General features: G+C 66.4%; 51 protein-coding genes. 30 read left to right on the top strand and 21 right to left on the bottom strand.

What is annotated here, in order from left to right; genetic code table 11:
• Window positions 1-149: 149 nt before the first annotated feature.
• Window positions 150-581, bottom strand: a complete 432-nt coding sequence (locus AC56KL_RS22200) for a DoxX family protein (RefSeq protein WP_497182345.1) — start codon at window positions 579-581, stop codon at window positions 150-152.
• 123 nt (window positions 582-704) lie between these two features.
• Between AC56KL_RS22200 and AC56KL_RS22195 the strand changes: the two genes are divergently transcribed.
• Window positions 705-1,601: a LysR family transcriptional regulator gene (locus AC56KL_RS22195; protein WP_497182344.1), complete on the top strand. Its 897-nt coding sequence runs from the start codon at window positions 705-707 to the stop codon at window positions 1,599-1,601.
• Window positions 1,602-2,073: 472 nt separating this feature from the next.
• On the opposite strand, the gene AC56KL_RS22190 is transcribed toward AC56KL_RS22195, so the two are convergent.
• On the bottom strand, window positions 2,074-3,396 hold the full coding sequence (locus AC56KL_RS22190; protein ID WP_497182343.1) for a hypothetical protein: 1,323 nt from the start codon (window positions 3,394-3,396) through the stop codon (window positions 2,074-2,076).
• A gap of 169 nt (window positions 3,397-3,565) precedes the next feature.
• Between AC56KL_RS22190 and AC56KL_RS22185 the strand changes: the two genes are divergently transcribed.
• Complete coding sequence (locus AC56KL_RS22185; protein WP_497182342.1) at window positions 3,566-4,093, top strand: YggT family protein; 528 nt, start codon at window positions 3,566-3,568, stop codon at window positions 4,091-4,093.
• An 83-nt stretch (window positions 4,094-4,176) separates the two neighbouring features.
• On the opposite strand, the gene AC56KL_RS22180 is transcribed toward AC56KL_RS22185, so the two are convergent.
• The 8 genes from AC56KL_RS22180 to AC56KL_RS22145 all read right to left on the bottom strand — a co-directional run bounded on the left by AC56KL_RS22180 (window position 4,177) and on the right by AC56KL_RS22145 (window position 11,496).
• On the bottom strand, window positions 4,177-5,118 hold the full coding sequence (locus AC56KL_RS22180) for a carbohydrate kinase family protein (protein WP_497182341.1): 942 nt from the start codon (window positions 5,116-5,118) through the stop codon (window positions 4,177-4,179).
• Between the two features lie 15 nt (window positions 5,119-5,133).
• Entirely contained in the window at window positions 5,134-6,510 is a 1,377-nt protein-coding gene (locus AC56KL_RS22175; protein WP_497182340.1) for a DUF3426 domain-containing protein, read from the bottom strand.
• Window positions 6,511-6,523: 13 nt separating this feature from the next.
• Window positions 6,524-7,477 (bottom strand): 50S ribosomal protein L11 methyltransferase, encoded by a 954-nt coding sequence (prmA, locus tag AC56KL_RS22170; protein ID WP_497182339.1) that lies wholly within the window; start codon window positions 7,475-7,477, stop codon window positions 6,524-6,526.
• Window positions 7,474-8,889 (bottom strand): acetyl-CoA carboxylase biotin carboxylase subunit, encoded by a 1,416-nt coding sequence (gene accC, locus AC56KL_RS22165; protein ID WP_497182338.1) that lies wholly within the window; start codon window positions 8,887-8,889, stop codon window positions 7,474-7,476. The genes prmA and accC overlap by 4 nt, the downstream gene beginning before the upstream one ends.
• Window positions 8,890-9,058: 169 nt before the next feature.
• Window positions 9,059-9,529 (bottom strand): acetyl-CoA carboxylase biotin carboxyl carrier protein, encoded by a 471-nt coding sequence (gene accB / locus AC56KL_RS22160; protein WP_497182337.1) that lies wholly within the window; start codon window positions 9,527-9,529, stop codon window positions 9,059-9,061.
• Window positions 9,530-9,623: 94 nt separating this feature from the next.
• Window positions 9,624-10,061: a type II 3-dehydroquinate dehydratase gene (aroQ, locus tag AC56KL_RS22155; protein ID WP_497182351.1), complete on the bottom strand. Its 438-nt coding sequence runs from the start codon at window positions 10,059-10,061 to the stop codon at window positions 9,624-9,626.
• A 244-nt stretch (window positions 10,062-10,305) separates the two neighbouring features.
• A complete protein-coding gene (locus tag AC56KL_RS22150) occupies window positions 10,306-10,860 on the bottom strand; it encodes a TlpA family protein disulfide reductase (RefSeq protein ID WP_497182336.1) in 555 nt (184 codons plus the stop codon).
• 6 nt (window positions 10,861-10,866) lie between these two features.
• Window positions 10,867-11,496, bottom strand: coding sequence for a hypothetical protein (locus AC56KL_RS22145; protein ID WP_497182335.1), 630 nt, complete (start codon window positions 11,494-11,496; stop codon window positions 10,867-10,869).
• Window positions 11,497-11,702: 206 nt separating this feature from the next.
• Here AC56KL_RS22145 and mpl point away from each other — a divergent pair, with 206 nt between their 5' ends.
• From mpl to corA, 8 genes are all read left to right on the top strand, one after another.
• A complete protein-coding gene (gene mpl / locus AC56KL_RS22140) occupies window positions 11,703-13,085 on the top strand; it encodes a UDP-N-acetylmuramate:L-alanyl-gamma-D-glutamyl-meso-diaminopimelate ligase (RefSeq protein WP_497182334.1) in 1,383 nt (460 codons plus the stop codon).
• Window positions 13,082-13,678 (top strand): YqiA/YcfP family alpha/beta fold hydrolase, encoded by a 597-nt coding sequence (locus tag AC56KL_RS22135; RefSeq protein ID WP_497182333.1) that lies wholly within the window; start codon window positions 13,082-13,084, stop codon window positions 13,676-13,678. The genes mpl and AC56KL_RS22135 overlap by 4 nt, the downstream gene beginning before the upstream one ends.
• Complete coding sequence (locus tag AC56KL_RS22130; protein WP_497182332.1) at window positions 13,675-14,268, top strand: chorismate--pyruvate lyase family protein; 594 nt, start codon at window positions 13,675-13,677, stop codon at window positions 14,266-14,268. The genes AC56KL_RS22135 and AC56KL_RS22130 overlap by 4 nt, the downstream gene beginning before the upstream one ends.
• Window position 14,269: 1 nt before the next feature.
• Entirely contained in the window at window positions 14,270-16,321 is a 2,052-nt protein-coding gene (locus AC56KL_RS22125; RefSeq protein ID WP_497182331.1) for a ribonuclease catalytic domain-containing protein, read from the top strand.
• 243 nt (window positions 16,322-16,564) lie between these two features.
• Window positions 16,565-17,419 (top strand): TonB C-terminal domain-containing protein, encoded by an 855-nt coding sequence (locus AC56KL_RS22120; protein WP_497182350.1) that lies wholly within the window; start codon window positions 16,565-16,567, stop codon window positions 17,417-17,419.
• A 12-nt stretch (window positions 17,420-17,431) separates the two neighbouring features.
• Window positions 17,432-18,241 carry a shikimate dehydrogenase gene (gene aroE / locus AC56KL_RS22115; RefSeq protein WP_497182330.1) on the top strand — a complete coding sequence of 270 codons (810 nt, stop codon included), beginning with the start codon at window positions 17,432-17,434 and terminating at the stop codon, window positions 18,239-18,241.
• Window positions 18,242-18,254: 13 nt separating this feature from the next.
• Window positions 18,255-18,980 (top strand): monofunctional biosynthetic peptidoglycan transglycosylase, encoded by a 726-nt coding sequence (mtgA, locus tag AC56KL_RS22110; protein ID WP_497182329.1) that lies wholly within the window; start codon window positions 18,255-18,257, stop codon window positions 18,978-18,980.
• Between the two features lie 107 nt (window positions 18,981-19,087).
• Entirely contained in the window at window positions 19,088-20,053 is a 966-nt protein-coding gene (corA, locus tag AC56KL_RS22105; protein WP_497182328.1) for a magnesium/cobalt transporter CorA, read from the top strand.
• A gap of 185 nt (window positions 20,054-20,238) precedes the next feature.
• Here the strand turns inward: corA and hemL are convergent, their stop codons facing one another.
• The gene (hemL, locus tag AC56KL_RS22100) at window positions 20,239-21,534 is read right to left on the bottom strand and encodes a glutamate-1-semialdehyde 2,1-aminomutase (protein WP_497182327.1); all 1,296 of its coding nucleotides are present in this window, start codon (window positions 21,532-21,534) and stop codon (window positions 20,239-20,241) included.
• A 17-nt stretch (window positions 21,535-21,551) separates the two neighbouring features.
• Window positions 21,552-22,367 (bottom strand): bifunctional hydroxymethylpyrimidine kinase/phosphomethylpyrimidine kinase, encoded by an 816-nt coding sequence (gene thiD / locus AC56KL_RS22095; protein ID WP_497182326.1) that lies wholly within the window; start codon window positions 22,365-22,367, stop codon window positions 21,552-21,554.
• A 210-nt stretch (window positions 22,368-22,577) separates the two neighbouring features.
• Between thiD and AC56KL_RS22090 the strand changes: the two genes are divergently transcribed.
• The 6 genes from AC56KL_RS22090 (at window position 22,578) to AC56KL_RS22065 (ending at window position 31,994) form a co-directional block, all read left to right on the top strand.
• Window positions 22,578-22,751, top strand: coding sequence for a rubredoxin (locus AC56KL_RS22090; protein WP_497182349.1), 174 nt, complete (start codon window positions 22,578-22,580; stop codon window positions 22,749-22,751).
• Between the two features lie 134 nt (window positions 22,752-22,885).
• Window positions 22,886-23,281 carry a response regulator gene (locus AC56KL_RS22085; RefSeq protein WP_497182325.1) on the top strand — a complete coding sequence of 132 codons (396 nt, stop codon included), beginning with the start codon at window positions 22,886-22,888 and terminating at the stop codon, window positions 23,279-23,281.
• A gap of 71 nt (window positions 23,282-23,352) precedes the next feature.
• Window positions 23,353-23,751: a response regulator gene (locus AC56KL_RS22080; RefSeq protein WP_497182324.1), complete on the top strand. Its 399-nt coding sequence runs from the start codon at window positions 23,353-23,355 to the stop codon at window positions 23,749-23,751.
• Entirely contained in the window at window positions 23,748-24,314 is a 567-nt protein-coding gene (locus AC56KL_RS22075) for a chemotaxis protein CheW (protein ID WP_497182323.1), read from the top strand. Before AC56KL_RS22080 ends, AC56KL_RS22075 begins: the two co-directional genes overlap by 4 nt.
• 35 nt (window positions 24,315-24,349) lie before the next feature.
• On the top strand, window positions 24,350-26,638 hold the full coding sequence (locus AC56KL_RS22070) for a methyl-accepting chemotaxis protein (protein WP_497182322.1): 2,289 nt from the start codon (window positions 24,350-24,352) through the stop codon (window positions 26,636-26,638).
• Window positions 26,639-26,681: 43 nt separating this feature from the next.
• Window positions 26,682-31,994, top strand: a complete 5,313-nt coding sequence (locus AC56KL_RS22065) for a FimL-related protein (protein ID WP_497182321.1) — start codon at window positions 26,682-26,684, stop codon at window positions 31,992-31,994.
• Window positions 31,995-32,060: 66 nt separating this feature from the next.
• On the opposite strand, the gene AC56KL_RS22060 is transcribed toward AC56KL_RS22065, so the two are convergent.
• Window positions 32,061-33,509 (bottom strand): cryptochrome/photolyase family protein, encoded by a 1,449-nt coding sequence (locus tag AC56KL_RS22060; RefSeq protein WP_497182348.1) that lies wholly within the window; start codon window positions 33,507-33,509, stop codon window positions 32,061-32,063.
• Window positions 33,510-33,795: 286 nt separating this feature from the next.
• Here AC56KL_RS22060 and AC56KL_RS22055 point away from each other — a divergent pair, with 286 nt between their 5' ends.
• The 7 genes from AC56KL_RS22055 to ilvD all read left to right on the top strand — a co-directional run bounded on the left by AC56KL_RS22055 (window position 33,796) and on the right by ilvD (window position 40,388).
• Window positions 33,796-34,410 (top strand): YqgE/AlgH family protein, encoded by a 615-nt coding sequence (locus AC56KL_RS22055; RefSeq protein WP_497182320.1) that lies wholly within the window; start codon window positions 33,796-33,798, stop codon window positions 34,408-34,410.
• Window positions 34,411-34,493: 83 nt separating this feature from the next.
• The gene (ruvX, locus tag AC56KL_RS22050; RefSeq protein ID WP_497182347.1) at window positions 34,494-34,823 is read left to right on the top strand and encodes a Holliday junction resolvase RuvX; all 330 of its coding nucleotides are present in this window, start codon (window positions 34,494-34,496) and stop codon (window positions 34,821-34,823) included.
• Window positions 34,824-34,828: 5 nt separating this feature from the next.
• A complete protein-coding gene (gene pyrR, locus AC56KL_RS22045) occupies window positions 34,829-35,365 on the top strand; it encodes a bifunctional pyr operon transcriptional regulator/uracil phosphoribosyltransferase PyrR (protein WP_497182319.1) in 537 nt (178 codons plus the stop codon).
• A gap of 2 nt (window positions 35,366-35,367) precedes the next feature.
• The gene (locus AC56KL_RS22040) at window positions 35,368-36,345 is read left to right on the top strand and encodes an aspartate carbamoyltransferase catalytic subunit (RefSeq protein WP_497182318.1); all 978 of its coding nucleotides are present in this window, start codon (window positions 35,368-35,370) and stop codon (window positions 36,343-36,345) included.
• Window positions 36,342-37,637 (top strand): dihydroorotase, encoded by a 1,296-nt coding sequence (locus tag AC56KL_RS22035; RefSeq protein ID WP_497182317.1) that lies wholly within the window; start codon window positions 36,342-36,344, stop codon window positions 37,635-37,637. The genes AC56KL_RS22040 and AC56KL_RS22035 overlap by 4 nt, the downstream gene beginning before the upstream one ends.
• A gap of 45 nt (window positions 37,638-37,682) precedes the next feature.
• On the top strand, window positions 37,683-38,432 hold the full coding sequence (locus AC56KL_RS22030; RefSeq protein ID WP_497182316.1) for a lysophospholipid acyltransferase family protein: 750 nt from the start codon (window positions 37,683-37,685) through the stop codon (window positions 38,430-38,432).
• 93 nt (window positions 38,433-38,525) lie between these two features.
• Window positions 38,526-40,388 carry a dihydroxy-acid dehydratase gene (gene ilvD, locus AC56KL_RS22025; RefSeq protein ID WP_497182315.1) on the top strand — a complete coding sequence of 621 codons (1,863 nt, stop codon included), beginning with the start codon at window positions 38,526-38,528 and terminating at the stop codon, window positions 40,386-40,388.
• Between the two features lie 147 nt (window positions 40,389-40,535).
• Here the strand turns inward: ilvD and AC56KL_RS22020 are convergent, their stop codons facing one another.
• On the bottom strand, window positions 40,536-41,393 hold the full coding sequence (locus tag AC56KL_RS22020) for a symmetrical bis(5'-nucleosyl)-tetraphosphatase (RefSeq protein WP_497182314.1): 858 nt from the start codon (window positions 41,391-41,393) through the stop codon (window positions 40,536-40,538).
• A 29-nt stretch (window positions 41,394-41,422) separates the two neighbouring features.
• Here AC56KL_RS22020 and AC56KL_RS22015 point away from each other — a divergent pair, with 29 nt between their 5' ends.
• The 7 genes from AC56KL_RS22015 (at window position 41,423) to AC56KL_RS21985 (ending at window position 47,867) form a co-directional block, all read left to right on the top strand.
• Window positions 41,423-41,872 (top strand): hypothetical protein, encoded by a 450-nt coding sequence (locus AC56KL_RS22015; protein ID WP_497182313.1) that lies wholly within the window; start codon window positions 41,423-41,425, stop codon window positions 41,870-41,872.
• A complete protein-coding gene (locus AC56KL_RS22010) occupies window positions 41,814-42,914 on the top strand; it encodes a glycosyltransferase family 4 protein (protein ID WP_497182312.1) in 1,101 nt (366 codons plus the stop codon). The genes AC56KL_RS22015 and AC56KL_RS22010 overlap by 59 nt, the downstream gene beginning before the upstream one ends.
• Window positions 42,915-42,993: 79 nt before the next feature.
• Window positions 42,994-43,326, top strand: a complete 333-nt coding sequence (locus tag AC56KL_RS22005) for an H-NS histone family protein (protein ID WP_497182311.1) — start codon at window positions 42,994-42,996, stop codon at window positions 43,324-43,326.
• A 256-nt stretch (window positions 43,327-43,582) separates the two neighbouring features.
• Window positions 43,583-44,977, top strand: coding sequence for a phosphomannomutase/phosphoglucomutase (locus tag AC56KL_RS22000; RefSeq protein ID WP_497182310.1), 1,395 nt, complete (start codon window positions 43,583-43,585; stop codon window positions 44,975-44,977).
• 18 nt (window positions 44,978-44,995) lie between these two features.
• Window positions 44,996-45,982, top strand: a complete 987-nt coding sequence (gene waaC, locus AC56KL_RS21995) for a lipopolysaccharide heptosyltransferase I (protein WP_497182309.1) — start codon at window positions 44,996-44,998, stop codon at window positions 45,980-45,982.
• Window positions 45,982-47,259 (top strand): lipid IV(A) 3-deoxy-D-manno-octulosonic acid transferase, encoded by a 1,278-nt coding sequence (waaA, locus tag AC56KL_RS21990; protein ID WP_497182346.1) that lies wholly within the window; start codon window positions 45,982-45,984, stop codon window positions 47,257-47,259. Before waaC ends, waaA begins: the two co-directional genes overlap by 1 nt.
• Before the next feature lie 113 nt (window positions 47,260-47,372).
• A complete protein-coding gene (locus tag AC56KL_RS21985; RefSeq protein WP_497182308.1) occupies window positions 47,373-47,867 on the top strand; it encodes a YcxB family protein in 495 nt (164 codons plus the stop codon).
• A 150-nt stretch (window positions 47,868-48,017) separates the two neighbouring features.
• Here AC56KL_RS21985 and AC56KL_RS21980 read toward each other — a convergent pair whose 3' ends face one another.
• The 7 genes from AC56KL_RS21980 to AC56KL_RS21950 all read right to left on the bottom strand — a co-directional run bounded on the left by AC56KL_RS21980 (window position 48,018) and on the right by AC56KL_RS21950 (window position 56,080).
• A complete protein-coding gene (locus AC56KL_RS21980) occupies window positions 48,018-48,920 on the bottom strand; it encodes a M48 family metallopeptidase (RefSeq protein WP_497182307.1) in 903 nt (300 codons plus the stop codon).
• 44 nt (window positions 48,921-48,964) lie between these two features.
• A complete protein-coding gene (locus AC56KL_RS21975; RefSeq protein WP_497182306.1) occupies window positions 48,965-49,705 on the bottom strand; it encodes a lysophospholipid acyltransferase family protein in 741 nt (246 codons plus the stop codon).
• A 48-nt stretch (window positions 49,706-49,753) separates the two neighbouring features.
• The gene (gmhB, locus tag AC56KL_RS21970) at window positions 49,754-50,308 is read right to left on the bottom strand and encodes a D-glycero-beta-D-manno-heptose 1,7-bisphosphate 7-phosphatase (protein WP_497182305.1); all 555 of its coding nucleotides are present in this window, start codon (window positions 50,306-50,308) and stop codon (window positions 49,754-49,756) included.
• A 17-nt stretch (window positions 50,309-50,325) separates the two neighbouring features.
• Window positions 50,326-52,422: a glycine--tRNA ligase subunit beta gene (gene glyS / locus AC56KL_RS21965; protein WP_497182304.1), complete on the bottom strand. Its 2,097-nt coding sequence runs from the start codon at window positions 52,420-52,422 to the stop codon at window positions 50,326-50,328.
• Window positions 52,423-52,444: 22 nt separating this feature from the next.
• On the bottom strand, window positions 52,445-53,389 hold the full coding sequence (gene glyQ, locus AC56KL_RS21960; RefSeq protein ID WP_497182303.1) for a glycine--tRNA ligase subunit alpha: 945 nt from the start codon (window positions 53,387-53,389) through the stop codon (window positions 52,445-52,447).
• Window positions 53,390-53,597: 208 nt separating this feature from the next.
• Window positions 53,598-55,202: an apolipoprotein N-acyltransferase gene (gene lnt, locus AC56KL_RS21955; RefSeq protein WP_497182302.1), complete on the bottom strand. Its 1,605-nt coding sequence runs from the start codon at window positions 55,200-55,202 to the stop codon at window positions 53,598-53,600.
• Window positions 55,202-56,080, bottom strand: a complete 879-nt coding sequence (locus AC56KL_RS21950; protein WP_497182301.1) for a CorC family transporter — start codon at window positions 56,078-56,080, stop codon at window positions 55,202-55,204. The genes lnt and AC56KL_RS21950 overlap by 1 nt, the downstream gene beginning before the upstream one ends.
• Between the last annotated feature and the right edge of the window lie 316 nt (window positions 56,081-56,396).

The raw sequence follows: 56,396 nt of genomic DNA, 5'->3' as shown, positions 1-56,396 counted from the left end.
AGCCTTCAAGATACCGTTGCACGACAATCAGCTTGAAGGCAGGTGTGTACTTCCCCATAAAACCCCAGAAAGTTAGTGTCCAACTTTCTGGGGTCAGTTCAGAGCCGACCACCCTACGGGATTCAGTGGCGGCTCGCAGATATCCTCGATTACGCGGCCTGCGGTGCAGCCTTGCGCGTGGCGGCGGCATCGAGGCTGTACGCACCGGCGCCGAAGGCGACTACCTGCAACAGGCCGCCGGCCATGGCGATGTTCTTCATGAAGTGGATCAGCTGGTTCTGATCGCCGAGCGCATTGTGGAACACGAGTGCGGTCAGTACCGAAAAGGCGGCCAGCGCCGCGGCAACGATCCGCGTCTTGATTCCCAGCGCCAGCATCAGGCCGCCGCCCAGCTCGATGGCGATGGCGGCGACCAGGGCCAGTGTTGCAAACGGCAGCCCCATCGACTCGATATAGCCGATGGTGCCGGCTGGCGCCATGGCCTTGCCGATGCCGCTGAGGACGAAGATCGCGGCAAGCAGGATGCGGCCGATGACGGGCAGGGTGGATTGGGTGGCGGTCGACGAGGTGAGGGTAGACATGATGGCTCCATGAGTGGGTGACTGGTGGCGCAGTCGTGTGGCTGCGATGGAGTCATCTTAGACAGGCAACAACGATCCAGGAAGCCGATATAATTCGATAGGACATATCGAAGGAGTAGATGGATGCTCGACGGTTTCACCATGGACCAGCTGCGCACCTTCATCGCCGCAGCGGACGAAGGCAGCTTCTCGGCGGCGGGACGCAAGCTGCGGCGCGCCCAGTCCGTCGTGAGCCATACCCTCGCCAATCTGGAGCTGCAGGCCGGCGTCGTGCTGTTCGACCGCAGCGGCCGCTATCCGCAACTAACCGAAGCCGGCCGCGCGCTGCTGGAGCAGGCGCGCGAAGCCGCCGACAGCATGGATGCGTTCAAGGCGCGTGCGCGTACCCTGGCGGAAGGACTCGAGCCGGAGCTTGCCGTCGCGGTCGACGTCATGTTCCCGATCGCGACCCTGACCGCCGCCGTACAGGCCTTCCACCACAGTTTTCCCGGCACTCCCCTGCGCCTGTACGTCGAGGCCCTGGGCGCGGTGGTGCAGCCGCTGCTCGATGGCCGGTGCCGCATTGCCGTGATCGGCTCGTTGCCCGACATCCCCCAGGGCTGCGCCTCCGACTACCTGGCCGAGATCCCGTCGGCTACCGTCGCCGCGCCCGGACATCCGCTCGCAAACATCAAGGGTGCCATTTCGCGCGCGCTGTTGTCCAAGCATGTGCAGTTGGTGCTCAGCGACCGTTCCTCGCTCACTGCGGGCCGCGAATTCGGTGTGATGTCGCCGCAGGTGTGGCGGCTCGCCGATCTCGGCGCCAAGCACGCGTTCCTGCGCGCGGGACTGGGGTGGGGCGGCATGCCGCTGCATATGGTGGAACAGGATCTCGCCGATGGATCGCTGGTCGAGCTCCGGCTCAAGGCGCATCCATTGCAGGGAAGCGCATTCTCGATGCACGCGATCTGGCTGAAAGACCAGCCGCCGGGACCGGCGGGACGATGGTTTGTCGATCGCCTGAAATGCGATTCGGTATGAATGCGGCGATAGTTGGTAGACGAATGCGCTATCGCATGTGTTAATGCGAAAAACACGATTTGTTTTGAGGTGTCCGGGTTGCGCGCTCACAAAGTTTTCGTGTACTTTACGTGTTTGAATTTGTCAAAACGTGAACATGTGATATTGTCGCGTCCATCCGGGCAGTAATCGATCGATTAATAGGACACTGATTCAATCAGTATGCACGCAAGCGAAGCGAAAAGAACAAGCCGCACTGCCTGACCGTGATCAGGCAAGGCGGCTTTTTCTTTTCGCGCCCGCAAGGGTAGCGATGTGAAAGCGCATTGAGTCGGTTACCTAGCGACGTTGGCTGAAGCGCTGCAATTGTGAGGAGTTGCAGCAGTTCAGCCGGTGCCGGATTCATTGGCCCAAATCGCCTGGCGGCTTGGTCCGATGAATAATTCGCCCGCCACTGAATGGGTGGGCGGGTTTTAAACCTTGAGCGTATTTCTCATCGCAGATGAAGGAGAACAAAAATGGCAACCGCTAAGAAACCAGCAGCTAAGGCAGCATCCGAGAAACCGGCAGCAAAGAAAGTAGCAGCCGCCAAACCAGCAGCCAAGGCCGCTCCGGCCAAAGCTGCTGCCAAGCCGGCAGCCAAAGCCGCCGCCAAGCCGGCAGCCAAGGCCGCTGCCAAGCCGGCAGCTAAGCCTGCTGCAAAGCGAGCTTCGACAGTGTCGAAGTCGAGCGCTGCAGCAAGCAAGACCACCGCCGCCAAGCCGGCAGCGAAACCTGCTGCAAAGAAAGCTGCAGCTAAACCGGCAGCCAAGCCTGCAGCAAAGAAAGCCGCAGCTAAACCGGCAGCGAAGCCAGCTGCAAAGAAAGCTGCAGCTAAACCGGCAGCCAAGCCTGCTGCAAAGAAAGCCGCCGCCAAGCCGGCAGCCAAGCCGGCTGCAAAGAAGGCCGCAGCTAAACCGGCAGCGAAGCCTGCTGCAAAGAAAGCTGCAGCTAAACCGGCAGCCAAGGCCGCCACCAAATCGGCAGCCAAGCCTGCTGCAAAGAAAGCCGCCGCTAAACCAGCAGCTAAAGCAGCAGCTAAGCCTGCTGCAAAGAAAGCCGCTGCCAAGCCGGCAGCAAAAGCTGCCGCTAGCAAATCGGCAGCCAAGCCGGCAGCAAAGAAAGCCGCAGCGAAACCTGCAGCCAAGCCTGCTGCAAAGAAAGCTGCTGCCAAGCCGGCAGCCAAAGCCGCCGCTACCAAATCGGCAGCCAAGCCGGCAGCCAAGCGAGCTTCGGCAGTGTCGAAGTCGAGCGCCGCCAAACCAGCTGCTAAATCGGCAGCCAAGCCAGTAGCAAAAGCCGCAGCCAAGCCAGCAGCAAAGAAAGCGACCGCAACCAAAGCCGCGGCTAAACCTGCTGCCAAGAAAACCGCTCCGGCGAAAGCCGCTGCATCGGCTAAATCGGCTGCTCCGGCTAAATCGGCTGCCAAATCGGCTGCCAAGGCGCCTGCTGCTCCGGCGAAAGCCGCAGCTCCGGCAAAATCGGCCGAAAAAAAAGTCACTACTCCGGCAAAAGCAGCCGCTCCAGCTAAATCTGCCGCTACCAAATCGGCTGCCGCCAAGCCTGCTGCAAAGCCGGCCGCAAAAGCCGAAGCCAAGCCGGAAGTGAAGGCTGAATCGAAGCCGGAAACCAAGGTGGAAGCCAAGCCGGAAGCGAAAGCCGATTCGAAAGCGGACAGCAAGTCGGATTCGAAAGCCGATTCGAAGCCGGAATCGAAAGCCGAATCGAAGTCCGAATCGAAAACCGATTCGAAGTCGGATTCGAAATCGGACAGCAAGGCTGCAGCACCTGCTCCGGCCGCTAAAACCACGCTGTCGCCGGCAGCCGCCTGGCCGTTCCCGACCAGCAGCCGCCCGTAATTCCGGCTCGATAGCGAGTCTTGCCTGGATCAGGCAAAATACCGCTGTGTGATCGTTCACACAGCGGTTTTTTTTTGAGGAGCCTTCGTGCTGTCTATTCTCCAGTTTATCGTCGATACCGCTGCCGCCCTGCTGGGCGGGCTGCTCCTGCTGCGCTTCTGGATGCAGGCCACGCGTGTACGCCCGCCGCAACAGATCGGGCAATTCACCTTCACCCTGACCGACTGGCTGGTGCTGCCGCTGCGGCGCCTGGTGCCGGGCATGGGCGGCTATGACTGGGCAAGCCTGATCGGCGCTTTCGTCGTGGTGCTGCTGGCCAGCGCGCTGCTGCTGGTGGCCGGAGCGTCGGGCGAGATGGTGCTGCTGCACGCGCTGTACCGGTTCCTGACCTGGATCCTGTACGGTTTCATGGCGCTCCTGATCATCGATGCAATCTTCAGCTGGGTGAATCCGCAGGCGCCGCTGGCGCCTTTCGTGCATGCGCTGAATACGCCGATCCTGCGGCCGATCCGCCGCGTGGTGCCGCCGATCGGTGGGATCGATTTATCGGTGCTGGTGGCGCTGGTGCTGATCCAGATTATTCAGTTTGTGTTGAGGCAGGTGTTTTACGGCTGAAGCCGGCCTGCTGCACGGCTCGCCAAATGAACAGGGTCCCCTCGAGGACCCTGTTTTTTCGTGTGCGGTACTGACGCGAGCGTTCAGCGGAACTTGTACCCGAACGCCGCCTCGAACCTCTGCTCGATTTCTTCCGGCGTAAACATGTGATTCTGGCCGCCGGTGCTGCCGATCTTGATCGCGCCCAGCAGGCTGGCGATGCGGCCGGTGGTGGGCCAGTCGAGGCCATTCGTGATCCCGTACAGCAGGCCGGCGCGGTAGGCGTCGCCGCAGCCGGTCGGGTCGACGATGTTCTCGGCCGTGACCGCCGGGATGCGATGGTGCTCGCCGCCCGCGTAGATGTCGGAACCTTCGCCGCCGCGCGTGACCACCAGCGCATCCAGGCGCGCCGCGATCTCGGCCAGGCTCAGGCCGGTGCGGTCCATCACCACTTCGAACTCGTAGTCATTGCAGGCCAGGTAGCTGGCCCCGTCGATGAAGCGGATCAGTTCCTCGCCCGAGAACATCGGCAGCTGCTGGCCCGGGTCGAACATGAAGGGGACGCCCAGGCGCGCGCAGTCGGCGGCGTGCTTGATCATGCCGTCGCGGCCGTCGGGGGAAATGATCGCCACGCGAAGTTCGCCCTGGTCGCCCACGTTATTCTCGTGCGAGTGCTGCATCGCGCCCGGGTGAAAGGCGTTGATCTGGTTGTTGTCCTGGTCCGCGGTGACGAAGCACTGCGCGGTGTAGGCCGCCTGGATAGTGCGGATGGCGCGGGTGTCGAGGCCTTGTTTCTTCATGCGCTCGAGGTAGTCGCCGCCGTCCTGGCCGATGGTGCCCATGACCAGCGGCTCGCCGCCCAGCAGCTTGAGGTTGTAGGCGATGTTCACCGAGCAGCCGCCGTACTCCAGGCGCATGGTCGGCACCAGGAAGGACACGTTCACGCGGTGCAACTGGTCGGCCAGCAGGGTCTCGGCGAAGCGGCCGTGGTACTGCATGATCTTGTCGAAGGCGATCGATCCGCAGATCAGGGCGGTTTTGGTCATGGCTGAACTTTCAGATTAGGGATAGAAAACCGCGATATGGTAACCGGACGGCGCCGGTTCTTCGACACGGAAATGCAGTTTCACCGGCTGCTCGGCATGTCCTGCGAAGCCGGCTGCCAGGAGCGGCCCTGCAGGCAGGTAATCGCGCGGGCCGAACACACGGCGCACCAGCGGCTTGTCGTCCGCATCCGAGAGGGTCAGTTCGAGGCTCGGCCAGGCCTGGGTGGCGTCGCCCTGGTTGCGCAGCTGGGTGGTGAAGGTGTAGGCATTGCCGCCCAGCGTGGTCAGCTCGCCGGTGTCGATCACCAGCTGTTCGATCTGCGCCGGCAGTTCGATGCGGCAGGACAGCGCCTTGCAAACGGTGACGAGCGAGGGCTTCATGTCGGGGTAGCGCGCCGCCAGTGCGCTGCCGAAGCTGCGCAGCAGCTGCGCGCCCAGGGCCAGCAGGAGCAGCAGGCTGCCGGCGATCATGGCGATGCGCAGCGCCTTGCCCGAGCGTTCGCGCTGGCGTCCGCGCCGCACGAATTCGGGTTCGTCGGGCTCCGGCACACGCAGCTTGGGCGGCTCGATCCGGGTTGGCGTCAGCTTGGAACGGCGTGCGGCGCGCGCTTGCGCCGCCTTGTCGCGCGGCGACCGCGGCGCGACTGGCGGCGCGCTGGGCGGCAGCGGCATCGTGACGGTGGCCGGGCCCGATTCGCGCAGCAGCAGCGGCGGAGCCGATGCTGCCGCCTTGGCGGGGGCGGACGGGCGCGCGGTCGCGGTCGCGAGCGCCGGCGCAGCTGTGGCTTCCTCGAGCGCGTCGCCATCGTCCGGCGCGGGCGCCGCGACCAGCGCTTCGTCTACCTGCAGCCCGGCTGCGGATGGCGCGGACGCGGCGGCAGGCTGCTGCGCTTCAGGTTCGGGTTCAGGTTCGGGCTCGGCTACCCGCTCTGCTTGCGCTTCGGGTTCGGACTGGGGTTCCTGCGTCATTTCGGGCTCGGGCTCGGGCTCGGGCGCCATGGACGCGGCGCCATCCTTGCCATCGTCGCCGCTGACCTGGGGCAGGATGCCGAAAGGCGCGAAGGTGCGGTCGAACTCGAGGGTGTAGATGGGGTCTTCGGCCGCCTCGCCTTCAGCCGCAGACGGCGCTTCCGGCTGGGGAGCGGCGGCGGCCGGTGCGGCCGCTGCTACTGCAGCAGGCTCGGCATCCGACGCGCGCCGGCCGCGCGCAGGAAGCGAGGGCCGGGAGGCTTCGGAAGGGGAGGAGGCGGCAGACAAGTCCAGCAGCGCGGTATTGCCGTCGAAGACCTGGGTGCAGGCGCCGCAACGCACGATGCCCCCACGCAGCTTGAGCTGGTCTGCGGCGACACGGAACACCGTGCCGCAGTGGGGGCATTGGGTGGCGAGCGCCATGCCTCGGTGTCCCTTACGCGGTGGCGGAACGCGGCGCGGGTGCGGTGTCCTGGCCGAGCGTCCCGTGAAGGGCGACCCAGCCGTCCTGCTCGGCCCAGACGCCCAGCTTGATGAAAGGTGCGTAGGCGGCGGCCACTTCCTCGGCCTGGCGCGCCAGCACGCCCGACAGGATCAGCGAACCGCCCGGCGCCACGCGGCCGGACAGCATCGGCGCCATCAGCTTCAATGGGCTCGACAGGATGTTGGCCACCACGATGTGGAACTGACCCTTGGCGTGGCGCTCGTTGGGCGCTTGCGCGAAGGCGTCCGGCAGGTAGTAGTCGATGCTGACATTGTTGCGTTCGGCATTGCTGCGCGCCGATTCGATCGCCTGCGGGTCGATGTCGACGCCGGCCACGTCCTGCGCGCCGAGCTTCTTGGCGACCATCGCCAGGATGCCCGAACCGCAGCCGTAGTCCAGCACCGATTGTCCGGGCGCCGGGTGCGCTTCCAGCCATTCCATGCACAGGCGGGTGGTCGGATGGCTGCCGGTGCCGAAGGCCAGGCCCGGGTCGAGTTCGAGGATGAGGCCATTCGGGTCCGGCGCTTCATGCCAGCTCGGCACCACCCAGATGTTCTTGCCGATGTGGATAGGCTCGAACTGCGACTGCGTCAGGCGCACCCAGTCGGCGTCCGCCACCGCACGGGTGGTGAAGGAGGGCACGACGGGCAGCCTGATGGCGTTGGCGGCTTCCTGCACGATCGCGAACTGGTCGGCGTCGACGTCGGTGAGCGCCACCACGCGGCTATGGTCCCAGGCTGCTTCCTTCGGTTCCATGCCCGGCTCGCCGAACAGCGGTTTTTCCGCCTCGGTGCCTTCGTCCGCGTCTTCGACCGAGACCGACAGGGCGCCCGCATCCATCAGGGCGTCCGACAGGGCCTCCGCGTGGTCCCGCGCTACTTCGATGACGACTTCCGTCCAGCTCATAGATCAGCCTTAAGGTCCGCTACCTTGGTTTCCGATTTGGCGCCGATGCCCGTTTCCTTCGGCAGGTCCGGCTTGGAGGCCAGCTTGTGCTCCAGGTAGTGGATGTTGGTGCCGCCCTCGATGAAGCGGGCGTCGACCATCAGCTCACGGTGCAGCGGGATATTGGTGAGAATACCTTCAACCACCATTTCCGAGAGCGCGATTTGCATGCGGCGAATTGCCTGCTCGCGTGTCGCACCGTAGGAAATTACCTTGCCGATCATCGAGTCGTAATGAGGTGGAACATAGTATCCCGCATACGAGTGCGAATCGACACGGATGCCGGGACCGCCCGGCGGGTGCCAGCCGGTGATGCGGCCCGGCGAAGGCGTGAACTTGAACGGGTCTTCGGCATTGATGCGGCACTCGATCGCGTGGCCCGACAGCATGATGTCGCGCTGGCGGAAACGGAGTTTCTCGCCGCAGGCGATGCGGATCTGTTCCTGCACGATGTCGATCCCGGTGATCATCTCGGTGACCGGGTGTTCCACCTGCACGCGGGTGTTCATCTCGATGAAGTAGAACTCGCCGTTCTCGTACAGGAATTCGAATGTGCCCGCGCCGCGGTAGCCGATCTTGCGGCAGGCTTCGGCGCAGCGGTCGCCGATCTTCTCGATGAGCTTGCGCGGAATGCCCGGCGCCGGTGCTTCCTCGATGACCTTCTGGTGGCGGCGCTGCATCGAGCAGTCGCGCTCGCCCAGCCAGACAGCGTTCTTGTGCTCGTCGGCGAGGATCTGGATCTCCACGTGGCGCGGATTTTCCAGGAACTTCTCCATGTAGACTTCCGGATTGCCGAAGGCGCTGCCGGCTTCGGTCTTGGTCATCTGCACGGCGCCCAGCAGGGCGGCTTCGGTATGCACCACGCGCATGCCGCGGCCACCGCCGCCGCCGGCGGCCTTGATGATGACCGGGTAACCGACGCGGCGTGCGGTCTGCACGATTTCCTTCGGATCGTCCGGCAGGGCGCCGTCCGAACCCGGCACGCAGGGCACGCCGGCCTTGATCATGGCCTGCTTGGCCGAGACCTTGTCGCCCATCAGGCGGATCGAGTCCGAACGCGGGCCGATGAAGACGAAGCCCGACTTCTCGACGCGTTCGGCGAAATCGGCGTTCTCCGACAGGAAGCCATATCCCGGGTGGATAGCCTCGGCATCCGTCACTTCGGCGGCGCTGATAATCGCCGGCATGTTCAGGTAGCTGAGCGCCGACTGGGCCGGGCCGATGCAGACGGATTCGTCCGCCAGCTTCACGTACTTGGCGTCCTTGTCCGCCTCGGAGTGCACGACGACCGTCTTGATACCCAGTTCGCGGCAGGCGCGCTGGATACGCAGCGCGATTTCACCACGGTTGGCGATGAGGATTTTTTCAAACATGGTAGGTTCGGTGTTTCAGTGAAAACCGGCGCAGCTCAGGATAAAGCTCACGCCGGACACGACATGGATGGGCTGGCGGCAGGGCGCCGCCGGGCCGACGGTATGAGATCGTCCAACAAGGCCCAGGGCAAGGCGATGCAAGGCCGCCATGGGGGATTGTCAGGCGATCTTAGCCGATCACGAACAGCGGCTGGCCAAATTCGACCGGCTGGCCGTTTTCCACGAGGATCTTGGTGACCGTGCCGGCGACGTCGGCATCGATCTCGTTCAGCAGCTTCATCGCTTCGATGATGCACAGGGTATCGCCCTGCTTGATGCTCTGGCCGACTTCGACGAAAGCCGCGGCGCCCGGGGCCGACGAACGGTAGAAGGTGCCAACCATCGGCGACTTGACGACGTGGCCGGTCGGTTCGGCGGCGACTGCCGGAGCCGGGGCCGCGGCCGGAGCCGGAGCGGCGGATTGCGGCGCCGGTGCGGCGTAGTGCTGCACGGCCTGCTGCGGCATCATCATCATCTGGCCTTGCGGGTTTGCGGACGACTTGACGATGCGGACCTTGCTTTCGCCTTCGGTCACTTCGAGTTCAGCGATGTCCGATTCGGCGACCAGGTCGATCAAAGTCTTGAGTTTTCTGAGATCCATGTGAAACCCCTTGGAATGTTTTATTCGTTTTTAAGAGAGCCGGCATCGCGACGGTCAACAGGCTGCGGCCGCTGATACATGAAGTTGACGTAGATTAACGCGATTTAAGCGCAAAGTCGATGGCAAACCGGTATCCGTCCGGACCCAGGCCGCAGATCACGCCTTGCGCAATTGCGGACAAGTACGAGTGGTGCCGGAAAGATTCGCGGGCATGCACATTCGAGATGTGCACTTCCACGAACGGGATTGCCAGCGCAGCGAGCGCATCGCGCAGGGCCACGCTGGTATGGGTCAGGCCGCCCGGGTTGATCACGATCGCGTCCACGCCTTCGCCGCGCGCGGCGTGGATGCGGTCGATCAGGGCTCCTTCATGGTTGCTCTGGAAGCAGTCGAGGCTTGCGCCCGCCGCCTGTGCCTGTGCCTTTGCTGCCTGTTCGATGTCGGCCAGCGTCGTCGCGCCGTACACCGCAGGCTCCCGGGTCCCCAATAAATTGAGGTTGGGGCCATTAAGCAGCAATAGCTTGTTCGCCATGTTGAAGAGTCTGAACGCCCGAAAGAAGCGCATTGTGCCGCCAAGCTCGACTATTGGCAAGCAGTAAAATTGCCAGTTGATGAAGGCATGATCGGCGCAGTTCGGAAAAGAACGATCGTTCGCTAGTAGGGTGGTCGGCTCTGCCGACCGCGCGTTCAAATTCCGCTAATATCGCCTGTACGTCCATTCTATTGCTGGCTGAACGCGCGGTCGGCCAAGCCGACCACCCTACGCCTCAACACAATCACAGCTTTGCCAGATCCGCCCGCAGTTCGTCGAACTTCAGCTTGCCCAGATAGGTCTTGCGCACCTGCCCATCCGCGCCGATCAATACTGTATACGGCAGCCCGCCGGCATTGTTGCCGAACTCGCGCGACAGCTCGGTCCCGCCCATGCCGGCCACGTACAGCGGATAGGCGATCTTGAGCTTGGCCGCGAATTCGTTCATGTTCGAGGGCGAATCGATGCCGATGCCGATCACGTTGAAGGTCTTGCCGCCGTCGCTGCCTGCCAGCTCGGACAGCTCCGGCATCTCCTGCACGCAGGGCGCGCACCAGGTTGCCCAGAAGTTCACCACCAGCGGCTTGCCGCGCCACTTCGACAGCGGCTGCGGGGTGCCCTGCAGGTCGTTGAGCGACTGCTGGAACAGCTTGTCGACGGCCGTGTGCGCCTTGCCGCCGGTCGGGGCGATCGTGGTGGTGAGGGGGGAAGGCTCTTTCTTGTTAACTGCCACCAGGGCGCCCATGATCCCGAAGAGTGCGGCAACGGCCGCATACGCGGCCACGTGTTTCTTGTTCATTACTTCTTATTCGTCCTGTTCCAGAGATTGATCGTTTGCCATCAGCGCACGCAGTCCTGCCGCGTCCACGCGCTGCAGGCGGCCATCACCCCGCGGCTTGAGCGCGCCCCGCAGGTCATGGAAATCATACAGCTCGGCATGAATTGTTTCCTTATGCCACATGAAGCTCACCGTTTCAACCGGATCGTGCCGCCCGCCCTTGAAATGGGGTGTTTCCGAGATCTCTATATTGACGTTGCGGTTGAGCAGGTAGATCTCGACCTCCTTGGCGCTGTCGGCGAACAGCTGCAGGTGGATCTCGTCGTGCTCGCCCGCCGTGCCGTTGAGCACGGCGCCGGTGAGGTAAGGACGGAAGTCGGCCAGCTGGTCCATCACCTGCAGGGCGGTCTCGCGCAGCGCGCCCAGGCGCGCGGCCTGGCCGGGGCCGCCGAACAGGGCCTGGTATTGGCGGACCTCGTCCTCGATCTGCATGTTGTCGGGCATCAGGTTGGGCGCCGGCCGGTCGACTCCCAGCACCTGGCGGGCCGCCTTGCGGCGCGCGGTGTCGTAGTCGGCGCCATCCTGGGCGATCATGCGCGCCGCATTCGCAGCGATTTCGGCGCGCAACTGGAGTACGTCGTTGTTCTGTGTCGGCATGATGGCTGAATCATACTCCTAGAGCGCCTAACGAAACTCCATTGCTGCGTTGCATCGTCTCGCCGTACTAAAGTACTGGCTTCGTGGTCCGCCACTGCGGCGCTGCGCTTTGCCCTGGAGCTTCGTTAGACGCTCTTGAAGGAAAATGAGCGCGTGTCGGGTAGAATCGCGCTTTCGGACAACAAGCGCAGTGCTCTTCCTCGACCATGCACATTCATATTCTCGGTATTTGCGGCACCTTCATGGGCGGCCTGGCGGTCCTGGCCAAGGAAGCGGGCCACCGCGTCACCGGATGCGACGCCAACGTCTATCCGCCGATGAGCACCCAGCTGGAAGCCCAGGGCATCGAGCTGATCCAGGGCTATGGTCCGGAACAGGTGTCGCTGAATCCGGACCTGTATGTGATCGGCAATGTCATGACGCGCGGGAATCCGCTGATCGAAGAGATCCTGAACCGCGGCCTGCCCTATGTCTCCGGTCCCCAGTGGATCGGCGAGCACATCCTGCGCGAGAAATGGGTGCTGGCCGTGGCCGGCACGCACGGCAAGACCACGACCACCTCGATGCTGGCCTGGATCCTGGAAGATGCGGGCTATGCACCGGGCTTCCTGATCGGCGGCGTACCCGTGAACTTCGGCGTGTCGGCGCGCCTGCAAGGCGACAAGCCAAGCGACTTCTTCGTGATCGAGGCGGACGAATACGACACCGCCTTCTTCGACAAGCGCAGCAAGTTCGTGCACTACCATGCCAAGACCGCGGTGCTGAACAACCTGGAATACGACCATGCCGACATCTTCCCGGACATCGGCGCCATCGAGACCCAGTTCCACCACCTGGTGCGCACCGTGCCGGGCGTGGGCCGCCTGGTCGTGAACGGCGACGAAGCCTCGCTGGCCCGCGTGATCAAGCGCGGCTGCTGGAGCGAGAAGGAGACCTTCGGCACGGCCGACGGCGTGGACTGGAGCCTGGTCGAGCATCCGGGCGGCGCCAGCTTCGACGTCTTCTTCAATGGCGCCAGGCAGGGCACGGTGGAGTGGGAGCTGACCGGCAAGCACAACCGCTCGAACGCGATGGCCGCGATCGCCGCCGCGCGCCACGTCGGCGTGCCGACCTCGCAGGCGATTGCCGCCCTGTCGCGCTTCCAGAGCGTCAAGCGCCGCATGGAAGTGCGCGGCACGGTCAATGGCATCACCGTGTACGACGACTTCGCCCACCACCCGACCGCGATCGCGACCACGGTCGGCGGCCTGCGCCAGAAGCTGGGCGCAGGTGGCGCGAGCGCGGGCCGCATCCTGGCCGTGCTGGAGCCGCGCTCGAACACCATGAAGCTGGGCGCCATGAAGGATGCGCTGCCGGGCAGCCTGAAGGACGCCGACCTGGTGTTCGGCTTCGGCAGCCAGCAGGCGCTGGGCTGGTCGCTGGCCGACGCCCTCAAGCCGCTCGGCGCCATCGCCCACAGCTTCGACCAGCTCGACTACATGGTGAAGGCGATCGTGCAGGCGGCCCAGCCGGGCGACCACATCCTCGTGATGAGCAACGGCGGCTTCGGCGGCGTGCACCAGAAACTGCTGGACGCGCTGGCTCCATGACCGCAGACGCGTACGTCCTGTACCTGCATGGATTCCGCTCCTCGCCCAAGTCCTTCAAGGCGCGGGTGGTGCACAAGGCCCTGGAGGACGCCGGCCGCGCGAACGCGCTGATCTGCCCGCAGCTGCCGGCGTCGCCGAAGGAGGCGATGGCCCTGGCCCTGCTGCTGGCCGAACGCCATGCGCCCGATCGCCTGGCCATCATCGGCTCGTCGCTGGGCGGCTTCTACGCCACCTGGCTGGCCGAGCGCCTGGGCGTGCCGGCGGTGCTGCTCAATCCGTCCGTGGATCCCTTGAAGAACCTCGAGCACCATGTGGGGGTGACCACGGCATGGCACTCGGATGAGCCCTTCGAGTTCCGCCGCGAGTACATCGACGAGCTGGCCGCGTTGCGGGTCGAGAAGATCACCAGGCCGGAGCGTTACTACCTGATCGCCGCGACCGGCGACGAAGTGCTCGACTACCGCGACATGGTGGCGCACTACGCCAGGGCGAAGCAGCATGTCATCCAGGGCAGCGACCATGCGATCTCGGAATTTCCGCAATACGTCGGCGACGTGCTGGCCTTCTGCGCCGACGCGAGCGGCCCCCGGTGAGCGTGCGGGCGAGGGGCGCTTCGCTGCGGCAGGCGGCATGGCAGCCGCATGCCGGCGCCGTGCGCGCGCCGGCAGGCATGCGCGACTGGCTGGCTACCTACGGCTCGCTGACGGCGCGCCTGATGGCGCACAGCCAGGCATTCCGCGTGCGCCGGCTGCACCAGCACGCCGCCCTGTGCCTGGCGGACGAAGCGCGGGCGATCGGCCTGGTACGCCCGGGACGCGTATGGGAGCGCGAAGTGCTGCTGGAGTGCGATGGCATCCCGAGGGTGTTCGGCCACACGGTCGTGCCGGCCAGCTGCACGGCCAGCGACTGGCCCCTGTTTTCGGCGCTGGGCGAGCGTTCGCTCGGCACCACGCTGTTCTATGACCCGCTGGTGCGCCGCGGCCAGCTGGAATACGCGCGCATCCGCGCGGGCCATCCGCTGATGGGGCGCGTGCGCGCGGCCCTCGGTGGGAGCGAAGCATCACTTTATTATGCGCGGCGCTGCGTCTACCGCCGCCGTCATGGCCTGCTGCTGGTCACCGAGGTATTCCTGCCGTCGGTGCTGGACCTGGAGCCGGCCGGAACACAACAGAACACGAAATAACATGAACCTTTTTTTTGAAGAGTCGGGCGACTTCAAGGTCGGCGCCGTACTGTCGCAGGCAGGCGATGCTTACCAGGTGGAGCTGGCCAGCGGCAAGCGCACCAAGGTCAAGGCCAAGGACGTGCTGATCCAGTTCGAGAAGCCGGAGCCGGAAGTTTTGCTGGGCGCCGCCAAGGGCATCGCCGCCGAGGTCGACCTGGACTTCCTGTGGGAAGTCGCGGGACAGGAGGAATTCGGCTTCGCCGAACTGGGCCTCGAGTACTTCGGCCACGCGCCGCTGCCGAGCGAGGCGGCCGGCCTGGTGCTGGCCCTGCACGCGGCGCCGATCTACTTCCATAAAAAAGGGCGCGGGCGCTACAAGGCCGCCCCCGAGCAGACCCTGAAGGCGGCGCTGGCCGGCATCGAGAAGAAGAAGCAGCAGGCCATCGTGCAGGCGGCTTACGTGGATGAACTCAAGGCCGGCAAGCTGCCGCAGGCCATGCAGTCCATCGTGCACCAGCTGCTGTTCAAGCCCGACAAGAACACCATCGAATACAAGGCGCTCGAAGCCGCAGCGTCCGAACTGCAGACCACGGCGCCGCGCCTGATGCTGAACGCGGGCGGCCTGGCTTCGCCGAAGGAGCTGCACATGGCGCGCTTCCTGTTCGAGCACTTCCCGCGCGGCGCCGGCTTCCCCGCGGTCGACGCGCCGGCCGCGCCGGGCGACCTGCCGCTGGCCGAGGTCGCGGCCTTCTCGATCGACGACGTGACCACCACCGAGATCGACGACGCTTTCTCGGTCGTGAAGCTGGACGACGGCACGGTGCGCGTCGGTATCCACATCGCGGCGCCGGGCCTGGGCATCCGTCCGGACGACGCCATCGACAGGATCGCGCGCGCCCGCATGTCCACTGTATATATGCCGGGCGATAAGATCACCATGTTGCCGGATGAGGTGGTGAACGCCTTCACGCTGGCCGAAGGCACCGATTGCCCTGCGCTGTCGCTGTACGCGGTGCTGGATCCCTCCGACTGGACCGTGCTCTCGACCACTACCCGCGCCGAGCGGGTACCGATCAAGAGCAACCTGCGCCACAACGACCTGGACGCGCTGGTGAACGAGGAAACCCTGGCCAGCGGCGCGGGCGAATATCCGCACAAGATCGAGCTCGGCCTGCTGTGGCAGTGGGCGCTGCAGCTGGAAGCGGGCCGCATGAAGAAACGCGAAGCCTTCGGCCTCAAGCCGGAACAGGCCAACCGCGTGGACTTCAACTTCTACGTGGAAGACGACGTGGTCAGTATCGTGCGCCGCAAGCGCGGCGCGCCGCTCGACAAGATCGTGGCCGAGCTGATGATCTTCGCGAACAGCACCTGGGGCAAGCTGCTGCACGACTCGGGCGTGCCGGGCATCTATCGCTCGCAGGGTCCCGGCGCGGGCGGCTGGAATGCGAAGATCCAGGTGCGCATGGTCACGCACGCGGCCCCGCACCAGGGCCTGGGCGTGGACCAGTACGCATGGAGCACGTCGCCGCTGCGCCGCTACACCGACCTGGTCAACCAGTGGCAGATCCTGGCCTGCGCCTCGCACGGCGTGACGGCGCCGCTGGTGGCGCCGTTCAAGCACCGCGACGCGACCCTGTTCGCGATCGTATCGAGCTTCGACGCGGCCTATGCGGCCTACAACGACTTCCAGCAGAACATGGAGCGTTACTGGTGCCTGCGCTGGCTCGGACAGGAAAACGCCCGGCACGTCGATGCCGTCGTGCTCAAGGACGAGGTGGTGCGCCTGGTCGAGATCCCGCTGGTGGCGCGCCTGGCCGGCATGCCGCAGCTGGCGCGCGGCGCCCAGGTCAGGCTCGACATCGTACGCTGGGACGAAGTCGACCTGACGCTGGAAGCGCGCCTGCTCGAGGTAGCCGCGGCGGCGCCGGATGCGTCGCTCGAACTCGAGGAAGAGGAAGAGGGCGATACCGGGGAGGCGGCGCTGGCGGAAGTGGTGGAGGCGGAGGGTGTGGTTGCCGCAGTCACGACGGAAGAAGGCGTTGAGGTTCCTGCCAACGCTGGAACCGCCTGAAACTGTAGGGGTGATCTGGTCCAGTGGACCAGATCACGCTTCGCCGACCGCGCGTTCAAACAGTGTTTGATAGACCAGCATCGCGTTCAATCACGTACCGGTTGAACGCGCGGTCGGCATAGCCGACCACCCTACGAACGTCCCCCGAGCGTGCCGTTGCAGGTTAGAATGCCCCATCCCTGACCCCAGCGCCCGCCCGGGCACAAGCAGCGCGTGAAGTATTTGCAGAACAACCGCCCCCTGATGATCGCCCTCGGCGTCTCCGTGCTCGCGCACGCGGCGCTGCTGGCGGTGCGTTTCGCCGCGCCGGATGCCTTCCGCCGCCAGCCGGCCGATCCGGGCCTCGAAGTCATCCTGGTCAACGCCAAGCACGCCAACGCGCCGGCGAAAGCCGATGCGCTGGCCCAGGCCAACCTGGAAGGCGGCGGCACCGCGGATGCCGGGCGCGCCCGCTCGCCGCTGCCCGACCTGCGCAGGATCGAGAACGGCGAAAGCATCAAGGCCCTGCAGCGCCGCATCGCCGAACTGGAACAGCAACAGCAGAACGTCCTGACCCGCGTGCGCGCTTCGGATGTAAAGGCGCCGCCCAGGACCGAGCAGGACAAGCCCGACCCCACCCGCACGGGCAGCGACGCTTTTGATACCAGCCGCGCGATTTCGCGCAGCGCGGCCGAAGTCATCGATCGCATCGAGGACCAGAACAAGCGTCCCAAGCGTACCCAGATCACGCCCAGCACGCGCCAGGTCGGCTATGCGCTCTACTATAAGGAGATGCAGAAGCGGATCGAGGAGGTCGGCACCCTCAACTTCCCCCAGCAGAGCGGCAAGAAGCTGTACGGCGAACTGGTGGTCTACATCCCGGTGTTCCAGGACGGGACCATCTACATGAAGGACGGCGGCCCGCGCGTCGAGCAGAGCTCGGGCAATCCGGCGCTCGACCGGGCCGCCCTGCGCATCGTGCTGCAGGCCGCACCCTTCGGGAACTTCCCCGTCAACATGCGCACCCGCGGCAAGGACGACCTGTGGGAAGTGATCACGCGCTTCCGTTTCACGCGCGAGGAAAAGATGCAGACCGAACTGCGCGGCGGCGAAGGATGAGCAAGGATGACCATGGCAGATAGATACTGCGTGATCGGCAACCCGATCGCCCACAGCAAGTCCCCCGAGATCCACCCCGTCTACGCCGCCCAGACCGGCCAGGACCTGGTCTACGAACGCTGCCTGGCGCCGCTCGACGGTTTCGCGGGGACCGTGGCGCGCCTGATCGCCGAGGGCTACCGCGGCGCCAACGTCACCTTGCCCTTCAAGCTCGAGGCGGTGGGCGTCTGCACCCGCTTGGCGGAACGCGCCCGGGCCGCCGGCGCCGTCAACACGCTGGTGTTCGCGGACGGCGAGATCATCGGCGACAATACCGACGGCCCCGGACTGGTGGCCGACATCACCCGCAACGCCGGCGTGAGGATTGCGGGCGCGCGCGTCCTGCTGCTGGGCGCCGGCGGCGCGGCGCGCGGCGCGCTGCTGCCGCTCATCCGGGAAAACCCGCGCGAGATCGTGATCGCCAACCGCACCGTGGCCACCGCGGGCAAGCTGGCGCAGGAATTCGCGTCCTACGGCGTTCCGGTAGCAGCCAGCGCTTTCGACGCGATCGCGGGCAGCTTCGACATCATCGTGAACGCCACCTCGAGCAGCCTGGCCGGCGAGCTGCCGCCGCTGCCGCCCTCGGTATTCGGCCCGCACACGCTCGCCCTCGACATGATGTACGGCAGCCAGCCGACCGTGTTCATGGCCTTCGCGGCCAGCCACGGGGCCGTCGTGCGCGACGGCCTGGGCATGCTGGTGGAGCAGGCCGCCGAAGCCTTCGCCATCTGGCGCGGCGTACGGCCGGAGACGGCGGACGTGTTCAAGAAACTCAAACCATAACAACACAATAACAATGGGTAAACCGCGCAGCAAGACGAACAAGGCGGGCGGCGGGCGCCGCTGGCTCAAGTGGCTCATTCTCGGGCCGATCCTGCTGGTGCTGCTGGTGCAGCTGTACTTCTTCGTCATGGTCTGCTGGTATTCGGTGTTCAATCCCGGCTCGACCAGCTTCATGCGCCAGCAGCTGTCGGAACTGCGCGAGAAGAATCCGGATGCGCAGCTCAAGCACGAGTGGGTGCCCTACGAGCGCATCTCGGTCAACCTGAAGCGGGCCGTGGTGGCCTCGGAGGATTCGCGCTTCGCCGAGCACGGCGGGGTGGACTGGGAGGCGCTGGAAAAAGCCTATGAGCGCAACAACAAGCGCAGCAAGGTGGTGGGCGGCGGCTCGACCATCACCCAGCAGCTGGCCAAGAACCTGTTCCTGTCCGGCTCGCGCAGCTACCTGCGCAAGGGGCAAGAGATGATCATCGCCTTCATGCTCGAGACGGTGATGAGCAAGCGCCGCATCCTCGAGGTCTACCTCAACGTGGTCGAGTACGGGCGCGGCGTGTTCGGCGCCGAAGCGGCGGCGAAACATTATTTCCGCACCTCGGCGGCCAGGCTGGGCGCCGCGCAGGCCGCGCGCCTGGCCGTGATGCTGCCGAACCCGCGCTACTACGACAAGCACCGCGCCACCAATTACCTGATGCGCCGCACTGCCCTGATCCAGCGCCGGATGCGCTTCGCCGATCTTCCCTGACCAGTCGTGGCCTGCGTGGCCACGAAATTGTCGTGACGGGGTGGCCGCGTCCGGGGACTGTCGGTTACACTTGCCGCAGTTTTCGAATCCCGGCCGAGAAAAAGCGCATGATCAACGTATTTGTCCTACAAAATGGCCGCCTGAACCAGGTCAGCGTCGACTCGCGCGAGGACCTGGAGAACGTGACGCCGGTCTGGGTCGACCTGAACGAGCCCACTGAAGAGGAGCGCATCCTGGTCAAGACGACCTATGGGGTGACGCTGCCGGGCGAGGACGACATGCAGGACATCGAAGCCTCGGCCCGCTATTACGAAGCCGAGAACGGCGACCTGCACCTGCGCACCGACTTCCTGCTCGAGGAAGAAGACGGACCATCGCGCGTGATCACGGTCGCCTTCATCCTGTCCGGGAAAATCCTGTTCTCGGTGCACAACGACGACTTGCCGGTGTTCCGCCTGGTGCGCCTGCGTGCGCGCTCGCGGCCCGGCTCGATCGAAGACTACATGGACGTGCTGCTCGACCTGTACGCGACCGACGCCGAGTATTCGGCGGACGCGCTCGAGGGCATCTACGAGGCGCTGGAAGAAGTCTCCACCCGCGTGCTGCAGAAGGAATTCACCGACCAGGACGCGGCCGCCGCGCTGAACGCGATCGCCCACGAGGAAGACTTGAACGGCCGCATTCGCCGCAACATGATGGACACGCGCCGCGCGGTCAGCTTCCTGATGCGCGGCCGGCTCCTGAACAGCGACCAGTTCGAGGAAGCGCGCCAGATCCTGCGCGACATCGAATCGCTGGACGGCCACACCTCCTTTTTGTTCGACAAGGTGAACTTCCTGATGGACGCCACCGTCGGTTTCATCAACATCAACCAGAACAAGATCATCAAGATCTTCTCGGTGGCCTCGGTGGCCTTCCTGCCGCCGACCCTGATCGCGAGCATCTACGGCATGAACTTCAAGGTGTTCCCGGAGCTGAACTGGAGCTTCGGCTATCCGCTGGCGGTGGGGCTGATGATCACCTGCGGCATTGCGCCGCTGTGGTACTTCCGCCGCCGCGGCTGGCTGCGCTGAACGAAAGAATATTTCAAAATTAAAACGGCGATGAAATAAGATTTCATCGCCGTTTTGTAGGGTGGTCGGCTCTGCCGACCGCGCGTTCAGCCAATGCGTGAACAGCAAATCCTGCATCCGTTCAAACGGAATTTGAACGCGCGGTCGGCGAAGCCGACCACCCTACGGTTCACCTCAATTCGCGCTTAGCCGATGCGCTTGAACACCCGCCGCGCCGCCTCGATCGTCTCGTCGATCACCGCATCCGTATGCTGCGCCGACACGAAGCCCGCCTCGAACATGGCCGGCGCAAAATACACGCCCTCGTCCAGCATCCCGTGGAAGAAGCGGTTGAAGCGCTCCTTGTCGCCGGCCATCATCTGGCCATAGGTCGACGGGATATTCTGGCTGAAGTAGAAGCCGAACATGCCGCCCACCGCGTCGCCGCAGAATGGGATGCCGTGTTCCTGCGCCGCCTCGGTCAAGCCCCGCACCAGGCGGCCGCTCGCCGCGCCCAGCTTCTCGTAGAAGCCCGCTTCCTGGATCAGCTTCAGCGTCGTCATGCCGGCCGCCACCGCCACTGGATTGCCCGACAGGGTGCCGGCCTGGTATACGGGGCCGAGCGGCGCCATCTTCTGCATCAGCTCCGCGCGGCCGCCGAAGGCCGCCACCGGCAGGCCGCCGCCGATCACCTTGCCGAGCGCGGTGAGGTCCGGCGCGATGCCGTACATTTCCTGGGCGCCGCCCAGGCCGACGCGGAAGCCGCACATCACTTCGTCGAAGATCAGCACGGCGCCGTGCTCGGTGCACAGTTCGCGCATGCGGGTCAGGAATTCCGGCGTGGCGCGGATCAGGTTCATGTTGCCGGCCACCGGCTCCACGATTACGCAGGCGATGGTGTCGCCCATCGATTCGAAGGCGTCTTCGAGTTGCGGGACGTTGTTGTAGTCGAGGACCAGGGTGTGCTTCACGAAGTCTTCCGGCACCCCGGCGCTGGTCGGGTTGCCGAAGGTGAGCAGGCCCGAACCGGCCTTTACCAGCAGCGAATCGGCATGGCCGTGGTAGCAGCCTTCGAACTTGACGATCTTGTCGCGTCCGGTCGCGCCGCGCGCCAGGCGCAGCGCGCTCATGGTCGCTTCCGTGCCCGACGAGACCAGGCGCACCTGCTCGATCGACGGCACCAGGCGGCAGATTTCCTCGGCCATCTCGATTTCGCCCTCGGTCGGGGCGCCGAACGAGAGGCCGCGGGTGGCCGCGTCCTGCACCGCCTTGACCACCTGCGGGTGGGCGTGGCCGACGATGGCCGGGCCCCAGGAGCCGATGTAGTCGATGTAGCGCTTGCCGTCGGCGTCCCAGAAATACGGGCCTTCCGCGCGGGTGATGAAGCGCGGCGTGCCGCCCACCGAGCGGAAGGCGCGCACCGGGGAATTCACGCCGCCCGGCGTGGTCTGCTGGGCGCGGGCAAACAGTTGGTCGTTCTTCGAGCTGTTCTCTGGAGTCATGTTGTGCTGGGGGGCTGTCAGCCCCGGTAGAATTTGTTGGGAATGAGCTTGCCCATGCCGAAGCGCTGGGCGTGTTCGAGCGCGCCGGTGGTGTAGTCCTGGGCGGAGAACAGCGCCTGGGGCGCCTCCATGCCGCAGGCCATCAGGGCGGTGAAGGCGGCCGAATAGGTGTTGCCGGCGCCGATAAAGGGCCCTGGCAGGTGCTTCCACTCGACCCGCGCCACCACGCCGTCGGCGTCGAACAGGGTGTTCGAGCAGTTCCCCTGCTCGTCGCGGGTGCCGGTCACCAGCACGTACTGGCAGCCGGCGTTGGTCAGTTCGGCGACGTCGGCGAGCAGCGCGTCGTCGCCCTCGCCGCCTTCGCCCACCTCGCGCCAGGTCTCGGCCATGCGGCCCAGCTCCGACTGCGACAGGATCAGCACCGTGGTCTGGGGCGCCAGGATCGAGCGGATCGCCGACAGCATCTCTTCGTCGGCCAGGCCGGAATCGGGCAGGGCGGAGAGGAAAGGGTCGAGGACCAGGGGCGCGTCCGGGTAGTCGGACACGATTTCGGCGATCGCCGCCAGTTGCAGCACGGTGGCCACGGCGCCGACCTTGAAGGCGGCCACCGGCATGTCTTCGAGCAGGACTCTGGCCTGGTCGGCCATCCAGTCGCTGTCGACTTCATGCAGGTTTTCGACCTTGGCGCTGTCTGCCACGAGCAGGCCGGCCACGACCGACAGCCCGTGGCATCCGTGTGCGGCGAACGCGGCCAGGTCGGCCTGCACGCCGAGGGCGCCGACCGGATCGGACACGCCGAAGGTCAGGATGAGGGGGAACGGTTGGTTTTGCACGACGCCTGGATTAATATACGCGACTCTCCATTTTACTAGACGAACCTCGATCAACCTACTGCGCGTTGAATTGCCGGTCTGTGATGCTCGCTACGGCGGACCGGCTGTACTTCTCGTACAGCTGCGCTTCTCGACCAGCACTGCTGCCGCTCGCTACGGTTGTTCGAGGTTCTTAAACCACTAAGGAAGCATATTGTGACTACCGATTCGATGGCCCCTTTCCAGACCTGGATGTGCCTGATCTGCGGCTGGGTCTATGACGAGGCCGCCGGTGCGCCGGATGACGGCATCGCACCGGGCACCCGCTGGGCCGATGTTCCGATGAACTGGACCTGCCCGGAATGCGGCGCCCGCAAGGACGATTTCGAGATGACGGCGATCTGAACATTGCAGCTTCGGCACGTCTGTTTGCAAACTGTTATGGCAGGTGTGTTGTAACAGTTGACGTGCTGCAACACTTCCCGCACAAGGAGAAAGCCCTGTGCTATCGTGGCGCTTCATGCTGAAGTGAAACGAAAATGACGACATCGCCGCAAGTGCCCGGCCTGACCATCATGGTGATCGACGACAGCAGCACGATCCGCCGCTCCGCCGAAATCTTCCTGACCCAGGCCGGCTACCGGGTGGTGCTGGCCGACGACGGCTTCGATGCGCTGGCCAAGATCAGCGACCATCATCCGGCGCTGGTGTTCTGCGACATCCTGATGCCGCGCCTCGACGGTTACCAGACCTGCGCCCTGATCAAGAAGAGTGCGCGCTTCCATGCGACGCCGGTGCTGATGCTGTCGTCCAAGGACGGGCTGTTCGACCGCGCGCGCGGCGCGATGGTCGGCGCCAGCGCCTACCTCACCAAGCCGTTTTCCAAGGACAGCCTGCTCGCCGCCGTGCGCGAACATACGGCAGCCAGGGCGTGAATCCTGCCCGATTGACCGATTGACCGATTGACCGATTGACCGATTGACCTGAACCGACCCCGGAGCCCAAGGTGGCCATACATAACATCCTGATCGTCGACGACTCTCCCACCGAGCGCTTCTACCTGACCGACATCCTGGCGCGCGCCGGCTATGCCGTGAGCACCGCCGTCAACGGCGAGGAAGCGATCGACAAGATCCGCGCCGAGCGCCCGCACCTGATCCTGATGGACGTGGTCATGCCGGGCGCCAACGGCTTCCAGGTGACGCGCTCGATCGCGCGCGACCCGGAGCTGGCCGAGATCCCCATCATCATCTGCAGCAGCAAGAGCCAGGAAACCGACCGTATCTGGGGCATGCGCCAGGGCGCCAGGGATTACCTGGTCAAGCCGGTCGACCCGGCGCTGCTGTTGGCCAGCATCGCGTCGCTCGACCGGAAGGCGTCGGCGGCAGCTGCCGCGCTCGCATGAGCGGCATCGAGGGTGCACGGCTCGACCCTGCCGCACGCCGCACGCGCCTGCGCGAATACCAGGAGCAGCTCCTCGAGCGCATGCAGGCGGCGCGGGGCGGCGCCGGCGCCCCGATCCAGCAGCTCGGCATGCAGGTGGGCGCCACCCGTTACCTGCTCGACCTGGTGGAAGCCGGCGAGATCGTCTCACCGACGCCGCTGGCGCGCGTGCCGCTGACCCAGCCCTGGTACCTCGGCCTGGCCAACGTGCGCGGCACCCTGGTCGGCGTGATCGACCTGGCTCGCTACCTCGGCGAGGAGCGGGCGCCGGCTTCCGCATCTCCAGGCGCATTTCCAGGCGCTTCGCCAGGCATGCGATTCGTGACCTTCGCTCCCACGCTGGGCTTCAACTGCGCGTTGCTGGCCGAGCGCGTGGTCGGCCTGCGCCAGGCGAGCGGCATGGAGCGCGAGGGCGACGCCCTGCGCGATGCCGAGGGCACGCTGTGGACGCCGCTCTCGCTGGCGGCGCTGGTGCGGGAGGAGCGTTTCCTGCACGTCGCCCAACAACCAGACACACGCAGCTGACAGCCGCAGTCAAGCAACCAGCACCAGGAGCCGGCATGGGATTCGCCTCGAAATTCAGCATCAACGCATTCTCCAAGGGCCACGGGGACGAGGACACCGTCCTGGCCTCGCCCGACACCGAGTTCGGTCCGGGCATGCTGGTCCAGCCTGCAGGGGGCGAGCATGCGCCGGCGGGTGCGCCGCTGCACGGTTCGGCCGAGGCGGCCGCGCGCCGGCTCGGCAACACGCGCCCGCGCAAGCCCCTCCATCCCGGCGTCGACGGCGACGCCCTGCGCCTGCCGCTGATCGGCCACCTGTCGCTGCCGCGCCAGCTGCGCCTGGTGCTGGCCGCCTTCGTGGCCGGCATCCTGCTGACCGTGCTGTCGATGTGGCAGAACGGCGCGCGCACCGACGAGGTGGCGACCCAGGGACAGATCGCGGCCGACGCCCTGATGCATTCGCAGCGCGTGGCCAAGGCCGCGCCGAATGCGCTGCGCGGCAACCCGGGCGCCTTCGGCGAGCTGGACGAGAGCCGCGCCGAAGTCGGCCGCCTGTTGGCGCTGCTGGCGCGCGGCGGCCAGTTCGGCGGCCAGGCGATTCCCGGCGCCGGCGGCGAACTCGCGGGCCTGCTTGCGAAATCCCGCTCGGCCTGGACGGCCTCGAACGCCGCCGCCGCCACCATCGTCGCCAACAAGCGTCACCTGGTCGGCTACGGCGCCAGCGTCGCCAGGTTTGCCCCCCTCGCCACCGAACTCCAGTCGATCGCCGCCAGGCAGGCCGCGGGCGGGCGCGACGCCGCCGCGCTGGCCCGCCTCGGCGCGCTGACCGAGCGCCTGGCGGTATCGATCCACGCCTTGGCGACGCCGGGCGCCGCTTACCGCGGGGCCGCCCGCACCATCGCGCACGACAGCGCCGAACTGGGCGCTCTTCTCGACAGCCTGGGTTCCGGTCCCGCCGCGCTGGCCGACCCGGCGCTGCGCGAACGCCTGCTCGATGCGCGCACCGGCTACGGGGCCTGGCAGGAAGGGCTGGCGCCGCTCTCGACCAACCTGCACAACTTCGGGGCGGCGCGCAGCGCCGAGCAGGTCATCGCTCGCGACAGCGAAGGCCTGCGCTCGACGCTGGCGCGGGTGCAGCAGGAGTACCGCGCTCAGCTGAACACCAGGAGCGGCTGGTTCTGGGTGCTGGTGGGGGCGTCGGTCTTCACGCTGGCCATGGGCGGCAGCCTGTCGCGCGTGATGCTGCAGGATTCGCGCAACCGTACCCTGGGCGCGGAGGCGCGCCGCCGCGACGCCGAGGCGATGCGCCAGCTGGCCCAGGCCAAGGAAGAAGAAGCGAAGGCCACCAACGACCAGAACCAGGCGGCGATCCTGCGCCTGATGAACGAGCTGCAGGAAGTCGCGGACGGCGACCTGACCGTGCACGCCACCGTGTCGGAAGACATCACCGGCGCCATCGCCGACTCGGTCAACTACACGGTCGAGGAACTGCGCGGCCTTGTCTTGCGGGTCATCAAAACCACCGAGCAGGTCACGCGCGCCGCCGGCGACGCCCAGTCGGTGTCGACCGAGCTGCTGGGCGCGGCAGAAAAGCAGTCGCGCGAGATCAAGGAGGCATCGTCCACCGTGCTGCGCATGGCCGGCCAGATCGCGAGCGTATCGCAATCGGCGACCGAATCGGCCGACGTGGCGCGCCAATCGGTGGTGGCGGCGGAGCAGGGCGCCACCGCCGTGCAGAACGCGATCCTCGGCATGAACGAGATCCGCGAACAGATCCAGGAAACCTCGAAGCGCATCAAGCGCCTGGGCGAATCCTCGCAGGAGATCGGCGAGATCACCGACCTGATCTCGGACATCACCGAACAGACCAACGTGCTGGCGCTGAACGCGGCGATCCAGGCCGCGTCAGCCGGCGAGGCCGGGCGCGGCTTCTCGGTGGTGGCCGAAGAGGTGCAGCGCCTGGCGGAGCGCTCGGCCGAAGCGGCCAAGGGCATCGGCGCCCTGGTGCGCACCATCCAGGCCGATACCCATGATGCGGTGGCGGCGATGGAAAAGTCGACGCAGGGCGTGGTCGAGGGCGCGCGGCTGTCCGACGCGGCCGGCGCCGCGCTGGCCGACATCTCGCGCGTGTCGAACCGCCTGGCGGAGCTGATCCGGGACATTTCCGGCGCGGCCGAGCGGCAGGCGACGTCCGCCAACGGCGTGGCCCATAATATGCAGCACATCCTGTCGGTCACCGAGCATACCCAGGGCGGCACGCGCCAGACGGCGCAGTCGATCCGCGAGCTGGCGCTGCTGGCCCAGGAGCTGAAGGATTCCGTGTCGCGCTTCCGCGTGGCAGCCTGACCACCAATACGATGAGCCCATGACGAACCAGACTTCCCCACGCATGCCAGCATTCGATACCGGCCCCCTGTCCTGGGTGATCGGCGAAATCCGCGATGCGCTGGGACGCTCGGGCGCTGCGCTCGGCGACGCCGTCGGCCGCAGCCAGGAAGCGCAGCCGACCCTGCTGCTGCATGCGAAGACCCACCTGCACCAGGCGCACGGCGCCCTGCAACTGGTCGACGTCGAGGGTGTGGAGGCGTTCGGCAACGCGGCGCGGCGCCTGATCGACCGTTTCAAGGAAGGGCAGGCGCGCTGCACCCCTGAATCGGTGAAGATCCTGCAGGATGCCTACCAGGCCCTGGTCGAATACCTCGACGAACTGCTCGCGGGCGCTCCCCAGCAGCCGGCGCGCCTGTTCCCCTACTACCGCGACCTGCAGGAACAGCTTGGCGCGGAGCGCATCCATCCGTCCGACCTGCTGCCGGCCGGAGTGGGCGAAGGCGTCGAGCCGGACCTGGCCGCCGTGGCCGAAGCGCCCGACGTCGCCGCCTGCCGCGCGCGCTTCGAGCGCGCGCTGCTGCCCTACCTGAAGAGCGGGGACGCCCTGCATGCGGCCGGCATGCGCGACGCGCTGGCGCCGATCGCAGCGGCGCAGGAAGAGCCACGCGCACGCCTGTTCTGGACGGCGATGCACGCCTTTGCCGGCGTCGTGGCCGACGGCCAGGTTGCAGCAGACCTGTATGTGAAACAGCTGCTTGGCCAGGTCAACCTGCAGCTGCGCCGCCTGTCGCAGGGGCAGGGCGGCGCCCCGGACGCGATGCTGCGCGACGCGCTGTTCTTCGTCGCCGCAGCCGACGGCGGCGCGACCGGGCTCAACGCCGAGGCCAGGAGCCTGCGCCAGGCCTGCGGCCTGGAAGGCCTGGTGCCGCACGACTACGCGGCGCGCCGCTACGGCCGCATCGACCAGGCCGCGCTGCGGGAGGCACGCGAGGCGCTGGCGCGCTCCAAGGCGGACTGGGACCGCATCGCCTCCGAGGGCGAGCTCGCGGTCCAGGACGACTTCAATGCGCAGCTCGCGCGCCTGGCCGCGGCCAGCGACAAGCTGGGCGCTCCCGCGCTTGCCCAGCTGTTGCGCGAACTGGGCCGCGCCGCGCTCGACGCCATGCACTCTGGCCGCAGCGGCGACTTCGGGCTGGAGATGGCGGCCGCCATGCTGTTCGTCGAGAACGGCCTGGACCAGCTGCGCCAGCTGCCCGAGGATTTTGCCGAGAACGCGGAAGCGGTCGGCGCGCGCCTGCTGGCCCTGGCCGCGGGCGAAGCGCCGCCGGATGCGCCCCAATGGCAGGGGGAGCTGGCGCGCCAGATCCAGCAGGGGCAAACCGTGGCGGTGCTGGCCGGCGAGATCAAGGCCGGCCTGCGCCAGGTCGAGAAGCTGCTCGACGATTACTACGACAAGCCGGACAAGCGCGAGACCCTGGCGCAGGCCGAGCCGGTGCTGCACGGGCTGCAGGGAGCGCTGGCCATCCTCGACCAGGAGCAGGCCGTGCTGGCCGCGCGCCACGTCGCCGATGAGGTGCGTGCGTTGGCCGAGGGCGACGGCGACGTGGCCACGCAGTCCGCCGTGCTGCACAACATTGCCCGCAACATCGGCGCACTGGGCTTCTTCACCGACCTGCTGGCGCAGGACAGCGAGGCGGCCAAGGGACGCTTCACCTTCGACCACGACAGGCGCCTGCTGTGCGAACTGCCCTTCGAGTTCGTCGCGGCCGCGCAGGACGCATCTGCTTCATCGGCCGCCCCATCGGCTGCCCCATCAGCCGGCCCTGCACCGGAACCGACGATCGAATCCGAGCTGCTCGAGATATTCATCGCGGAAGGCCAGGAGGTGCTGGGCCTGGTGCTGGAAACGCTGCCGCAGCTGGAGCGCGACCCGGCTAGCCAGGAGACATCGACCCTGCTGCGCCGCGCCTTCCACACGCTCAAGGGCAGCAGCCGCATGGTGAACCTGGAGCGCTTCGCCGAGGCCGCGGCGGCGGTAGAGCGCGTCATGAACCTGTGGCTGGCCGAGGCGCGCAGCGCCACGCCGGCGCTCCTGGCGCTGTTGCGCGAGGCGCATGCGGAACTGTCAGGCTGGGTGGCGGAGCTGGCCGCCAATGGCGCCTCGGCGCGTGACGGCGCCGCCATCGTGGCCGCCGCCGCGCGCGTGCTGGAAGGCGGCGCGCCCGAGGCCGGGGAAGCGGCGGGGGAAACACCCGCGCCCGTGCCCGACGAACTTCCCGTGCCCACGCTCGACCAGGTGCTGGCGCCGGACGTCAAGCGCATCGGCGCGCTGGAGATTCCGCTCGGCCTGTACACGCTCTACCTCGACGAGACCGATGCCCTGGTGCTGGCGCTGGCAAGCGACTTCACCGACTGGCGCGGCGAACCCCAGCGCCGCGCTTCGCCCGAAGCCCTGAAGGCGGCGCATACGCTGGCAGGCGCCTCGTCCACGGTCGGCTACGCGGCGCTGCGCGAGGTCGCCCATGCGCTCGAGCTGGTGCTGGAAAAGCTGGCCGCGCCGGGGCCGCAGCTGGACGACGATGCCCGCGCGCTGCTGGACGACACGCTGGCGCGCGTGCGCACCATGCTGCAGGTGTTCGCCCTGGGCGAGCTGGCGCCCGAGCAGCCCGACCTGCTGCGCCGGCTGGGCAAGCTGCTGGAACGCCTGGCCAGCCAGCATGCTGCCGCCGTCTACGGGGAAGTCGATCCCGCCCTGGCCCAGCAGTTGGACGCCCTGTTCGCCAGCGCCTACGCGGAGCTGCTGGCCGCGCCGCCATCCTTCACGCCGGCGCCGGCGCTGGCGCGCGAGGCGCCGGAAAAGGCCGGCGCGGCCAGCGAGGTCGACGACCTGTTCGACGGCTTCCTGGACGATCCCTTCTCCGCGCCGCCGCTCGAGCAGGCGGCGCCCTCGCAGCTGCCACACGCGCAGCCGCCCGCGCAGCCGCCTCATTTCGTGCCGGTGACGCCCGACGAGGCGGTACTGGACGAGGCGCCGGAGACGGCTGCCGGCTTCATCGTTCCCGAACCTGCACCGGAACCGCTGCCGCAGACCGACGCCGCCTTGCCGGAACCCGCTGCAGAATCCGCGCCCGAACCCGCGCCCGAACCCGCACCGGCCCCGGCCGATAGCGTGCTGGCCGCGGTCCCGGCCTATACCGACGAACTCGACCCCGACCTGCTGCCCGTGTTCCTGGAAGAAGGGGGCGACCTGTTTCCGCAGATCGGCGAGGGCCTGCGCCAGTGGCAGCAGCATCCGCAGGACCACGCCATCGCCCAGGGCCTGCAGCGCGCGCTGCATACGGTCAAGGGCAGCGCCCGCATGGCCGGCGCGATGCGCCTCGGCCAGCATGTCCACGAGCTGGAAACCCAGATCGAGAACATGGTGCATGCCGGCACGAGCACGCCGGCCGCGTTCGACGAACTGCTGGCCGACTACGACGCGGCCCTGCTGCTGTTCGAGCAGCTGCAGCAGCCTGCCGGCGCCGCACAGGCGCCCGGCGCCGTCGCGGCGCCCGCCGAGCAGCCGGGCAGCCGCGCGCCCCTGGTGCGCGTGCGCGCCGACATCCTCGACCGCGTCGTCAATCAGGCCGGCGAGGTGTCGATCAGCCGCTCGCGCCTGGAAAACCAGGTCGGTTCGCTCAAGGGCGCGTTGTCGGACTTCTCTGAAAACCTCGACCGCCTGCGCCGCCAGATGCGCGAGATCGAGATGCAGGCCGAATCGCAGATCGCCTCCCGGCTGTCGATCGCCGGCGAGCGCGGATTCGACCCGCTCGAGTTCGACCGCTTCACGCGCCTGCAGGAACTGACGCGCATGATGGCCGAGAGCGTGGACGACGTGGAAGCCTTCCACGACACCCTGGCGCGCACGGTGGACGGCGCGCAGGAAGACCTGGCGGCGCAGTCGCGCATGACGCGCGACCTGCAGCGCGACCTGATGCGCGTGCGCATGGTGCCCTTCGCGAGCCTGTCGGAGCGCCTGTTCCGCGTAGCGCGCCAGACCGCGAAGGAACTCGGGAAGCGCGTCAACCTCGACATCCGCGGCGGCGCCGTGGAAATCGACCGCAGCGTGCTGGAACAGATGGCCGCGCCCTTCGAGCACCTGCTGCGCAACGCCATCGTGCACGGCATCGAAGCGCGCGCCGCGCGGCTCGATGCCGGCAAGCCGGAAACCGGCGAGATCCTGGTGCAGGTGAGCCAGCACGGCAACGAAGTGGCGATCGTATTCAGCGACGATGGCGCCGGGCTCGACCTGGAACGCATTCGCAGCAAGGCGCGTGCGTTCGGCCTGCTGGCGCCGGACGCCATCGTATCGGACCAGGAAGCCGCCGAACTGATTTTCGAGCCGGGCTTCTCCACCGCCGACACGCTCACCGAACTGGCCGGCCGCGGCGTCGGCATGGACGTGGTGCGTTCCGAGGCGCAGGCGCTGGGCGGACGCGTGGTCGTCTCGACCGAGCCGGGCCGCGGCACGCGCTTCGCTATCCACCTGCCGCTGACCCTCGCGGTGGCGCAGGTAGTGCTGGTCGCGAGCGCCGGCCGTACCTATGCGCTGCCATCGACCCTGGTCGAGCAGGTGCTGCAGGTGCGCGAGTCCGAGCTGGCCGCGGCGCAGGCCGCCGGCGCCATGCCGGTGGCCGGGCAGCCGCATGTACTGCACGCGCTCGACGCGCTGCTGGGCGAAGCCGGGAGCGGCGCGGCCGGCGCTGCACCGCAGCCCCTGAACCCGGTGCTGGTGGTGCACGGCGCCGGCGGACGCATCGCGCTGCGCGTGGACGAGGTGCTGGGTAACCGCGAGGTGGTGGTCAAGAACATCGGCCCGCAGCTGTCGCGGGTGCCCGGCATTGCCGGCGCCACGGTGCTGGGGACGGGCGAGATCGTGCTGATCCTCGATCCGGTGGCGCTGGCGCAGCGTCCGGCTGCGCCGCTTCCTGCACCCGGCGACGGGGCCGCGCCGGCGCCGCGCCCCGCCATCATGGTGGTGGACGATTCGATCACCGTGCGCCGCGTGACCCAGCGCCTGCTGGAGCGCGAGGGCTACCGGGTGATGCTGGCCAAGGACGGGGTGGACGCGCTCGAGCAGATCGAACACGCCCGGCCCGACCTGATGCTGGTGGATATCGAGATGCCGCGCATGGACGGCTTCGACCTGACGCGCGAACTGCGCGCCAGGGAGGCGACGCAGTCGATGCCAATCATCATGATCACCTCGCGGACGGCGGACAAGCACCGCAATGTCGCGCTGGGGCTGGGGGTGAATGCGTATTTCGGGAAGCCGTACCAGGAGCCGGTGTTGCTGGCGGCGATCGAGAGTTTGCTGGCTAGTGTTTCGAGCTAGGCGGCTGCGGTACGAACTTGGGCGAATGATGCCACTGGCATCATTTCGTCCGGTTTTGCGCGCCAATCAACCAGGCTTCTTCACCACCCCAAACCGCTCCAGCGTCCGCTTGCGCGCCACATCGTGATCCACGATCGGCAGCGGATAATCCCGGCCCAGCACCACGCCTTTCCCCGCCAGCACCTCCGTATCCACCAGCCACGGCGCATGAATCTCCTTCGCGCCCAGGCGTTCGAGCGCCGGCACCCATTCCCGAATGAACTCACCTTGCGTATCGAAGCGCTGCGACTGCGTCACCGGATTGAAGATCCTGAACCACGGCTGCGCGTCGCAGCCCGTCGATGCCGCCCACTGCCAGCCGCCGTTGTTCGAGGCCAGGTCGTAGTCGTTCAATTTCAGCGCGAAGTAGCGCTCGCCGCGCCGCCAGTCGATGCCCAGGTCCTTGGTGAGAAAGCTTGCCGTCACCATGCGCAAGCGATTGTGCATGAAGCCGGTGCCGTTCAGCTGGGCCATCGCCGCGTCCACCAGCGGATAGCCGGTGCGTCCCGCGCACCAGGCCGCGAACAGCGCCTCCGCCTCCGGACCCGTCTCCCATGCCAGGGCATCGAAGGCCGGCTTGAAGGAGCGCTGCACGATGTGCGGGTTGCGCGCCAGGATCATCGAATAGAAATCGCGCCAGATCAGTTCCGACAGCCAGACCGAGGCGCCGGAACCGCCGGCGCCGTTTTCCATCATCTGCCGCGCCGTGCGCACCAGGTGGCGGATCGAGGTGGTGCCGAAGCGCAGGTGGACCGACAGGCGCGAGGTGCCGTCTTCCGACGGGAAATCGCGTGCGCGGCCGTAATCGGCCAGGTGGGCGATGAAGCGCTCGAACTGCGCTTCGGCGCCTTCCATGCCGGCCGGCAATGGCGGCTCGCCCGGCGCGAAACCGATGTCTTCCAGCGAGGGCAGGACAGGCGACCCGGGGGGCGGGGCGAAAGCATGGGCATGCGCATCGACGGGACAGGCGGCCAGCGTTTCCGGCATCGCGGCCAGGCGTTTGAGCCAGGCATTCTTGTAGGGCGTAAAGACCGAGAACGGACCCCTGGACAGGGTCAGCACCTCGTCCGCCTCGAATACGACCTGATCCTTAAGGCGTAGAAATTTCCTACCATCAGATTCAAGGCGGGCTTTCATCCGTGCGTCGCGTTCCACCGCGTCGGGTTCATAATCGGCACATACCAACACCGCGTCGACACCCAGTTCGGTGGCGAGCGCCGGGATCACTTCAAGCGGGCGGCCCTGCCGCACAATCAGATATCCGCCGAGCCGGCGAAGCTCGGCATCGAGGCTGGCCAGGCTGGCGTGGATGAACCGCACACGGCGGTCGTCGCGTGGCAGCGGGTCGAGAATGTCGCTGTCATACACGAAAACGCAATACACACGATGAGACGAGGTCAAGGCCCGGTGCAGGGCGGCATGGTCGAATGCCCGCAAGTCGCGTCGGAACCAGACCAGGGAGTTGCTCATATTCATCATCGTGTGCGGCGTCAAGGTGGCGGGCGATTTTACTGGGTAGGATTCGTCCTAACGGATCCTGTTCGCAATTTGGTGGGACGAAGCCGGGTCGGGGCAGGGCGCGCATGATGCCCGAACCGGGCTGTTTGGGGCGCTTTCGTGGGTCCCGGAGCGATTCGGTGTAAACTATCGAGAAGCGTAATATTGTTTTGTGGACACTTTGCGGTCATCAACCTGAGTGAGCCCATGTGAGAGCAAGCGTATGAAAAAAAGCAAAGTTGGCAGCACTCTACCGATGCCCGGCATGCCACCGGAGCAAAGTGAAACGCTCGGTAACATCGCCCCTGCTTCCTCTGGGCTGAATCTCGCCAACCATTTCCTGATCGCGATGCCTTCGATCCAGGACCCGATCTTCGGCGGCACCGTCGTCTATGTCTGCGAGCACAACGAGAAAGGCGTGCTCGGCGTGGTCATCAACAAGCCGACCGACATGACCATGGAAGTGCTGTTCGACCGCGTCGACCTGAAGCTGGCGCCGGGGCTGCGCTCCTCGGTGGTGGACCAGCCGATCATGTTCGGCGGCCCGGTCCAGGACGACCGCGGCTTCGTGCTGCACTCGCCGGGCGGACGCTACTCGTCCTCGCTCACCGTCACCGACGACGTCGCCTTCACCACCTCGATCGACGTGCTCGAGGCCGTCGCCAGCGGCGCCGGTCCGGCCCGCATGCTGGTGTCGATCGGCTATGCCGGCTGGAGCCCGGGACAGCTCGAGGAAGAATTGTCGCGCAACGGCTGGCTCACCGTGGCCGCCGACCCGCGCGTGCTGTTCGACCTCCCGATCGAGGAACGCTATACCGCCGCCATCAAACTGCTGGGAATCGACCCCTTGATGCTGACAACTGAAGCTGGCCATGCGTAAAGAAAGGGCTCGCTTGGTCGAGATGCCTCGTGGTTGATATCGTTCTTGGCTTCGACTTCGGGGTGAAGCGCATTGGCATTGCCATGGGCAACACCCTGACTGGGCAAGCCCAGCCGTTGACGGTCGTCAAGGCCGTCGACAACGCCACCCGTTTCCAGGTCATCGGCGAGCTCATCAACGAATGGAAGCCGGCCCGCCTCGTCGTGGGCGAGCCGCGCCATCCCGACGGCGCCGAGCACGACATGACCTTGCGCAGCCGGCGCTTCGCCAACCAGCTCCACGGCCGCTTCAGCCTGCCCGTCGAACTCGTCGACGAGCGCTACTCTTCCGCCGTCATCCCGCAAAAGCGCGGCGAGATCATCGACGCCAAGGCGGCCGCCATCATCCTGCAACAATACTTCGACGCTCATTGACCCTCATGCCAAATTCTGAACAAGCCTACGACGCGGAAGCGCTGTACCGCGAGCTGCTGGGCCAGGTCCGCGCGGGCCTGGACGGCGTGCACGACGCCGCCATCGTGGGCATCCACTCGGGCGGCGCCTGGCTGGCCGAACGCCTCGCGCGCGACCTCGACCTCACCGCCCGTTTCGGCACCATCGACGTCTCGTTCTATCGCGACGACTATGCCAGGAAGGGCCTGCACCCGGACGTGAAGCCGACCCACATCCGCTTCCCGGTCGACGGCGCCACCGTGGTGCTGGTGGACGACGTGCTGCAGACCGGCCGCACCGTGCGCGCCGCGATCAATGTGCTGTTCGACTACGGCCGCCCGGCCTGCATCCGCCTGGCGGCCCTGGCCGACCGCGGCGGGCGCGAGCTGCCGGTGGCGCCCGACTACGTCGGGACCCGCGCCGCGCTGGCGCCCAGGCAGTCGCTGTGCCTGCAGCGCGACGACGCCGGCCAGCTGGTGCTGACCATTGAAGAAGATTCCGCCGACTCCGCCGCTTCCCACTGACCATGCCGAAACTGTTTACCAACCCGCAACTGAACAAGAACGGGGAGCTGCAGCACCTGCTCACCATCGAAGGCCTGCCCAAGTCGGTGATCACCCACATCCTCGACACTGCGTCGAGCTTCGTGGGCATCTCCGACCGCGAAGTCAAGAAGGTGCCGCTCATGCGCGGCAAGAGCGTGTTCAACCTGTTTTTTGAAAACAGCACCCGCACCCGCACCACCTTCGAGATCGCGGCCAAGCGCCTGTCGGCCGACGTCATCAACCTGAACATCCAGGCTTCCTCGGCCAGCAAGGGCGAGTCGCTGCTCGACACCATCGACAACCTGTCGGCCATGCATGCCGACATGTTCGTGGTGCGCCACGCGCAGTCGGGCGCGCCCTACCTGATCGCCAAGCACCTGATCGAGACCGGGCAGTCGCACGTGCACGTCGTGAACGCCGGCGACGGCCGCCACGCGCACCCGACCCAGGGCCTGCTCGACATGTACACGATCCGTCACTACAAGGAAGACTTCACCAGGCTGCGGGTGGCGATCGTCGGCGACATCCTGCACAGCCGCGTGGCGCGCTCGGACATCCACGCGCTGACCACCCTCGGCGTGCCGGAAGTGCGCGCCATCGGCCCGCACACGCTGCTGCCGGGCGGCCTCGCCGAAATGGGCGTGCGCACCTTCACCAACATGGACGAGGGCCTGAAGGACGTCGACGTCATCATCATGCTGCGCCTGCAGAACGAGCGCATGAGCGGTGCGCTGCTGCCCTCTGCGCAGGAATACTTCAAGAGCTACGGCCTGACCCCGGAACGCCTGGCGCTGGCCAGGCCGGACGCGATCGTGATGCACCCGGGACCGATGAACCGCGGCGTCGAGATCGACTCGGCGGTGGCCGACGGCAGCCAGGCGGTGATCCTGCCGCAGGTGACCTTTGGCATCGCGGTACGCATGGCAGTGATGAGCATTTTGGCGGGAGGCAGGGCGTGAACTTCGCACAGAAGAAATACCATATCAAGAACGGGCGAGTGATCGACCCGGCGAACGGCATTGACGCCACCCGCGACCTGTTCATCGCCGACGGCGTCATCGCCGCCATCGGCACGGCCCCGGAGGGCTTCACGGCCGACCAGGTCATCGATGCCACCGGCCTGGTGGTCGCCCCCGGCCTGGTGGACCTGTCCGCGCGCCTGCGCGAGCCGGGCTACGAATACAAGGCGACGCTGGAATCCGAGATGCAGGCGGCGATGCAGGGCGGCGTGACCACCCTGGTGTGCCCGCCGGACACCGACCCGGTGCTGGACGAGCCGGGCCTGGTGGAGATGCTCAAGCACCGCGCGCGCATCCTGGACCAGGCCAACGTGCACCCGCTGGGCGCGCTGACGATGGGGCTGAAGGGCCAGGCATTGACCGAGATGGCCGAGCTGACCGAAGCCGGCTGCATCGGCTTCTCGCAGGCCGAGGAAGCGGTGCTGGACACCACCGTGCTGCTGCGCGCCCTGCAGTACGCGAAGACCTTCGGCTACACCGTGTGGCTGCGCCCGCAGGATGCCCACATCGGCCGCGGCGGTGTGGCCCACAGCGGGCCGCTGGCCTCGCGCCTGGGCCTGTCCGGCGTGCCGGTCATGTCCGAGACCATCGCCCTGCACACCATCTTCGAGCTGGTGCGCGCCACCGGCGCGCGCGTGCACCTGTGCCGCATGTCGTCAAGCGCCGGACTGGCCCTGGTCGCCGCCGCCAAGAAGGAAGGCCTGCCGGTCAGCTGCGACGTCGGCGCCCACCACCTGCACATGACCGACGCCGACATCGGCTTCTTCGACTCCAACGCGCGCTTCAACCCGCCGCTGCGCAGCCAGCGCGACCGCGACGCGATCCGCAATGCCCTGCTGGACGGCACCGTGGATGCGGTCTGCTCCGACCACACCCCGGTGGACGAGGACGAGAAGCTGCTGCCCTTCGCCGAAGCCACTCCCGGTGCAACCGGCCTGGAACTGCTGCTGGCGCTCGCGCTGAAGTGGGCGGAAGAGCAGGATGGTGCCGACGCCTTGTCGCGGGCCGTGGCCAAGGTCACCTGCGAACCGGCGCGCATCGCCGGCGTGCCGGCCGGCACGCTGTCGGTGGGCGCGCCGGCCGACGTGGTGCTGTTCGACCCCGAGACGCGCTGGAAGGTCGAGCGCAAGGCCCTGGCCAGCCAGGGCAAGCACACGCCCTTCCTCGGCTACGAGCTGGCCGGTCAGGTGCGCACGACGCTCGTGCGCGGCCGCGTGGCCTACCAGCGCTAGGGCGGCGCGGGCGGTTTGCGCCGTCCGCAGCGTTTTCCGGTACTCGTGAAGATACGGCTTGCCCTGCGCCTGGCGCGCGTGATGGTCCACCTGGCGGCAGGGCTGGCGACCTGCGCGCTGGTGTTTCCATTTGCCTCCCCGGGCATCCGCGAGCGCCTCACGCGGCGCTGGTCGCGCAGGCTGCTCGGCCTGTGCCGGGTCAGCGTCGAGCAGGCGCCCGGCGCCCCGGTCCTCGCGCATGCGCTGATCGTCGCCAATCACGTGTCCTGGCTGGACATCTTCGTGATCAATGCGCTGCACCCCTGCCGCTTCGTGGCCAAGGCCGAGATCCGCTCCTGGCCGGTGCTGGGCTGGCTGGCCGCCGCGGCCGGCACCGTCTTCATCGCGCGCGGCAACCGGCGCGAGCTGCGCCACATCTTCAAGGGCCTGGTGACGGTGCTGGAAGGGGGGCAGCGGGTCGCCTTGTTCCCGGAAGGGACCACCTCCCTGCAGGGTGAGGTATTGCCCTTCCACGCCAACCTGTTCGAGGCCGCCATCGATGCCGGAGTCGCGGTGCAGCCCTACGCGCTGTCCTACGTCGACGGCGCCGACGCCTTCCACCGCTCGGTCGAGTACGTCGGCGACACCAGCTTCGTCGACAGCCTGTTCACCATCCTGCAGGGCGAACCCGTGCGCGCGCGCCTGCATCCGCTGGCGCCGATCGCGACGGCGGGGGCACACCGGCGCGAGCTGGCAGGGGCGGCGCAGGAAGCAGTAGCCCAGGCGCTGGGCAGCCGCGCGGCCTGTGATACGTAAAACATATCACAGAGCCATAAATCATATATTGGACAACTCACAGCGGAGGCGGCACGCTGGTGCTTTGCACCATCGCTTCCCGAGGAGACCACCATGCCGACTTACCGTTCCCGCACCACCACCCAGGGCCGCAACATGGCCGGCGCGCGCGCCCTGTGGCGCGCCACCGGCATGAAGGATGGCGACTTCGAGAAGCCGATCATCGCGGTGGTCAATTCCTTCACCCAGTTCGTGCCCGGCCACGTACACCTGAAGGACCTGGGCCAGCTGGTGGCGCGCGAGATCGAGGCGTCCGGCGGCGTGGCCAAGGAATTCAACACCATCGCCGTGGACGACGGCATCGCCATGGGCCATGGCGGCATGCTGTACTCGCTGCCCTCGCGCGACCTGATCGCCGACTCGGTCGAGTACATGGTCAACGCCCACTGCGCCGACGCGATGGTGTGCATCTCGAACTGCGACAAGATCACGCCTGGCATGCTGATGGCCGCGATGCGCCTGAACATCCCGACCGTGTTCGTCTCCGGCGGGCCGATGGAGGCGGGCAAGGTTATCAAGGTGGTGAACAACGACCGCAAGGTCATCAAACTGGACCTGGTCGACGCCATGATCAAGGCCGGCGACAGCACGGTGTCGGACGCCGACGTGGCCGAGATCGAGCGTTCGGCCTGTCCGACCTGCGGCTCGTGCTCGGGCATGTTCACGGCGAACTCGATGAACTGCCTCACCGAGGCGCTGGGCCTGTCGCTGCCGGGCAACGGCACCATCGTCGCCACCCATGCCGATCGCAAGGAGCTGTTCCTGCGCGCCGGCCGCCTGATCGTGGAAGTCGCCAAGCGCCACTACGAACAGGACGACTACTCGGTGCTGCCGCGCTCGATCGCCAGCAAGGCGGCCTGGGAAAACGCGATGGCGCTCGACGTCTCCATGGGCGGCTCCACCAACACCGTGCTGCACCTGCTGGCGGCGGCGCACGAGGCGGGGGTGGACTTCACCATGGCCGACATCGACCGCATCTCGCGCAAGGTGCCTTGCCTGTGCAAGGTGGCGCCAATGACCGACAAGTATCACATCGAGGACGTGCACCGCGCCGGTGGCATCATCTCCATCCTGGGCGAGCTGGCGCGCGCCGGGCTGCTGGATACCTCGCTGCCGACCGTGCACAGCGCCACCATGGGAGAGGCCATCGAGAAGTACGATATCCGGCGCAGCGATGACCCGGCCGTGCACCGCCTGTTCCGCGCGGCGCCGGGCGGCGTGCCGACCCAGGTGGCCTTCTCGCAGGCCGAGCGCTTCGAGGACAACGACCTGGATCGCAGCATGGGCTGCATCCGCGACCGCGAGCATGCCTATTCGGAGGACGGCGGCCTGGCGGTCCTGTATGGGAACATCGCCGAGAAGGGCTGCATCGTGAAGACGGCGGGCGTGGACGAGAGCATCCTGCGCTTCAGCGGCAAGGCGCGCGTGTTCGAAAGCCAGGACGCGGCGGTGGAAGGCATCCTTGGCGACACGGTACACGCCGGCGACGTGGTCATCATCCGCTACGAAGGCCCGAAGGGCGGGCCCGGCATGCAGGAAATGCTGTACCCGACCTCGTACATCAAGTCCAAGGGACTCGGCAAGGCCTGCGCGCTGTTCACGGACGGGCGCTTCTCGGGCGGCTCCTCGGGCCTGGTGATCGGTCATGCGTCGCCTGAAGCGGCGGAAGGCGGCGCGATCGGACTGGTGGAGGAGGGCGACCTGATCGATATCGACATCCCGGCGCGCACCATCAACCTGCGCGTGAGCTTCGAAGAACTGGCGCACCGGCGCGCGAGGATGGAAGAGCGCGGCCTCGACGCGTGGAAGCCGGTCGCGCGCGAACGCTACGTGTCGCAGGCGCTGCAGGCGTATGCGGCGCTCACGACTTCGGCGGATCGCGGCGCGGTGCGGGATCTCTCCCAACTGAAGCGCTGACGTGTAGGGTGGTCGGCTTCGCCGACCGCGCGTCCAACTGACGGCTGCACTGCCGAAATGCCCTGCACTGTCTGGACGCGCGGTCGGCAGAGCCGACCACCCTACGAAACCGGCATATGCCGGCGTGATCAGGTCCACCGGACCAGATTATTTCTTCCCGCCGTGCTCCCGATACTCGGGACAATCCACCTGCAGCAGCGAGCGGTCGTCCAGGCACACCGCCGTCAGCTTGCCGCCCCACACGCAGCCGCTGTCGAGCCCCACGAGGTTGGGCCGCAGCACCAGGCCCAGCGCCGACCAGTGTCCGAACACCACGGTCACGTCGCGGGTGCGCCGCTGCGGCAGCTCGAACCACGGCAGCAGCCCTGAGCCTTCCGGCCCGCTCTCGCTTTCCTTGTGCATGAAATCCATGCTCCCGTCAGGCGCGCACAGGCGCATGCGGGTGAGCGCGTTGACGATGCAGCGCAGCCGCGCCATGCCGGTGAGGCTGTCGTCCCAGGCATTCGGTTCGTTGCCATACATGTTGCGCAGGAAGTCGATCCAGCCGTCGCCGCGCAGGGTCTGTTCCACCTCCTGCGCCAGCGCCATCGCCTGCGCCGCATCCCATTCGGGCGCCACGCCGGCATGCACCAGCAGGTGGGCGTCGACGAACATCGCCAGCGGGCGCCGGCGCAGCCACTGGATCAATTCCTCGCAATCGGGCGCGGCGAGGATCTCGTCCAGGGTGTCGGAGCGGCTGGCGCGCTGCGCGCCGACGGCCACCGCGACCAGGTGCAGGTCGTGGTTGCCGAGCAGGGCTTCGACGCGGCCCGGGTTCGCCTCGAACAGCGCCTTCATGCGGCGCAGGGCGGTCAGCGAATCGGGGCCGCGGTTGATCAGGTCGCCGACGAACAGGATACGCGGCTGCGCCTGGCCATGGCTGTGCGCATCCTCGGCGATGCGGTCGATCAGGAGTTGGGCTTCATGGGCACAGCCCTGCAGGTCGCCGATGGCGTAGGTTCTCATGTTGTTCTTATCGAAGTGGGTGAAGCGGAGTGCCGCAGGCTTTTGCGGATACTAAAGGATTTCGCACGGCGGCGCATCGCCGCATCCCGATAAAGGCGGTAAACAAAACGCGAAGCGGCAGCCATGGCGATGCTTGGCCGGAAGAGCAAGCATCGGACAAGCATACGGTGCAAGGCCGCCGTGCGGAATTGGGCGCGCTCGAATGCAGCATGAAGCAGGCGCGGAACGAGGTCGATTGGCTCAATCGAACCTGCACGAATTTGATTCAGTTGGAGGCCGCCCCAGAGAATCGCATTCGCGCCCGGAACGCCTCGTCTATTCCGGTACAATGTGCCACCATTCCAACGAAAAGAGTGCCGTGGTTTCTCTGCGGAGTCGGCTGCGTAAAAATCGATTCATGTGTGCACCGAAAGAATAATAATGTTCTCCTTTTTCGTCAGTTTCGTATCCTGTGCGTTGCTGACGCTGCTGGTGATTAAGTATGCGAAGCGCAATGGCACGGCGCTCGACACCGATTATGGCGGCGTGCAGAAGTTCCACGCGCACCAGGTCGCGCGCATCGGCGGTGTGCCGATCTTTCTCGCAGTCTTATTCAGTGCCGCTATTTCGGTAATGCGCCAACCCGTCCTCGGAACCTGGCTCGCGCCGATGCTCGGATGCGCATGCATTGCCATGGCCGGCGGTATCGTCGAAGACTATACCGGCCGCGTGTCGCCGGCGCGCCGGCTGCTGCTGACGATGCTCGCCGCGCTGTTCGCGTATTACCTGCTGGGCGCCAGGATGGTGCGCGTCGACCTGCCCTGGGGCGTGCTGGCGCTGGAGCGCGACTGGATCGTGCTGCCGCTGACCGTGCTCGCGGTGGCGGGCATCGCCAATGCCGTGAACATCATCGACGGCTTCAACGGCCTGGCCAGCGTGGTCAGCATTTGCATGCTGCTGTCGCTGGCCTACGTGGCGCTGCAGGTGGGGGACATGTTCGTGCTGGTGACCGCGCTGATCGTGGCCGGCGCGGCCGCCGGTTTCCTCATCTGGAATTATCCGGTCGGCCTGATCTTCCTCGGCGATGGCGGCGCCTATTTCATCGGCTTCATGCTGGGCGAACTCGCGCTGCTGCTGGTGATGCGCAATCCCGGCGTATCCACCTGGTATGCCGCGCTGCTCCTGATTTATCCCGCATTCGAAACGATATTCTCCGCCTACCGCCGCATGTTCGTGCGCGGTAAATCGCCGGCAGTGCCGGATGGAATTCACCTGCACAGCCTGATATTCCGGCGCATCGTCCAATGGACGGTCGGGCCGCGCGAAGCGCGCGCGCTGATGAAACGGAACGCGCGTACTTCACCCTATTTATGGCTGTTTTCCCTGATGGCCGTCATTCCCGCCACGGTGTTCTGGAAAAACACGCCGGTGCTGATGTTCTTCAGTTTGTTGTTTATAATCAGTTACCTCTGGTTATATGCGCGTATTGTTCGATTTAAGTCGCCACGCTGGCTTTTCCTGCACAAGAAAAACCGGAATTAAGATATTAATGTTAGTATATTGCGAAAATTGGTGAGAATCTCGCCGTGCTGTATCAACCTTAACCAACGAGGGAACGAAGATGGATCTGTCTAATATGTCCGTAGGCGATTTGCGCAACCTGCAGGAACAAATCAAGCAGGAGATGAAAGCGCGCGAAGCACAGGAAGTGCAAAAAGCGCGCGAACAGATTCTGGCAATCGCACAAAGCGTCGGCGTGCCTCTCAAGGACCTGCTGGCAACGGGCGGCCGCGGCGCCGCATCCAAAGGCAATTCGACCAAGGGCAATACCGTGGCCGTGCGTTATCGCCATCCAGACAATGCTTCGCAGCAGTGGACCGGTCGCGGCCGCCAGCCGAAATGGGTCAAGGAATGGGTCGAGGGCGGCAAGTCGCTCGACAAGCTGCGCGTCTGAGCGCCTGCGCCGGCCGGCCGTGCCGGCCGCGTATGTCGGCCATGCCTCCGGCCATGTATCCGGCCACGCCTCCCGGTGGTGCCGCGGCGGCAGCGCCACCCTCGCGCAAGCGGTCCGTTCGATTCCCCAAGGACGCCGCTTGCCGCTACAATAAGCCCGTTTGTCATTCCTCTAACTTTTAATTCGGCGCCGACCCGGTGCTCGCCGCGTTCCCGGCACGCTTCTGCATGCCCGCGCCCAGCTTTCCAAGGAAATCATGCTCCCTCTCTCGAAAACGATCTTCAAGGCTTATGACATCCGTGGCGTCATCAACAAGACGCTGGACGAAGGCATCGCACGCCATATCGGCCGCGCATTCGGCGCGGCCGCCCTGGCGAAGGGAGAGCGCAAGGTCGTCATCGGCCGCGACGGCCGCCTGTCGGGCCCGGGCCTGGCCGCGGCGCTGGGCGAAGGCCTGCGCGACGCGGGCGTGGACGTGATCGACCTGGGCATGGTCGCCACCCCGATGGTGTATTTCGCCACCAACGTGCTCGACACCCGCTCGGGCATCATGGTCACCGGCAGCCACAATCCGCCGGACTACAACGGCTTCAAGATGGTGATGGCGGGCGAGGCGATCTACGGCGACGCCATCCTGGCCCTGCACGACAGCATCGCAAGGTATGGCAACAGCGACGAGGGCAAGGTGGCCGCGCAGCGCGGCGGCTACGCCACCCATGACATCCGCGCCGCCTACCTCGAGCGCATCATTGCCGACGTCAAGGTCGCGCGCCCGATCAAGATCGCGGTCGATTGCGGCAACGGCGTGGCCGGCGCCTTCGCGGGCGACCTGTACCGCGGCATGGGCTGCGAGGTGGTGGAACTGTTCTGCGACGTGGACGGCAACTTCCCGAACCATCATCCGGACCCGGCGCATCCGGAAAACCTGCAGGACCTGATCCGCGCGCTGCAGGACACCGACGCGGAAATCGGCCTGGCCTTCGACGGCGACGGCGACCGCCTCGGCATCGTCACCAAGGACGGCCAGATCATCTTCCCGGACCGCCAGATGATGCTGTTCGCCAGCGACGTCCTGTCGCGCAATCCGGGCGCCGAGATCCTGTACGACGTCAAGTGCACCCGCCACCTCGCTCCCTGGATCGAGAAGGCCGGCGGCCGCCCGCTGATGTGGAAGACCGGCCACTCGCTGGTCAAGGCCAAGCTGAAGGAAACCGGCTCCCCGCTGGGCGGCGAGATGAGCGGCCACATCTTCTTCAAGGACCGCTGGTACGGCTTCGACGACGGCCTGTACGCCGGCGCGCGCATGCTCGAGATCCTGACCAAGCAGGCCGATCCGTCGGCGCTGCTCAACAGCCTGCCAATCGCCTCGAGCACCCCGGAACTGCACCTGCACCTGAAGGAAGGCGAGAACGTCGCCCTGATCGACAGCCTGCGCGCCAACGCCAGCTTCCCGAGCTCGACCAGCATCAACGGCATCGACGGCCTGCGCGTGGAATACCCGGACGGCTTCGGCCTGGCCCGTTCCTCGAACACCACCCCGGTGGTGGTGCTGCGCTTCGAAGGCGAGAACCCGGACGCCCTGGCCCGCATCCAGGCCGAGTTCAAGGCGGTGATCCTGGCGGCCAAGCCGGACGCCGACCTGCCGTTCTGACCTCTTAAGGAAGCGCGTTTGAAGATCCTGCTGGTGCGCGTGTCGTCGCTGGGCGACGTGCTGCACAACCTGCCGATGGTGGCCGACATCCTGCGCCACCATCCCAACGCCACCATCGACTGGGTGGTGGAGGAAGGCTATGCCAGCCTGGTACGCCTGAACCCGCACGTCCGTAACATCATCCCCTGGGCGCTGCGCCGCTGGCGCAAGGGCCTCGGCAAGGCGCAGACGCGGGCCGAGATCAAGGCCTTCTTCCGCACCCTGCGCGAGGAAGAATACGACTATGTGTTCGACACCCAGGGCCTGCTCAAGACCGGCGTCATCATGGGCGCGGCGCGGGTGCGCAAGGGCGGCAGGAAGGTCGGCCTGGCCAACGGCAGCGAAGGCTCGGGCTACGAAGGCATCTCGCGCATCTTCCACACCGACAGCATTGCCCTGAACCCGCGCACCCACGCGGTGGCGCGCGGCCGCATGGTGGCCGGGGCGGCGCTCGGCTATGCGGTCGATCATCCGCCCGATTTCGGGCTGCCGCAGCCCGACCGGCAAGCGGCATCGCGTCCCGGCTTCCTGCCGCCCGAAGACTACGCCGTGTTCTTCCACGGGACCGCGCGCGACGCCAAGAAGTGGTCGCGCGAGAACTGGATCGCACTGGGCCGCGCGCTGGCGCCGCTGCCGGTGCTTCTGCCCTGGGGTTCGCCGCAGGAACAGCAGGAAGCCGAGGCGCTGGCCGCCGGCCTGCCGAATGCGCGCGTGCTGCCCAAGCTGTCGATGATGGACGCGGTGGCCCTGGCCCAGCACGCACGGCTGGCGGTCGGCGTGGACACGGGCCTGACCCACATCGCCGCCGCCTTCGTGCGTCCCACGGTCGAGATCTACTGCGATTCGCCCAAGTGGAAGACCGAGGGCAACTGGTCCGCCAACATCGTCAATCTCGGCGACATGAAAGCGCCGCCTTCCGCGCCCGAGGTGATCGCCGCTGCGCGCCGGCTGCTGGAGGCGGTGTGATACGTGTGCTGTACTCGCTGGCCTGGTGGCTGGCGCTGCCGCTCGTGCTCGGGCGCCTGTGGTGGCGCGGGCGCCAGGAGCCCGGCTACCGCGCGCATTGGGCCGAGCGCCTGGGCTTTCCCGACGCCCCCGCCTCCAAGCAGGCGACCCTGTGGGTGCACGCCGTCTCGGTCGGCGAGACCCGCGCTTGCGAGCCGCTCGTCGAGGCGCTGCTGGGCGCGTATCCCGATGCGCGCATCCTGCTCACCCACATGACGCCGACCGGCCGCGCCACGGGAAAGTCGCTGTTCGGCCACCACGGCGAGCGCGTGGTCCAGTCCTACCTGCCTTACGACACCGGCTTCATGGTCGGGCGTTACCTGGACCGCTTCCAGCCGCGCGTGTGCATTCTGATGGAAACCGAAGTGTGGCCGAACCTGATCGCCGGCTGCGCAAGCAGCGGCGTGCCGGTGGCGCTGGTGAACGCGCGCCTGTCGGAGCGCTCGCTGCGGCGCGGGCGCAAGATGGGCGCCCTGATGCTTGACGCGGCGCGCGCCATCACGCTGGTGGCGGCGCAGACCGAGGCGGACGCCGCCCGCATCCGTTCGCTCGGCGCGCCGCGGGTCGAGCTCACCGGCAGCATCAAGTTCGACGTGGTGCCGCCGCAGGCTGGGCTCGACAAGGGCGCCTGGCTGCGTGCGCAGTTCGGCGAACGCCCGGTGTTCCTGTGCGCGAGCACGCGCGATGGCGAGGAAGCGATGATCCTGGACGCCTGGCTGCGCGCGCCCGGCAAGCCGCCAGGTGCGCTGCTGGCGATCGTGCCGCGTCATCCGCAGCGCTTCGACGAGGTCGAGAAGCTGGTGACGGCGCGCGGCCTGTCGGTGCAGCGGCGCTCGCGCCTGGAGGCGGGCATGGGTACGCCGGTGGAACGCCCTGAGGTGCTGCTGGGCGATTCGATGGGCGAGATGTTCGCCTACTACGCCGCCTGCGACTGCGCCTTCATCGGCGGCAGCCTGATGCCGCTGGGCGGCCAGAACCTGATCGAGGCCTGCGCCCTCGGCAAGCCGGTGCTGGTCGGCGAGCACACCTTCAATTTCGCCCAAGCGACCGAGGAAGCCGTGCTTGACGGCGCGGCCCTGCGCGTGGCCGACGCCGACGCGCTGGTCGCGGCCGCATCGCGCCTGCTGGAAGACGCCGCGGCGCGCGCCGCCATGGGGGCGCACGCGATCGCATTCGCTGGCCGCCACCGTGGCGCCACCCTGCGCACTGTTGAACTCCTGCGACGACTTATCCGGTAGGTTTTGCTACCATTCCGGTTCGAGCTCGGATAATAACCAGGGGATGCGCAATGTTGTCGTTTGATCACCCGAGGCCGCGTAATGATGGGATGAGCAAGGGGCAGCCTGCCGCCATGCTGATGCAGCAGCAGGCCGACGACAATCTGCTGCACATGCCCATGAGCGACGGTCCGGCCGACCTGCCGTCGACGGTTGCGCCACCCATTCCCTCGTCCGAGCTGCATTTCTTCGTGCGCTACACGCTGGGCGAATACACCAGCTTCATGTGGCAGCACGGCGGCTTCCTGATTCGCCGCCGGCGCATCCGCTGGCCGGCCAGCCTCTACCTGCGTCTGAAGAGCACGCTGGGCGCCGCGCTCCATTTCATCCTGCTCGGCCGCGGCCGGCGCACCTATGAGTTCACCATCGACCAGCACGGCATCGTGCGCACCAGCGGGGGCGTGACCCTGATCGGGTGGGAAGACGTGATCGGCGTGCGGACCTATACGTGCGGGTTCATGATGGTACTCAAGCGCGGGACCTTGCCGATTCCGTACCGGGCTTTGTCCGATGCGCAGACCGCGGCGATGAAAGAGTTGGCCACGGCACGCCGCGATGCGCTGTTGTAACTGTGGTCTGTTCCAGTAGGGTGGTCGGCTTCGCCGACCGCGCGTTCAACTGGCCGAAGAGTAATCGCGTCGCGTCATTTCAACCGTGATTCGAACGCGCGGTCGGCAGAGCCGACCACCCTACGATGATGGCAGTTCGACGATTTCCGCTCAATCCGCGAACAACACCGGCATCTCCAGCGAGCGCTTCTTGAGCGCCAGCCGCGCCCCGTCGTAATCCGGATACACCTCGCCCACCGTCGCCCAGAAACGCGGGCTGTGATTCATCTCGCGCAGGTGCGCCAGTTCGTGCACTACGACGTAGTCCACCAGCGCAGCGGGATAGTGGATCAGGCGCCAGTTCAGCCGGATGTTTCCTTCGATCGTGCACGAGCCCCAGCGCGTACCGGCGGACGACAGCGCGAAGGCCTGGTAGCAGACGTTCAGCTGCGGCGCGAAGAAGTCAAGGCGCTCCTTGAACAGCCGCTTGGCCTCGCCCTGGAACCACAGCCTGACGCGCTCCTTGAGCTGCCATTCCGACAGGCCCGGGACCACGCCGATCCACAGTTCGCGCGCGGCGGCGTCGAACTGGCAGTGGCTGCGCGCGGCTTCCTCGAGCCGCAGCGTGATCTCGCCGCCCAGGTAGGGCAGGCGCGCGCCGTCCTTCCATTCGACGGGCTGGCGTTCGAGGCGCTGGACGCGGCGCTCGCCGCGCTCGAGCAGCTTGGTGAGGATCCAGCGCTGCTTGGCGCGGATCGCGTTGTCGATGTCGAGCTGGGTGCAGCGCCGCGGCGCGGTCACGCGCAGGCCGTCGTCGTCGATCATGAAGCCGATCGAGCGGCGCGCCGAGCGGCGCAGGGCGTAATCGACCGTATGGGCGCCGAGCACGATGCGCTTGAGCGGCGGCTCGCCCGTCGCGACGGGCGGGCTCGGGATGAGGTGGCGCGGCGCCGGGGGCGGCGCCTTGAACAGGGGTTGCGAGGGTGCGGCCGGTTTATCCGAGGGCTTGAGCGCCGCGAAGAAATCCTGTGCAAACAGTTCCAGCTGGTGCCCGTCGATCCTGGAAGAAGTCATGTCGTGCTGCGGTTTCGAATTCCTGATCTGGGCGCTGACGTCGCTCAGCCACCTCTGTAGACGTGGGGCGAAATAACGCGCATTTCGGATTCTATCCAATTTTCGACCTCTTGCATCATGCTGTCGGGTGTGTGGTTTTCTGGCGAAATCGGCTTGCCGATCGAGACCGTCACCAGGCCGGGGCGCTTGATGAAGGAATTCTTCGGCCAGCACTCACCTGAATTATGCGCGATCGGCACGACCACCGTTTGGGTTTCGACAGCCAGGCGCGTGCCGCCGCTCTTGTACTTGCCCTTTTCGCCCACCGGGATGCGGGTCCCTTCGGGGAACATGATAATCCACTGGCCGTCGGCGAGGCGGCGCCTGCCGTGCCGGACCACGTGGGCGAAGGCGTTCTTGCCCTGCTTGCGGTCGATCGGGATCATGCGCAGCAGCGCCATGCCCCAGCCGAAGAAGGGGATGTAGAGGATTTCCTTCTTGAAGACGTAGACCAGCGGCCGGGTGAGGTTCGGCAGCAGGAAGATGGTCTCCCATGCCGACTGGTGCTTGGACAGGACGATCGCCGGCGCGTCGGGCAGGTTCTCGTAACCCTTGAATTCGTAGCGGATGCCGCAGATGACTTTTGCGCACCAGATGATGAAGACGTTCCAGCGCGAGGTCACCCAGAAGCGCTTGTTGTAGGGCAGGGGCGCGGCCAGGAAGCATACGCAGGCCCACACCACGGTGGCCACGATCATCACGATCTTGAAGAGCAGGGAACGCAGGAACAGGCTGAGGGTATGCAAAGGAGCTCCGGACAATGGACTGGTTCTGGATGGTGTAGCGGTACTTGTTTACTCGGGCCGCTGTGCCGCGGTCTTGAGGAAGGCGTTCACCATCGACGCGAGGTCGGGGAACACCTGGGTGCCGGGCGGCAGGCCGCCGGTCTGCTGGGTCTTCTCGCCCTTGCCGGTCAGGACCAGGTAGGGCACGCAGCCCATGATGAAGCCGGCCTGCAGGTCGCGCAGCGAGTCGCCGACGGTGGGCACGCCCTTCAGGCTCAGCTTGAAGCGCTTGCTGATCTCTTCGAACATGCCGGCCTTGGGCTTGCGGCAGTCGCAGTTGTCGGCCGCCGCATGCGGGCAGAAGAAGATGGCGTCGATGTCGGCGCCGACCAGCTGGGCGCTGGCGTGCAGTTTCTGGTGGATCGCGTTCAGGGTCGTGATGTCGAACAGTTCGCGCGCGATGCCCGACTGGTTCGATGCGATCACGACCCGGTAGCCCGCCTGGTTCAGGCGGGCGATCGCTTCCAGCGAGCCGGGAATGGGAATCCACTCCGCCGGCGACTTGATGAAGTCCGGCGAATCATGGTTGATGACCCCATCCCGGTCGAGGATGATGAGTTTCATGCTCTTGCCTTGTAAGCTTACGCTGCGAGCTTCGAGATGTCGGCCACGCGGTTCATCATCCCGTGCAGCTGCGACAGCAGCGCCAGGCGGTTGTTGCGCAGATTGACGTCTTCCGCCATCACCATCACGTCAGTGAAGAAGGCGTCGACTTCATCCTTCATCAGCGCCAGGGTTTTCAGGGCGCCGGTGAAGTCGCTCTTCTGGAAGGCGCTGGTGACCTCGCCTTCCAGCGAGGCCATTTTCGCAGCCAGCGCGCTTTCCGCCGGCTCGACCAGCAGCGCCTGCTTCACGGAGGCGTCCTGCGGCATCGCCTCCTCGTTCTTCTTCAGGATGTTGGTGATGCGCTTGTTGGCGGCCGCCAGCGATGCGGATTCCGGCAGGGCGGCAAAGGCCTGCACCGCTTCCAGGCGCTGGACGACATCGTCGACGCGGTCCGGGTTCTGGGCCAGCACGGCCTCGACTTCGTTCGGCGAGAAGCCGCGCTCGCGCAGCATGCCGCGCAGGCGGTCGAGCATGAATTCCTTCACGTCCGCCGACGGATCCTTGAATGCAGCCTGGCCCTGGAACACGCCGGCTGCATCGCCCAGCAATTCCGACAGCGACAACGGCAGGCGCTTCTCGACCAGCATGCGCATCACGCCCAGGGCATGGCGGCGCAGCGCGAACGGGTCCTTCTCGCCGGTCGGCTGCAGGCCGATGGCCCAGATGCCGACCAGGGTTTCCAGCTTGTCGGCCAGCGCGACCGCCAGGCCCGTATTGGTCGCCGGCAGGGCGTCGCCGGCAAAGCGCGGCTGGTAGTGCTCGGAGGCGGCCTTCGCCACTTCCTCGTGCTCGCCGTCGTGGCGCGCGTAATAGGTGCCCATGATGCCCTGCAGCTCGGGGAACTCGCCCACCATGTCGGTCAGCAGGTCGGCCTTGGCCAGGCGTGCGCCGCGTTCGGCCAGCGCCGTGTCGAAGCCGAGGCGATTGGCGATGCTGGTGGCCAGCTTCGTCACACGCCCGGTACGCTCCGCCTGGGTGCCCAGTTTGTTGTGGTAGACCACATTGGCCAGCTGCGGCAGGCGCGATTCCAGCGTCTTCTTCTTGTCCTGCTCGAAGAAGAACTTGGCGTCCGACAGGCGCGGGCGCACCACGCGCTCGTTGCCGCCGACGATGGCGGATGGGTCGCTTGTCTCCAGGTTCGAGACGATCAGGAAGCGCGAGCGCAGCTTGCCGCTGCTGTCCGTCAGCGCGAAGTATTTTTGATTGGTCTGCATCGTCAGGATCAGGCATTCCTGCGGCACGGCCAGGAATTCATCTTCGAAGCGGCATTCGTAGACCACCGGCCATTCGACCAGCGCGGCCACTTCGTCGAGCAGCGACTCCGGCATCAGGACCTGGTCGCTGCCCGCTTTCTCGAGCAGCTGCTTGCGGATGCTTTCCTTGCGCGCTTCCGCGCTCGACAAGACCTTGCCTTCGCCTTCCAGCACGCTTGCATACTGGTCGGCGTGCGGAATGGCGATTCGATCGCCGTGCGACAAAAAGCGGTGGCCCATGGTGTGGCGGCCGGCCTCGAGGCCCAGCAGCGAGAGCGGCAGCACCGCTTCTCCGTGCAGGGCCAGCAGCAGGTGCACCGGGCGCACGAACTGCACGGTGGCGCCGTCGGGGCGCTGGTAGCTCATCACCTTCGGGATCGGCAGCTTGGCTACCGTGTCCTGCAGGACGTCCTGCAGCGCGGTGGCGAGCGGGCTGCCGCTGGCGGTATAGGTGTAGAAGAAGGATTCGGCCTTGCCGTCCTGGGCGCGTTCGAGGTCTGCTACCTGCAGGTCGGGGAAGCCCAGTGCGGCCAGCTTCTTGGCCAGCGGCGCGCTCGGATTGCCGTCCTTGTCCAGGGCGACCGAGACCGGCAGCACCTTTTCACGGATGGACTTGTCGGGCGACGTGCCACGGACGTTGGTGATCGTGACGGCGAGGCGGCGCGGGGTGGCGTGCGAGGTGACGACGCTGTCGCCTTCAAGGAAGTCGCGCGCCTTCAGGCCATTGGCGATGCCGTTGGCGAACGCGGCGCCGAGTTTCACGAGCGCTTTCGGCGGCAGTTCTTCGGTCTGGATTTCGACGAGGAGAGTCTGGTTCATCATCTGTTCTATTCTGTTCTGATCAGGCTGCGTTCTTGACGTCAGGCCGGTCCTGGGCGGACCCGAGCATTGGGAAACCGAGCTTCTCGCGCGAATCGTAATAGGCCTGCGCCACGAGGCGCGACAGCGTGCGCACGCGGCCGATGTAGGCGGCGCGTTCGGTCACGGAGATGGCGCCGCGCGCGTCCAGCATGTTGAAGCTGTGCGAGGCCTTCATGATCTGCTCGTAGGCCGGCAGCGTCAGCTGCAGTTCGACCAGGCGCTTGGCCTCCGCTTCGTGATTCGAGAACGCCTGGAACAGCAGCTCGGTATTCGCATGCTCGAAGTTGTAGGTCGACTGCTCGACTTCGTTCTGGTGGAAGACGTCGCCGTACTTCAGCGTCTTTTTAACCGGAGCGCCGGCCGCGCCGTTCTCTTCCCACTCGGTCCACACCAGGTCATACACGTTCTCGACGCCCTGCAGGTACATGGCCAGGCGTTCGACGCCATACGTGATCTCGCCCAGCACCGGCTTGCAATCGAGGCCGCCGACCTGCTGGAAGTAGGTGAACTGGGTGACTTCCATGCCGTTCAGCCAGACTTCCCAGCCCAGGCCCCAGGCGCCCAGGGTCGGGCTTTCCCAGTCGTCTTCCACGAAACGCACGTCGTTCTTCTTCAGGTCCAGGCCCAGCGCCTCTAGCGAGCCGAGGTAGAGGTCGAGGATGTTTTCCGGCGCCGGCTTGAGCACCACCTGGTACTGGTAGTAGTGCTGCAGGCGGTTCGGGTTCTCGCCGTAGCGGCCGTCCTTCGGACGGCGCGAAGGCTGCACATAGGCGGCGCGCCACGGCTCCGGGCCGATCGCGCGCAGGAAGGTGCCGGTGTGGAAGGTGCCTGCGCCGACTTCCATGTCGTAGGGCTGCAGCAGTGCGCAGCCCTGCTTGTCCCAGTAGGTCTGGAGGGTGAGGATGATTTGTTGGAATGTGAGCATCTTGTCGGGGCGGCGCGGTAGGGACCCGGCACGCGGTAAATTTGCCAAATGACTAATTCTACTGAATTTTCACGGCCCTCTGGGGGCGATTCGACTCAGCAGTAAGGAATTGGCGGATTATTTTGCATAGCGACTGCCTGCATTTGTAGGGTGGTCGGCTTGTCCGACCGCGCGTTCGACTGTCGCTTGCGTCGCCACTGCGCGTCCGTTAGTTGGACGCGCGGTCGGCGGAGCGTGGTCCAGTCCACTGGACTGGACCACGCCTACGGCGGCCGGCGAACCATGCGCCGACCAGCATGAGCGCGCCAAGCGCCAGGAAAGCCAGGTTGCCGGCCCTGACGTACGGGGTCAGGCCTTCGGTGCCGCGCACCGTGGCCGTCAGCACGCCGCGCTGGTAATAGGGCAGCAGCTGCAGCACCTTGCCGCGGCCGTCGATGACGGCCGTGGCGCCGTTGTTGGTCGCGCGCAGCATCGGGCGCCCGGTCTCGACGGCGCGCATCTGCGAGATCTGCAGGTGCTGCGGGATCGCCACCGATTCGCCGTACCAGGCCAGGTTCGAGACGTTCAGCAGCAGGGTCGCCGGCCTGGCCGCATTGCGCAGCTGGGCCGCGATTTCTTCGCCGAACGCGTCTTCGTAGCAGATATTCGGCAGCACCAGCTGGTCCTTGACCGGGAAAGGCGCCTGCAGCGGCTCGCCGCGGGTCTGGTCGCCCAGCGGGATGCGCATCAGGTCGGTGAACCAGCGGAAGCCCGGCGGGATGAACTCGCCGAAGGGCACCAGGTGGAACTTGTTGTAGAGGTAGGATTGCGTGCCGGCGGAGCCGCGCGGATCGATGGCGATCACGCTGTTGGCATAGCGTCCCGAGCGGCCCACGGTCGGGATGCCGATCATGAGGTGGCTGCCGGTCTGCGCGGCGAAGCTCTGCAGGCCGCCCAGGTAGTCGGGCGGCAGCTGCTGCGGCGTGACCGGGATGGCCGTCTCCGGCGTGGCGATCAGGTCGGCCGGCGCCGCCGTGATCAGGCCCTGGTAGCGTCCGATGATCTCGACCAGGTAGGCCATGTCGAACTTCTGGTCCTGGTTCACGTCGCCCTGCAGCAGCCGCACGCTCAATGGCTGCCCCACTTCCTGGGTCCAGGCCACGTGTTGCAGGCCGAAACCGGCCGCCATCACGGCCGCAAACAGGCCGATGGCCGGCCAGCGCGCGCGCTGGGTCAGCATGACCAGGCAGCCTGCGCACAGGGCGGCCAGCACGCCGAGCCCGTACACGCCGATGATCGGCGCATAGCCCGCCAGCGGCGACACGTTGTGCGCATAGCCCGAGGCCGCCCAGGGGAAGCCGGTGAAGATCCAGCCGCGCATCCATTCCGATACGCCCCACGCTGCGGGCAGCACCAGCAGCACGAAGGCGCTTACCGGCAGCGACCACTTGCGGCGCAGCCAGCTGGCGGCGCCGCCCGCAAAGGCGCCGAACAGGCCCATGTACAGGCCGAGCAGGGCGATCGCGACGGCGCCCAGGACGGCGGGCAGGCCGCCGAAGCGGGTGACGGCGATGTACAGCCAGTGCATCCCTGCGACCGACCAGCCGAAGCCGAAGGCCCAGCCGAGCCAGATGCCGCGCCGCGGCGAGGTCCCCATGCCGACCTGGTAGAAGAAATAGGCGAGGGCGAGGAACTGCACCGGCCACCAGCCGAACGGCTGGAAGGACAGCAGGGAAGTGGCGCCCGCGAGCGCCATCAGCACCAGTGCCTTCGGTGAAGGCCGGGCGCCGGGGCTTGACGGATGGGAGGCGGACTGGGTACGGCGGCGCAGCATCAGTCGCGGTCGTCCTCGTCCAGCGGCAGCTTCTCGACCAGCAGCACGTGGATCTGGCGGGCGTCGGCACGCAGCACTTCGAAGCGCAGGTTCCCGACGTCGACCACCTCGCCCTTGTGCGGCATGCGTCCGAGGTGGCTGGCGACCAGGCCGCCGATGGTGTCGACGTCGTCCTCGGGCAGGTCGGCGCCGACCTCTTCGTTGAACTGCTCGATCTCGGTCAGGGCCTTGACGCGCCAGCGCGGGCCGAGCTGGCCTTCCTTGATCGACAGGACGTTGTCTTCGTCCTCGTCGACGTCGTATTCGTCGTCGATGTCGCCGACGATCTGCTCGAGCACGTCTTCGATGGTGATCAGGCCGGCGACGCCGCTGTATTCGTCGACGACGATGGCCATGTGGTTGTGGTTGGCGCGGAAGTCGCGCAGCAGCACGTTCAGGCGCTTCGATTCGGGGATGAAGATCGCCGGGCGCAGCATCTTGCGCACGTCGAAGGATTCCTCGGCATAGTAGCGCAGCAGGTCCTTGGCCAGCAGGATGCCGACCACCTTGTCGCGCTCGCCCTCGATGGCGGGGAAGCGCGAGTGCTGGGTTTCGAGCACGATCGGCAGCCATTGCTCGATCGGATCGGTAATGTCGATCACGTCCATTTGCGAACGCGGCACCATGATGTCGCGCACGGACAGGTCGGACACCTGGAACACGCCCTCGATCATCGAGAGTGCGTCGGCATCGATCAGCTTGCGCTCGTGGGCTTCGTGCAGGACTTCGAGGAGTTCTGCGCGGTTTTCAGGCTCGGGGGAAATCAGTGCGGTCAGCCGTTCGAACAGCGACCGGTGGGGTTTGGCGTCCGATCGGACGTCACTGGGATACTCGGGCATAGTTGGCGTGAAGCCGTTGTTGCGATGGATATAGGATACACCAAAAGGGCAGAAGACCCACAATGCATGCCGTTAGGGCATGTTGATGTAGAGAAAGTGTAGGGTGGGCGGGTCTTCCGCCCACGCGGTGATAGTTAGCTGCAAGAAAGCCAGGCACGAGAGCGGAGCCGCCACGTATCACCGCGTGGGCAGGGAACCTGCCCACCCTGTTAGAGCAAAGTTGTAATGTCCGGATCTAGCAAAGTTGAAATGTCCGCTTTTGCTAGATAGCTCATGCTGTCGACTCCGAATCGTTTGGAGTCCAGTGTGAGCAAGT

The organism is Telluria sp. ZB4P34, from assembly GCF_059686055.1.
This window is presented reverse-complemented; position numbering and strand designations above follow the sequence as displayed.

Excerpts from the sequence above, each read along its gene's own strand:
- AC56KL_RS22120 (WP_497182350.1), top strand. The coding sequence starts at position 16,565 with ATGATCGCCCTCGGCGTCTCCGTGCTCGCGCACGCGGCGCTGCTGGCG.
- ilvD (WP_497182315.1), top strand. The coding sequence starts at position 38,526 with ATGCCGACTTACCGTTCCCGCACCACCACCCAGGGCCGCAACATGGCC.
- AC56KL_RS22010 (WP_497182312.1), top strand. The coding sequence starts at position 41,814 with ATGTTCTCCTTTTTCGTCAGTTTCGTATCCTGTGCGTTGCTGACGCTG.
- AC56KL_RS22090 (WP_497182349.1), top strand. The coding sequence starts at position 22,578 with ATGGCCCCTTTCCAGACCTGGATGTGCCTGATCTGCGGCTGGGTCTAT.
- AC56KL_RS22005 (WP_497182311.1), top strand. The coding sequence starts at position 42,994 with ATGGATCTGTCTAATATGTCCGTAGGCGATTTGCGCAACCTGCAGGAA.
- AC56KL_RS22145 (WP_497182335.1), bottom strand. The coding sequence starts at position 11,496 with ATGCCGACACAGAACAACGACGTACTCCAGTTGCGCGCCGAAATCGCT.
- mpl (WP_497182334.1), top strand. The coding sequence starts at position 11,703 with ATGCACATTCATATTCTCGGTATTTGCGGCACCTTCATGGGCGGCCTG.
- AC56KL_RS22180 (WP_497182341.1), bottom strand. The coding sequence starts at position 5,118 with ATGACCAAAACCGCCCTGATCTGCGGATCGATCGCCTTCGACAAGATC.
- AC56KL_RS22065 (WP_497182321.1), top strand. The coding sequence starts at position 26,682 with ATGCCAGCATTCGATACCGGCCCCCTGTCCTGGGTGATCGGCGAAATC.
- aroQ (WP_497182351.1), bottom strand. The coding sequence starts at position 10,061 with ATGGCGAACAAGCTATTGCTGCTTAATGGCCCCAACCTCAATTTATTG.
- AC56KL_RS21980 (WP_497182307.1), bottom strand. The coding sequence starts at position 48,920 with ATGACTTCTTCCAGGATCGACGGGCACCAGCTGGAACTGTTTGCACAG.
- accC (WP_497182338.1), bottom strand. The coding sequence starts at position 8,889 with ATGTTTGAAAAAATCCTCATCGCCAACCGTGGTGAAATCGCGCTGCGT.
- AC56KL_RS22200 (WP_497182345.1), bottom strand. The coding sequence starts at position 581 with ATGTCTACCCTCACCTCGTCGACCGCCACCCAATCCACCCTGCCCGTC.
- AC56KL_RS22055 (WP_497182320.1), top strand. The coding sequence starts at position 33,796 with ATGCCACCGGAGCAAAGTGAAACGCTCGGTAACATCGCCCCTGCTTCC.
- lnt (WP_497182302.1), bottom strand. The coding sequence starts at position 55,202 with ATGCTGCGCCGCCGTACCCAGTCCGCCTCCCATCCGTCAAGCCCCGGC.
- AC56KL_RS21950 (WP_497182301.1), bottom strand. The coding sequence starts at position 56,080 with ATGCCCGAGTATCCCAGTGACGTCCGATCGGACGCCAAACCCCACCGG.
- AC56KL_RS22020 (WP_497182314.1), bottom strand. The coding sequence starts at position 41,393 with ATGAGAACCTACGCCATCGGCGACCTGCAGGGCTGTGCCCATGAAGCC.
- ruvX (WP_497182347.1), top strand. The coding sequence starts at position 34,494 with ATGGGCAACACCCTGACTGGGCAAGCCCAGCCGTTGACGGTCGTCAAG.
- gmhB (WP_497182305.1), bottom strand. The coding sequence starts at position 50,308 with ATGAAACTCATCATCCTCGACCGGGATGGGGTCATCAACCATGATTCG.
- AC56KL_RS21985 (WP_497182308.1), top strand. The coding sequence starts at position 47,373 with ATGCTGATGCAGCAGCAGGCCGACGACAATCTGCTGCACATGCCCATG.
- mtgA (WP_497182329.1), top strand. The coding sequence starts at position 18,255 with ATGGGTAAACCGCGCAGCAAGACGAACAAGGCGGGCGGCGGGCGCCGC.
- AC56KL_RS22085 (WP_497182325.1), top strand. The coding sequence starts at position 22,886 with ATGACGACATCGCCGCAAGTGCCCGGCCTGACCATCATGGTGATCGAC.
- pyrR (WP_497182319.1), top strand. The coding sequence starts at position 34,829 with ATGCCAAATTCTGAACAAGCCTACGACGCGGAAGCGCTGTACCGCGAG.
- aroE (WP_497182330.1), top strand. The coding sequence starts at position 17,432 with ATGGCAGATAGATACTGCGTGATCGGCAACCCGATCGCCCACAGCAAG.
- AC56KL_RS22175 (WP_497182340.1), bottom strand. The coding sequence starts at position 6,510 with ATGGCGCTCGCCACCCAATGCCCCCACTGCGGCACGGTGTTCCGTGTC.
- AC56KL_RS22070 (WP_497182322.1), top strand. The coding sequence starts at position 24,350 with ATGGGATTCGCCTCGAAATTCAGCATCAACGCATTCTCCAAGGGCCAC.
- AC56KL_RS22125 (WP_497182331.1), top strand. The coding sequence starts at position 14,270 with ATGAACCTTTTTTTTGAAGAGTCGGGCGACTTCAAGGTCGGCGCCGTA.
- accB (WP_497182337.1), bottom strand. The coding sequence starts at position 9,529 with ATGGATCTCAGAAAACTCAAGACTTTGATCGACCTGGTCGCCGAATCG.
- AC56KL_RS22075 (WP_497182323.1), top strand. The coding sequence starts at position 23,748 with ATGAGCGGCATCGAGGGTGCACGGCTCGACCCTGCCGCACGCCGCACG.
- glyQ (WP_497182303.1), bottom strand. The coding sequence starts at position 53,389 with ATGCTCACATTCCAACAAATCATCCTCACCCTCCAGACCTACTGGGAC.
- corA (WP_497182328.1), top strand. The coding sequence starts at position 19,088 with ATGATCAACGTATTTGTCCTACAAAATGGCCGCCTGAACCAGGTCAGC.
- AC56KL_RS22060 (WP_497182348.1), bottom strand. The coding sequence starts at position 33,509 with ATGAATATGAGCAACTCCCTGGTCTGGTTCCGACGCGACTTGCGGGCA.
- AC56KL_RS22000 (WP_497182310.1), top strand. The coding sequence starts at position 43,583 with ATGCTCCCTCTCTCGAAAACGATCTTCAAGGCTTATGACATCCGTGGC.
- AC56KL_RS22040 (WP_497182318.1), top strand. The coding sequence starts at position 35,368 with ATGCCGAAACTGTTTACCAACCCGCAACTGAACAAGAACGGGGAGCTG.
- AC56KL_RS22150 (WP_497182336.1), bottom strand. The coding sequence starts at position 10,860 with ATGAACAAGAAACACGTGGCCGCGTATGCGGCCGTTGCCGCACTCTTC.
- prmA (WP_497182339.1), bottom strand. The coding sequence starts at position 7,477 with ATGAGCTGGACGGAAGTCGTCATCGAAGTAGCGCGGGACCACGCGGAG.
- AC56KL_RS22135 (WP_497182333.1), top strand. The coding sequence starts at position 13,082 with ATGACCGCAGACGCGTACGTCCTGTACCTGCATGGATTCCGCTCCTCG.
- AC56KL_RS22195 (WP_497182344.1), top strand. The coding sequence starts at position 705 with ATGCTCGACGGTTTCACCATGGACCAGCTGCGCACCTTCATCGCCGCA.
- glyS (WP_497182304.1), bottom strand. The coding sequence starts at position 52,422 with ATGAACCAGACTCTCCTCGTCGAAATCCAGACCGAAGAACTGCCGCCG.
- hemL (WP_497182327.1), bottom strand. The coding sequence starts at position 21,534 with ATGACTCCAGAGAACAGCTCGAAGAACGACCAACTGTTTGCCCGCGCC.